At 58.1% G+C, this 57671-nt stretch carries 42 protein-coding genes and 1 pseudogene (2 of these 43 cut by a window edge); 16 read left to right on the top strand and 27 right to left on the bottom strand.

Translation table 11 applies throughout. The features are described 5' to 3' along the window. A protein-coding gene (locus RBB81_RS05595) for a hypothetical protein (RefSeq protein ID WP_179580936.1) crosses the window boundary here: on the bottom strand, positions 1 to 598 show its beginning. 605 nt of this gene lie to the left of the window's left edge; 598 of the gene's 1203 nt are visible here — the first part of the coding sequence; the start codon lies at positions 596 to 598; its stop codon lies beyond the left edge, outside the window. A gap of 147 nt (positions 599 to 745) precedes the next feature. Between RBB81_RS05595 and RBB81_RS05590 the strand changes: the two genes are divergently transcribed. Continuing rightward, positions 746 to 1183 carry a DUF2251 domain-containing protein gene (locus tag RBB81_RS05590; protein ID WP_353073009.1) on the top strand — a complete coding sequence of 146 codons (438 nt, stop codon included), beginning with the start codon at positions 746 to 748 and terminating at the stop codon, positions 1181 to 1183. A gap of 15 nt (positions 1184 to 1198) precedes the next feature. On the opposite strand, the gene RBB81_RS05585 is transcribed toward RBB81_RS05590, so the two are convergent. The 4 genes from RBB81_RS05585 to RBB81_RS05570 form a co-directional block, all read right to left on the bottom strand. Then, positions 1199 to 1705, bottom strand: coding sequence for a 5' nucleotidase, NT5C type (locus tag RBB81_RS05585; protein WP_179580932.1), 507 nt, complete (start codon positions 1703 to 1705; stop codon positions 1199 to 1201). Positions 1706 to 1765: 60 nt separating this feature from the next. Then, positions 1766 to 2545 carry a zinc ribbon domain-containing protein gene (locus RBB81_RS05580; protein WP_179580930.1) on the bottom strand — a complete coding sequence of 260 codons (780 nt, stop codon included), beginning with the start codon at positions 2543 to 2545 and terminating at the stop codon, positions 1766 to 1768. A 101-nt stretch (positions 2546 to 2646) separates the two neighbouring features. Next, positions 2647 to 4329, bottom strand: coding sequence for a M1 family metallopeptidase (locus RBB81_RS05575; RefSeq protein ID WP_353073008.1), 1683 nt, complete (start codon positions 4327 to 4329; stop codon positions 2647 to 2649). Between the two features lie 42 nt (positions 4330 to 4371). Further along, on the bottom strand, positions 4372 to 5004 hold the full coding sequence (locus RBB81_RS05570; protein ID WP_353073007.1) for an FMN-binding negative transcriptional regulator: 633 nt from the start codon (positions 5002 to 5004) through the stop codon (positions 4372 to 4374). 134 nt (positions 5005 to 5138) lie between these two features. On the opposite strand from RBB81_RS05570, the gene RBB81_RS05565 reads away from it, so the two are divergent. Together RBB81_RS05565 and RBB81_RS05560 are read left to right on the top strand one after the other, a co-directional pair. Then, entirely contained in the window at positions 5139 to 6809 is a 1671-nt protein-coding gene (locus RBB81_RS05565) for a DHA2 family efflux MFS transporter permease subunit (protein WP_179580924.1), read from the top strand. Between the two features lie 574 nt (positions 6810 to 7383). Beyond that, the gene (locus tag RBB81_RS05560) at positions 7384 to 8991 is read left to right on the top strand and encodes an outer membrane beta-barrel protein (protein ID WP_353073006.1); all 1608 of its coding nucleotides are present in this window, start codon (positions 7384 to 7386) and stop codon (positions 8989 to 8991) included. 78 nt (positions 8992 to 9069) lie between these two features. Here the strand turns inward: RBB81_RS05560 and RBB81_RS05555 are convergent, their stop codons facing one another. The 5 genes from RBB81_RS05555 to RBB81_RS05535 all read right to left on the bottom strand — a co-directional run bounded on the left by RBB81_RS05555 (position 9070) and on the right by RBB81_RS05535 (position 17860). Further along, a complete protein-coding gene (locus RBB81_RS05555; protein ID WP_353073005.1) occupies positions 9070 to 10911 on the bottom strand; it encodes a glycoside hydrolase family 35 protein in 1842 nt (613 codons plus the stop codon). A 77-nt stretch (positions 10912 to 10988) separates the two neighbouring features. Beyond that, entirely contained in the window at positions 10989 to 12023 is a 1035-nt protein-coding gene (locus RBB81_RS05550; RefSeq protein WP_183790531.1) for an aldo/keto reductase, read from the bottom strand. A gap of 93 nt (positions 12024 to 12116) precedes the next feature. After that, positions 12117 to 13991, bottom strand: coding sequence for a beta-L-arabinofuranosidase domain-containing protein (locus tag RBB81_RS05545; protein ID WP_353073004.1), 1875 nt, complete (start codon positions 13989 to 13991; stop codon positions 12117 to 12119). Positions 13992 to 14123: 132 nt separating this feature from the next. Then, positions 14124 to 15683, bottom strand: a complete 1560-nt coding sequence (locus tag RBB81_RS05540; protein WP_353073003.1) for a hypothetical protein — start codon at positions 15681 to 15683, stop codon at positions 14124 to 14126. Positions 15684 to 15784: 101 nt separating this feature from the next. Then, on the bottom strand, positions 15785 to 17860 hold the full coding sequence (locus RBB81_RS05535) for an ATP-dependent DNA ligase (RefSeq protein WP_353073002.1): 2076 nt from the start codon (positions 17858 to 17860) through the stop codon (positions 15785 to 15787). A gap of 235 nt (positions 17861 to 18095) precedes the next feature. Here RBB81_RS05535 and prfA point away from each other — a divergent pair, with 235 nt between their 5' ends. The 6 genes from prfA (at position 18096) to RBB81_RS05505 (ending at position 24149) form a co-directional block, all read left to right on the top strand. Further along, entirely contained in the window at positions 18096 to 19172 is a 1077-nt protein-coding gene (gene prfA / locus RBB81_RS05530; protein WP_353073001.1) for a peptide chain release factor 1, read from the top strand. A 104-nt stretch (positions 19173 to 19276) separates the two neighbouring features. Then, positions 19277 to 20134: a VOC family protein gene (locus RBB81_RS05525; RefSeq protein ID WP_353073000.1), complete on the top strand. Its 858-nt coding sequence runs from the start codon at positions 19277 to 19279 to the stop codon at positions 20132 to 20134. A gap of 34 nt (positions 20135 to 20168) precedes the next feature. Further along, positions 20169 to 20981, top strand: a complete 813-nt coding sequence (locus RBB81_RS05520; RefSeq protein ID WP_353072999.1) for a hypothetical protein — start codon at positions 20169 to 20171, stop codon at positions 20979 to 20981. An 8-nt stretch (positions 20982 to 20989) separates the two neighbouring features. Then, complete coding sequence (gene prmC / locus RBB81_RS05515) at positions 20990 to 21862, top strand: peptide chain release factor N(5)-glutamine methyltransferase (RefSeq protein WP_353072998.1); 873 nt, start codon at positions 20990 to 20992, stop codon at positions 21860 to 21862. Between the two features lie 60 nt (positions 21863 to 21922). Then, the gene (locus RBB81_RS05510; RefSeq protein WP_179580904.1) at positions 21923 to 22273 is read left to right on the top strand and encodes a DUF4440 domain-containing protein; all 351 of its coding nucleotides are present in this window, start codon (positions 21923 to 21925) and stop codon (positions 22271 to 22273) included. A 73-nt stretch (positions 22274 to 22346) separates the two neighbouring features. Then, positions 22347 to 24149 (top strand): DUF885 domain-containing protein, encoded by a 1803-nt coding sequence (locus RBB81_RS05505; protein ID WP_353072997.1) that lies wholly within the window; start codon positions 22347 to 22349, stop codon positions 24147 to 24149. A 253-nt stretch (positions 24150 to 24402) separates the two neighbouring features. Here RBB81_RS05505 and RBB81_RS05500 read toward each other — a convergent pair whose 3' ends face one another. From RBB81_RS05500 to RBB81_RS05485, 4 genes are all read right to left on the bottom strand, one after another. Beyond that, the gene (locus tag RBB81_RS05500; RefSeq protein ID WP_353072996.1) at positions 24403 to 25653 is read right to left on the bottom strand and encodes a molybdopterin-dependent oxidoreductase; all 1251 of its coding nucleotides are present in this window, start codon (positions 25651 to 25653) and stop codon (positions 24403 to 24405) included. Then, positions 25650 to 26606 (bottom strand): cytochrome b/b6 domain-containing protein, encoded by a 957-nt coding sequence (locus tag RBB81_RS05495; protein WP_353072995.1) that lies wholly within the window; start codon positions 26604 to 26606, stop codon positions 25650 to 25652. The genes RBB81_RS05500 and RBB81_RS05495 overlap by 4 nt, the downstream gene beginning before the upstream one ends. A 115-nt stretch (positions 26607 to 26721) precedes the next feature. Beyond that, positions 26722 to 27111, bottom strand: coding sequence for a hypothetical protein (locus tag RBB81_RS05490; RefSeq protein ID WP_179580898.1), 390 nt, complete (start codon positions 27109 to 27111; stop codon positions 26722 to 26724). Then, entirely contained in the window at positions 27112 to 28800 is a 1689-nt protein-coding gene (locus RBB81_RS05485; RefSeq protein ID WP_353072994.1) for an NAD(P)/FAD-dependent oxidoreductase, read from the bottom strand. It abuts the gene before it with no gap. Between the two features lie 159 nt (positions 28801 to 28959). Between RBB81_RS05485 and RBB81_RS05480 the strand changes: the two genes are divergently transcribed. Both RBB81_RS05480 and RBB81_RS05475 read left to right on the top strand, forming a co-directional pair. Beyond that, positions 28960 to 30012: a UbiA prenyltransferase family protein gene (locus tag RBB81_RS05480; protein ID WP_353072993.1), complete on the top strand. Its 1053-nt coding sequence runs from the start codon at positions 28960 to 28962 to the stop codon at positions 30010 to 30012. Continuing rightward, positions 30009 to 31598: a glycosyltransferase family 39 protein gene (locus RBB81_RS05475; protein WP_353072992.1), complete on the top strand. Its 1590-nt coding sequence runs from the start codon at positions 30009 to 30011 to the stop codon at positions 31596 to 31598. Before RBB81_RS05480 ends, RBB81_RS05475 begins: the two co-directional genes overlap by 4 nt. A gap of 32 nt (positions 31599 to 31630) precedes the next feature. Here the strand turns inward: RBB81_RS05475 and RBB81_RS05470 are convergent, their stop codons facing one another. Further along, positions 31631 to 32932, bottom strand: coding sequence for a glycosyltransferase family 87 protein (locus tag RBB81_RS05470; protein WP_353072991.1), 1302 nt, complete (start codon positions 32930 to 32932; stop codon positions 31631 to 31633). 118 nt (positions 32933 to 33050) lie between these two features. Between RBB81_RS05470 and RBB81_RS05465 the strand changes: the two genes are divergently transcribed. After that, positions 33051 to 34199, top strand: coding sequence for an acyltransferase family protein (locus RBB81_RS05465; RefSeq protein WP_179580892.1), 1149 nt, complete (start codon positions 33051 to 33053; stop codon positions 34197 to 34199). A 61-nt stretch (positions 34200 to 34260) separates the two neighbouring features. Here the strand turns inward: RBB81_RS05465 and clpB are convergent, their stop codons facing one another. Together clpB and RBB81_RS23465 are read right to left on the bottom strand one after the other, a co-directional pair. Next, a complete protein-coding gene (gene clpB / locus RBB81_RS05460) occupies positions 34261 to 36930 on the bottom strand; it encodes an ATP-dependent chaperone ClpB (protein ID WP_353072990.1) in 2670 nt (889 codons plus the stop codon). Between the two features lie 956 nt (positions 36931 to 37886). Further along, positions 37887 to 37937 (bottom strand): annotated as a pseudogene (locus RBB81_RS23465) (hypothetical protein); the annotation flags it as partial. Between the two features lie 308 nt (positions 37938 to 38245). Here RBB81_RS23465 and RBB81_RS05450 point away from each other — a divergent pair. After that, positions 38246 to 39217 (top strand): glycosyltransferase family 2 protein, encoded by a 972-nt coding sequence (locus RBB81_RS05450; protein WP_179580889.1) that lies wholly within the window; start codon positions 38246 to 38248, stop codon positions 39215 to 39217. 32 nt (positions 39218 to 39249) lie between these two features. Here the strand turns inward: RBB81_RS05450 and RBB81_RS05445 are convergent, their stop codons facing one another. Then, a complete protein-coding gene (locus RBB81_RS05445) occupies positions 39250 to 40929 on the bottom strand; it encodes a S10 family peptidase (protein WP_353072989.1) in 1680 nt (559 codons plus the stop codon). Positions 40930 to 41282: 353 nt separating this feature from the next. Here RBB81_RS05445 and RBB81_RS05440 point away from each other — a divergent pair, with 353 nt between their 5' ends. After that, positions 41283 to 43805, top strand: a complete 2523-nt coding sequence (locus tag RBB81_RS05440) for an ABC transporter permease (RefSeq protein WP_353072988.1) — start codon at positions 41283 to 41285, stop codon at positions 43803 to 43805. A 487-nt stretch (positions 43806 to 44292) separates the two neighbouring features. Here the strand turns inward: RBB81_RS05440 and RBB81_RS05435 are convergent, their stop codons facing one another. Together RBB81_RS05435 and RBB81_RS05430 are read right to left on the bottom strand one after the other, a co-directional pair. After that, complete coding sequence (locus tag RBB81_RS05435; protein ID WP_353072987.1) at positions 44293 to 45924, bottom strand: alpha/beta fold hydrolase; 1632 nt, start codon at positions 45922 to 45924, stop codon at positions 44293 to 44295. Further along, the gene (locus tag RBB81_RS05430) at positions 45921 to 46256 is read right to left on the bottom strand and encodes a PadR family transcriptional regulator (protein ID WP_353072986.1); all 336 of its coding nucleotides are present in this window, start codon (positions 46254 to 46256) and stop codon (positions 45921 to 45923) included. The genes RBB81_RS05435 and RBB81_RS05430 overlap by 4 nt, the downstream gene beginning before the upstream one ends. A 370-nt stretch (positions 46257 to 46626) precedes the next feature. Here RBB81_RS05430 and RBB81_RS05425 point away from each other — a divergent pair, with 370 nt between their 5' ends. Together RBB81_RS05425 and RBB81_RS05420 are read left to right on the top strand one after the other, a co-directional pair. Beyond that, positions 46627 to 47919 carry a class I SAM-dependent rRNA methyltransferase gene (locus RBB81_RS05425; RefSeq protein WP_353072985.1) on the top strand — a complete coding sequence of 431 codons (1293 nt, stop codon included), beginning with the start codon at positions 46627 to 46629 and terminating at the stop codon, positions 47917 to 47919. Positions 47920 to 48049: 130 nt separating this feature from the next. Continuing rightward, on the top strand, positions 48050 to 49225 hold the full coding sequence (locus RBB81_RS05420; protein ID WP_353072984.1) for an NAD(P)/FAD-dependent oxidoreductase: 1176 nt from the start codon (positions 48050 to 48052) through the stop codon (positions 49223 to 49225). 27 nt (positions 49226 to 49252) lie between these two features. On the opposite strand, the gene RBB81_RS05415 is transcribed toward RBB81_RS05420, so the two are convergent. The 7 genes from RBB81_RS05415 to RBB81_RS05385 form a co-directional block, all read right to left on the bottom strand. Next, positions 49253 to 51391 (bottom strand): choice-of-anchor D domain-containing protein, encoded by a 2139-nt coding sequence (locus RBB81_RS05415; RefSeq protein WP_353072983.1) that lies wholly within the window; start codon positions 51389 to 51391, stop codon positions 49253 to 49255. 685 nt (positions 51392 to 52076) lie between these two features. Beyond that, complete coding sequence (locus RBB81_RS05410; RefSeq protein WP_353072982.1) at positions 52077 to 53453, bottom strand: deoxyribodipyrimidine photo-lyase; 1377 nt, start codon at positions 53451 to 53453, stop codon at positions 52077 to 52079. Positions 53454 to 53601: 148 nt separating this feature from the next. Further along, complete coding sequence (locus tag RBB81_RS05405; RefSeq protein ID WP_179580879.1) at positions 53602 to 53937, bottom strand: cytochrome C oxidase subunit IV family protein; 336 nt, start codon at positions 53935 to 53937, stop codon at positions 53602 to 53604. Positions 53938 to 53976: 39 nt separating this feature from the next. After that, positions 53977 to 54741 carry a cytochrome c oxidase subunit 3 gene (locus tag RBB81_RS05400; RefSeq protein ID WP_353072981.1) on the bottom strand — a complete coding sequence of 255 codons (765 nt, stop codon included), beginning with the start codon at positions 54739 to 54741 and terminating at the stop codon, positions 53977 to 53979. Further along, the gene (locus RBB81_RS05395; protein ID WP_183790580.1) at positions 54734 to 56407 is read right to left on the bottom strand and encodes a cytochrome c oxidase subunit I; all 1674 of its coding nucleotides are present in this window, start codon (positions 56405 to 56407) and stop codon (positions 54734 to 54736) included. The genes RBB81_RS05400 and RBB81_RS05395 overlap by 8 nt, the downstream gene beginning before the upstream one ends. Further along, on the bottom strand, positions 56404 to 57447 hold the full coding sequence (coxB, locus tag RBB81_RS05390; protein ID WP_353072980.1) for a cytochrome c oxidase subunit II: 1044 nt from the start codon (positions 57445 to 57447) through the stop codon (positions 56404 to 56406). Before coxB ends, RBB81_RS05395 begins: the two co-directional genes overlap by 4 nt. Before the next feature lie 9 nt (positions 57448 to 57456). After that, positions 57457 to 57671, bottom strand: partial view of an SCO family protein gene (locus RBB81_RS05385; RefSeq protein WP_353072979.1) — the 3' end only. Its footprint extends 685 nt past the window's final position; 215 of the gene's 900 nt are visible here — the last part of the coding sequence; the start codon falls outside the window, past its right edge; its stop codon occupies positions 57457 to 57459.

Here is a 57671-nt window from a genome sequence, read left to right as displayed (position 1 = left end):
GCCCTTGCATCGCGTGGGCGACTCCCATGGCGGTGTAGACGAGCCCGTAGAGTCCCCACATCGCCAGCACTTCGTTATTTGGGGTTACGGCGGACCGGACGATGGCGGGACAAAAGCAGTAGAGTCCCAGCGCAAAGAATCCGCCTTCATTTCCGAAGAGCCGCCGACAGACCCACCACAGACCGCCGCCAAGCCAGATCGCGAAGAAGATGAAGGGCAGGTGGAGGAGATATTTGACGCTGAAGAGCTCGTGCCGCGCCTCCCACGTTGAGCCGTTCAGCGAGCTCTGCGCGTAGAGGCGGTTCTCCGGTTTGCGAAGCTTGTCCGCACCGAGCATGGCCAGACGCTGCACGGTAAGAGGTAGCCCAGCGACGCGATACGCAAAGGTACCGTCTCCGTTGAGATTGCCGCAGGTGGTGAAGTAACCGGCCAAAGGCGAAGGCCGCTCCCACATCTCGCGCCCGCACTCCGCGTAGCGGTAGTCCTGTTGGGAGAGCTGCTGCCGGCCCACGACCCAGAGGCACTCGGCCAGAAAGACTAGTAACAGCAGCGCAGCCCACTGCTGCGGTCGTCCGAACTTAATGCGGGGGAGCTTCATTCCCATTCTGAAGTAGGCCGGCCTTTATCTTTCCTCAAGTCTGATTTCCGATCGGGCTGTCCGGGTGCACTGGCGAGCAATTTGCTGCGCAGCTAGCACTGCCGGAGACGTTTCAGCAGCCGCCTCATCGAGTGTATCGTGAGAGATATGCAGTCGCTTTCTTTTACTCCTGGCCGTGCGTTTCTTTCTGTCAATTCGTCGATCGTCCCTTGGACCGTGGTCTTTGAGGATGAAGGCGTCGCGGGATACTTCTATGCCTGCGATCGCTCGCAGGAGGTGCATGAACACAGCATTATGGATGCAATGCTGATCTACAACGTAGCCGCGCTGGCCAAGAGCGACGTCGAGCTCCAGCGTCCTGAGCCACAGCGCATCGCCTCGGTGGAGTGGTCGCGCGATGGTCTGCAGGCGGTGCTTTATCTTGATGGGACCGCGCAGGCACTTTATGACTTTCAGGCGCGCTGCGGATACTGTCGCATGGACTTTCCAAACTTCATGTCGGAGCAGGGGGATACGTGGCGCAAGTCGAGCCATGCGTGGTCCGATGCTGCATTGCAACGTTTTGAGTCGAACCTCTACGCCTGACGAAGCGGCTCAAGGTCAGCCGAGAAACAGCTTCTCCACGTCGAGCCAGTCATTGACGCGTTTATAGCCCGTGACACCGGCGTTGTGGGGCGAGCTGTAGAGGATACCTTCGCCCATGAACCGTCGCAACTGCCGCGGGTTGTCGTCGATGAGATAGTCTGCGCGCAGAATGCTTTTGTCGCCGCAATAAACGATGTGGGATGCCGGGATAAACGGGAAGTGCTTCGCTAGCCAGCGATACTTCGCCTGGAAAGAGGTTGGAACTTCCATCGCCGCGGTCGCGATAAAGACTTCGTAGTTCATGTGCAGCCGCTGCAGCACACGCTGCGACTCCGGCATGACGGACAGCACTTCGAAGAAGTCCTCCGAACGCAGATAGGCGTCGAGCACGGCATGGCGGTCTACCGATACCACATCCCAAAGCCACTTGCCCTGCAGGTCTTTGAGCGTAACGTTTTCGCTGAAGTGCTGGTTGTAGCGGAGGAGATGCTCACCGAGCGCATCGGCCATCACCTCGTCCATGTCTATGCAAATTCTCTTCAAGATCTCACGCTGGCCCTTGCTGAATCGTGTTTGCTGATTTTAGAGGGATCGAATGATTGATGCCGCGATGCTCTCTACCGGAACCGTCTTGCGCTGCGGAGCGTCACGCGCGGGATCGTAGTAGAGCAAGCGGCCGCAACTCTCGCAGGTCATCATGGTCTCGTCATTGCCGCGGTCGCGAAGGTCGTTCCAGCGTTGTGGCCTCACCATCATCTGGCAGGCCATGCACTTCTGGTTGAGCGCCTCGGCTACCGCGGTTCCCTTCGCCTTTGCGATGCGATCATAGGTGGAGAGTGCAGCCTCGCCGACCTCTGCGCGAACCGCGGTGCGTTTCTGCTCCACCGCGGCCAGCAGCGTCTTATCAGCGGCGATGGTGTCGGTGGCTCGGATTCGCTCGCGCTCCAAAGTGGCGGACGCGTCGGTGACGGCTTCGTCGGCAAGCTTCTTCTGCGACTCGAGTCCTTCGCTGCGCTCCATGCTTTCGATCTCAGCGTCTTCGAGCTTGCTGATCTCCGCCTGAGCGAAGGCGATCTCGTGCTCGAATGCGGTTACCTGCACGGTCGTTGTGGCCAGGTCCATGTGCTTGCGCGTGCGGTCGATCTTGGCTTTCTGGTCCTTGACGTCAGACTCCTGCCGGCGTCGCAGTGCCTCTTCTTTGGCTATCAAGTCAACGATAACTGCGCGTTGCCCTTGTGTCGCCTTTGCCTTCGCGTCAAGCGCCGCCACGTGCTTCGGCAGCGCGACCATCTCATCGCGGAGGCGTTTGGCCTCTACGTCGTGTGCCTGCAATACGATTAGTTTCTCAAGGTCCGGATGCATCTGACGTCTCTCTTTCCACTCGGTTCGATCGCTGAAGAGGCTCAACTACAGCGGAAAACTCGAAGTCTAGCACTGCTCTCGTCACTTGTTAAGTATGCGCCTTACTGTTTGGCTAGCTTATCTACGGTGATGTAGTACAGATCGGTCGCCACCTCGAACTGATCTTCGGTGAGCGGCGTCTTCATGGTCTGCCACTCCGTTGTGGGATGAATCGTCTCCCAGTGCCCCTTCAAGCCTACGCGCACTGGCATGGCAAAAGCTTTTTCGTCTGCCTTCCAGCGGTATTGGACCGTGCTTGCGGCCTCGTCGAACTTCAGCTCCAGCGCGGGGATCGCGGTGTGACGCAGATACTGATCGAAGACGGGCGTCAGGTTCATCCCGGTCTGCTGGTTGAAGTACTGCTCGACGTCTTCCGTCATGATGTTCTGATATTCGAAGTGCTGATAGAAGTCGTGGATCAGCGCAAACCAGCGGGCGTCGTCGTCCACGATACTGCGCAGGGTGTTGATGAAGAGAGCGCCCTTGAAGTATTGATCCTGCGGCGGCTCGGCGTTGGTGCCGCGTGCCGTGATGATGGGACGGTCGTTCTTCACCTTCTTCTTCAGCGCGTTGACATACTTCACCTCGTCTTCGTGGCCGTAGTTGTACTCGACGTAGAGGCACTCGAGGTAGGTGGTCCAGCCTTCGTGGATCCACATATCGGACTTGTCGGCTGCGGTGATGGCGTTGCCGAACCACTCGTGGCCACTCTCGTGAATGATGATGAAGTCGAAGCGCGGACTGATACCGACGCCGGTCCAGTCGCGGTCGAGATAGCCGTTGTGAAAGTGGTTGCCGTAGGCGACGGCGCTCTGATGCTCCATACCCGCGTATGGAACTTCGATGAGTTTGTAGCCATCCTTCTTGAAGGGATACTCGCCGAAGTAGTGGTAGTAGGCCTTCATCATGCCCGGCACCTGCGCGAACTGACGCTTCGCTCCGTCGAGGTCTTCGGGCAGAACATAGTAGTCGAGAGGAAGATCGCCGAACTTGTCGTCAAAGTGAACGTAGTTGCCGATGTTCAAAGCGACGTCGTAGTTGTTGATGGAGTAGTGAACCTTCCAGTCCCAGCGTGTATAGCCGTCGCCAAGATCCTTCTTGCCGATGAACTTTCCGTTCGATACATCCATGAGGCCGTTCGGAACGGCGATGTTGATCTCCATTCCGTCCTGGGGCTCGTCGCGCCACTGGTCTTTGTTCGGCCACCAGACGCTGGCGCCGGTCTCTTCGCAGGCGGTGTTGATCCAGGGATGGCCGGAGGTGTCCTGTTTGAAGGTGAAGCATCCGAAGCGGCCAGTCTCGACGGGGCTTCCTGAATAGTGGACGTCGATGGAGTAGGTGTGGCCGGTACGCAGAGGTTTCGGGAAGTCGACGAAGAAGGTGCCACCGTCGCGCGCATACTTCAACGAAGTTTTGCCCATCTCGATCTTGTCGATCTGCAGGGTAGGGAAGAGCTCGAGCTGTATGCGTGTGCCGTCCGCGAGCATCTTGAAGCGGATCGTATTGCTGCCGCTGATGAACTTCTTCTCGGGATTGACGCGAAGGTCGAGGTGATAGAAGAGGAGATCGTTGTTGGCGCGATACGGCCCGTAGGATCCGCGCAAAAGATCGGCGTGGGTAGGCTCTTTGATCGCAGGCGGCGGGGGGGCCGGGGCAGTGGGCTGCGACGTCTGGGCAGAGATCGGGATGGCGATTCCTAACAACAAGACGCTTAGAGAAGAGTTGCGAAGGGCGACTGAGAGCATTGACTTTAGCCTATCGCGATTTGCCCCAAGTTGGATTGCGGATCAACTGCGCTTCTCGACAAGAGATTTCATCGCATGGCTGTCCGTTGTGTTCAAGTCGGCGAGGCCGTTCGCTACTCCGTTGCGATCCTGCTCGGAGCGATTCTGGCTGACCTTCCATTTGCCCTCTAGTCGATCGATGACCATCTCAAGCCCAACGATGCCCTTTATCTGCGAGGCGATATAGTCTGCGGGGGCATCTTCGATCTTCCACGGAGCTGGGGAATCGGCCTCGTGGATCGTTGTGAGGCTGTGCAGATGGGCCATCAACCATTGGCTGTCCTCGACGACACGCAGATGACCGGACGCATGAACCACGACGTAGTTCCAGGTGGGCACCACCTTCCCGCTCTCCTGTTTCTCCGGATACCAGTTGGGCGTGATGTAGTGCTGTGGACCGGAGAAGATCGCAAGCGCTTCGACCTCGGGTGAGAACTCTCGCCACTGCTGGTTCGCTCGCGAGAGGTGACCCTTCAGGCGGCCCAAGGGTGTGCCATCGCGTTCGAGAACCATTGGGATATGCGATGCGAAGAGGCCGGCCGTCCCCATGGTGATGAGAGACGCAAATGGATGTTCTTCGATCAGTTTATGGATGACCGGAGTGCGGGTTTCGCTATTTGCCCGAGGAATGTACATTTCCGCTTCTCCCAGAAGCCTTGGTTATGAAGTTATCACCGTATCGAAACGGTAGGCCGTCGTGTGGATTGGCCGGAATTTCGCTGCAACTCTCTGAATCCCGGCGTGCGCCGATACAATCGAATAAACCACACATGGCAGCTACAGTAATCGAACTCCCCGAGGCGCAGCTCTCTGAAGCGCATAGTCCCGAGCACCATCCGACTGTGGAACGGCCCTGGCGTCCGCGGATCAACCCGTGGATCGTTGCCATGACGGTAACGCTCGCGACCTTCATGGAGGTATTGGACTCCTCGATCGCCAACGTTGCGTTGCCGCACATCGCCGGCGGTCTGGGAGCGACGCAGGACGAGGCGACGTGGGTGCTCACCGCGTATCTGGTCGCGAACGCCATCATTCTGCCGGCCGGGGCTTACATGACAACCTTCATCGGGCGCAAGAAGTTTTACATGATCTGCGTTGCACTGTTCGGCATCAGCTCCGCTCTCTGCGGCTTTGCCCCTTCGCTTCCGATCCTGATCTTCTGCCGCGTTCTGCAGGGCGTTGGAGGGGGCGGTCTCGCACCTTCGGAACAAGCGATCCTCGCCGACACCTTCCCACCTGAGAAACGCGGACAGGCCTTCGCGATGTATGGCCTCGCCGTTGTCTGCGCTCCCGCAATCGGACCGACCCTGGGTGGCTATATCACGGACAACTTCGACTGGCGCTGGATCTTCTTTCTCAACGTTCCCATCTGCTTGATCTCGCTGTTCCTCACCTCGCGCATTGTCGAAGATCCTCCCTACGTAAAGAAGCAGGTTGAACTGTCGCAGAAGGGCGGCATCAAGCTCGACTTTCTCGGCTTCGGCCTGCTGGGCCTTACCTTCGGCTCGCTCGAGTTCATTCTCGACAAGGGCCAGGAGGATGACTGGTTCTCCTCGAACCTCATCACTTTCTTCGCCGTCGCCATGGTCATTGCGTTTGTCGCGATGATCTGGTGGGAGCTCAAACAACTCCGCGAAGGCCATCGCCCCATCCTCAACCTGACGCTCTTCAAGCGCCGCAACTTTTCGATCAGTTTTCTGCTGATGTTCGTGCTGGGTTTCTCCCTCTACGGCACCACCATTCTGATCCCGCAGTTTGTGCAGACGCTGCTAGGCTACACAGCGGAACTTGCCGGTCTGGTACTTTCGCCTGCGGGCCTAATGATGATGTGCATGATGCCCATTGTCGGCGTTCTGGTCGGCAAGGTCGATCCGCGCAAACTTATCGGCTACGGCTTCATCATGCTGACATTGTCGCTGATCACAATGCACACGCTGAACCTCGGCGTGAGCTACGGATACCTGGTCTTTGTGCGCTGCTTCCAGGCGTCAGGACTTGCGTTCCTGTTTATCCCGATCAATACGATCTCGTACATCGGGGTAAAGCAGTCTGAGAATAACGACGTGTCGGGCCTGACGAATCTTGCGCGAAATATCGGCGGCTCTGTGGGAACGGCGTTCGTCGCCACCATGCTCACACGCCGCACTGCAGCCCACGAGACGAACATGGTACGCAATCTTACGACTGGCAGTGCTTCCTTCATGAACCGGGTGGCAAAGCTGAAAGGCATGTTTGGCGGCCACAGCAGCGGAAACCCCATGACGGGCACCGGCTCCCACACAGCGCAGGCGTATCTCTACAACGAGCTGCACCGTCAGGCGGGCATGCTCGCCTACCTCGACATCATCCAGTACATGGCGGTCTTCTGCGCGTGTATGCTGCCTCTGCTCTTCTTCATCCCGCGGCCACCCAAACACGCGAGTCCTTCCGCCGGCCATTAGACCTTCTCCAGTTACAAATCGTCGATTGAAAAAAGACGTGCCAAATGAACGCGGGGTTACCTTCGAGAGGGGTACGGGGTGGACAATGACGCGCCGTTTACCTGGTCTTCAACCCGATGAAGTCTTTGGCTGACGATGACCACGGCCTCGGCGACGAAAAGAAGTTCACCACTTTACTGAGCGAAGGCGAGCCGAAGAAGTTGAGGAAGTGGAGAGCCCTCCTGCGTTGAGTCAAGCCCGACTAACTTGTTCGCCTTCAATCCGAAGATCTGTCATCCGGACGAACGCTGGGGAAAGAGGACGGCTTCTGGAAACCAACTTCAGCCACTGCGGCCAAACAGACCACCTCCAATCCCGATCAGTAGTAATATCTGCGCAAAGAGACTCGCAGCCGTGCTGATGCGACTCTATTTGACTGCAACGTTGTCGTAGACGCGCACAGTCCCTTTACGAATTCATTATGCCTTCTTGACGAATTCGTTATAGCCGGCTCGCTAGGCTCTGGATATCAGCGTCCGGCGGCCTGGCAGCTCCATTCATCAGCCACGGCGGCTGTATGGAATGGAGAGCGTCAGTGAAAAACAGAATAACGACATGCGGTCAGCGATTCGGTCTGGCAGCGTTCACCTTTGCAGCGGGGATGGCTCTTTGTACAAGCGATCTCCGGGCTCAGGCTACAGAGCCGAATCTGCAGACGGCCGTAGAAAATACACAAGCCACGCCGGATCATCAAACAGCCCAGGATCAGAAGATTCAAAAGCTCCAGGACCAATTGGAGCAAATTCAGAAGCAGCTGATGGAGCTCAAGCAGGCTAGCTCCTCGGCTCCGGAGACCCATCACACCACGACGGCGAAGGCATCAGCTGCCGCGCCCGATCTGAGTGAAGCGGAACCGGAGGTCACCGACCCCGCCAGCCCGCACTCAGAGCCATTCGCTTTTGCCGATTTCACCTGGCTCACCGGCAACCCACGGACCAAGGACACGCCGTATGCAACCAAGTTCTTCACACCTGAGATTCGCTCGGATGTGAGCTACACCTACGACTTCCGCCATCCGCAGGACGACACCATCGTCGGATCAAGCGAGGTCTTTCGGTCCAGCGAGGTTGCACTGACGGACCTTGGAATTGGCGGCGACTTTCACTATAACAATGTGCGCGCCCGCGTCTTGAGCCAGATCGGTCTTTACGCCACGGCAACACCGCGCAATGATGCCAGCTCTGCGCGCGGCCAGTGGGACCTTGCCGACGCCTATCGTTATGTTGGTGAAGCAAACGCCGGCTACCACTTCAATGTGCAACACGGCCTGAACGTGGATGCTGGCATCTTCCTCTCCTACATCGGACTGTTCTCGTTTTACCAGTTCGATAACTGGGCCTATCAGCCGTCCTATGTGTCGTCAAACACGCCATGGTTCTTCAATGGTGTGCGTGTGCAATGGTTTCCCACTGCCAAACTGAAGATCGAACCATGGTTCATCAACGGCTGGCAATCCTACGGCCGGTTCAACAATCGACCCGGTCTGGGCGGATCGATCCTTTATCGGCCAAACGGAAATTGGTCGATCGTCGGCAATCAGTACGGCTTTGGAGAGGATGCGCTGGGCATAGGCTCACGTACCCGCTACCACACCGACGACAGTGTTCAGTACAAGTACTACGAGCGGCCCGACTCCTTCCTTAGTAAGGCCGCCGCAACTCTGACCGGCGACGCAGGCTGCGAGAGCGGCGGCGGCGTGAGCTGCTTTGGCAACGGGAAGACTGGACCGAAGCAGAGCTTTCTCGGCTTCATGGCCTACAATCGCTTCTGGTTTGATCGTGATCGTTTTGGCCTGACACTCGGCGGTGGACGCATCAACAACCCAGGCCGTTACCTGGTCCTTCTTCCACCGATCAACGGAGCGACCGCTGCCTCCGGAACACCCTACTTCACCGAGAACCCGGGTGATCCGTTCAAAGCGTGGGATGCTTCTGTGACTGCCGACTACATGCCGAGCCAGTACTTCACCTATCGGTTGGAGTACAACCATCGCGCCGCAAACGTCCCCTACTTTGCCGGACCCGGTGGCGTTACGCCGCCAGGCGGGAACACCGGTGCACTAGGTTCTCTCGTTCCAGGCTGGAGCCCGGATCTTCGTAACAGCGAGAACCGCCTGACGCTGGCATTCCTCATGAAGTTCTAGACGCCGATACACCCGTAAATGCAGTTCAAGAGAGCCTCCGGTCATCGACCTGAGGCTCTCTCTTTTTGTCGAAACGACTCACTGCGCTACGGGTGACTCTTTGGTCGGTGATCCAAGCTCAGGCTTGTCCAAGCCTCGAACAGTCGCACCGATCTTCCCCTGTAGATCGAACACGATCACTTCGTTGCTTCCGTTCACCATCCATGGTGCCGGTGCGTAGAGCGTCTTCTGTGGACCGATATTCCAGATGCGGCCCAGCGCGTGGCCGTTGAGCCAAAGTTGCCCCTTTGTAAATTCGCTGGTGTCCAGGAAAGTATCGCCAACGGCGCTTAGTTTGAAGCTGGCGCGATAGAAACAAGCGCCTTCGCAGGGCTCTTTTGAGAACTTCAGGCTGGCAGTGTCCTTCAGAGGCAACGGATAAATCTCCCAGCCTGTTAGCTCGTTTCCACCTAACGTCACCTGCTTTGTAATGCCGGCACGTTCGCCACCGATGGCTTTGCCGAAGTTGATCCGGCCCGTATTCTCCACCAGAATATCCAGACGTGCATTGCTCACTACCGCGGGAACCGTAAGACGATCCTGTTTCAATCGTCGATCCAGCGTTCCGATCAGTCTGCCGTCCAGATAGATCTGGGCATAGCTGTGAAGTTCATCAAGAATAAGCTCGCTCTGCGCCGCTGCCTTCAGAGCGGTGCGGTACAGAATGTAGCCATAGGCCTGGTCGACATCTTCCATGCTCAACGGATGCTCCGATCGGATCGGCGCGGGCAGGCTCTTCCACAACGACACTGATTCAACAAATTTCATCTCAGGAGTTTGGATCGCCGGTGCAACCGCAGGCACTGTAGGCGGTGTGACTCCAGTGGACTTTGCGATGATGTCGCGAAACACGAAGTACTTCGGTATGGGCCGTCCGCTTTCATCCAACGCGGCGTCGTAGTCGTAGCTGGTGACGTCCGGCTCATAAGTTCCCGGTACATCTCCGTTGGCTCCATTCATGCCTCCGAAGCTTGTGCCGCCGTGAAACATGTAGAAGCTCACGGAATAACCATGCGCCAGCATCCACTGCAGATTGTCTGACTGCTTATCCGCGTGTGTGTTCGCGTGGTCTGCGCCCCAGTGATCAAACCACCCGGCCCAGTACTCGCTGTTGATAAACGGACCGTTGGGACGAACCTTTTTCAGCGTCGCAAACGCCCGCTCTGCTGCACCATCTTCTTCGCCGCCAAAGTTGATCCCAACCGGAAGCTCGGGCAGCGAGCCATCCTGCACTTTCTCCGGGCCGTCGGCGGTGTACAGCTGCGACTGCGTGAATCCTGCATCGATTAGAAGCTTGTGAATCTGCTCCATGTAAGCGTGGTCATTGCCGAACGATCCGTATTCGTTCTCCACCTGAGTCAGGATGATCGGACCGCCGTTACCCACTTGCAACGGAGCCAGTTCCTTGCCCAGCCGCGCAATCCATCGTGCCACTGGCGCCATGAACTTCGGGTCGCTGGTGCGCACCTTTGTGGTGTGATCCTTCAGCAGCCACGACGGATAGCCGCCGAACTCCCACTCCGCGCACACATACGGACCTGGGCGCAGGATCACATAGAGACCCTCCTGCTGAGCCTCACGCACAAACTCTGCGATATCGTTGTTTCCGGAGAAGTCGAACACACCCGGCTTCGGCTCATGTACATTCCAGAAGACGTACGTTGTGATTGTGTTCAATCCCATCGCTCTCGCCATTCGGAATCGCTGACGCCAGTAGGCTCGCGGAATTCTTGGATAGTGCATCTCCCCCGAGATCACCTGAAACGGCTTGCCATCCAGCGCGAAGTAATCGCCTTCCACGGTGAATCGATGCGCCTTTGGAGCCTGCGCGAATCCGTTGACACTAAGAAGGCCGGCAAGCAACAAGACGAGTAGTCGCATTCAATCCTCACACACGCAACATTGATCGAAGCCCGCGGTAGTCTGCGAGCCTCGAAATCATCGCCAATTCTACGCGGTTACACCGGGAACGGATTGCGCTCTTTGAACTGAACCTGGTGCCAGTACGGATAGGCCTTCGGCAACTCGCTCGCTTTGTCGAGTTTAGCCACCTGTTCTTTGGTCAGTTCCCAACCGATGGCTCCGAGGTTCTGCTTCAACTGCTCCTCGTTTCTTGCGCCGACAACTAGAGTTGAAACCGTAGGCCTCCGCAGCAGCCAGTTCAACGCGATCTGCGGTACCGTCTTGCCGGTCTCCTTCGCGATCTCGTCGATGGCGTCGACCACGGTGTAGAGATACTCTTCGGGGACCTGCGGACCTGCATCATTCACGATGTTTGAATTCAGACGGCTGTCCTTCGGTATGCCAGTCTCGCGGCGGATCCTGCCAGTCAAACGTCCCCAACCAAGCGGCGACCATACCAGGGCACCCACACCCTGGTCGGCAGCCAGCGGCATCAACTCCCACTCGTAGTCGCGGCCAACGAGAGAGTAGTACACCTGATGACCAACATAACGCGACCAACCATAGCGCTCGCTTACACTCAACGACTTCATCAGATGCCATCCCGAAAAATTGGAGCACGCGATGTAGCGGATCTTGCCTTCGCGAACGAGGTCATCGAGCGCACGCAGTGTCTCCTCCACAGGCGACGTCGCATCGAAGGCGTGAAGGTGATAGATGTCGATATAGTCGGTGCCGAGCCGCTTCAGCGAGCGCTCCGCTGACTGGATCAGATGGTAGCGGGATGACCCCACATCGTTCGGTCCCTTGCCGAGCCGAAAGGTCGCCTTGGTCGAGATCATCACATCGTCACGATTGTGCTTCGCCAGAGCCTTGCCCAGCGCCTTTTCGCTCTCACCGTCCGAATAGACATCTGCCGTATCGAACAGGTTCATCCCCGCATCCATGCAGATATCGACGATCCGGTTCGCTTCCTCCTGCGTCGTCTCCGACCAGGCCTTGAAAAACTCGTTGGCAGTGCCAAACGTCCCCGCACCGAAGCATAGCTCCGGCACCTTCAAACCCGATTTACCAAGTTGTCTGTATTCCATTCAGATTGAGATGCAGCCAGCACCCATTTCGCTCTAAATTTTGAGCCTTCACATTCGGCCTTCGTGATCGAGGCCGCTCACGGGTCGCTGGAGCTAAATCACCCGAATGTAAGTCAAGTAAGTCTGACTCTGTACTGAGGTAAAAGGCACCATCTTCACCGGGCCATTCAAACTCTGCAGCATCCATTCCTCGCCCCCGGTCTGCTGTATGGCAAGCGCGTGCGCACTGCTCGCCGCCACCGGCTCCGAAGCTAGTGCAAACAACACCCTCGGTCCGAACATCACCGCGACCGTCTCAGGATGTGCCTCGTCCAGCATCTCGAGCCGCGGCTTCATTGGCAGTTCCAGCTTCACCGTATCGCCGGTCCGCCATTTGCGTTGAACCGTGGCAAACCCCGACGCTACCGCCATCTGGACGGAACGACCATTCACCTGCAGCGTGGCTCCATCCGCCCACGCCGGAATCCGCAGCTTGAGTGCAAACGAAACCACGTGCGAGGTCTTCATGCGAAGGCGCACCTCCGGCGTCTCCGGATACGTTCCTTCCAGCTCCATCTCGATCTTTGCGTTACCTTCGTTCCACCGCAAAACAGAAGGCAGATAGAGATTCACCCACACCGCTCCGGGTTCGTGAAAGTATCCGTTGATCCAATAGTCAGCGGCGGCCTGCGGCAGCGTCCCCGAGCAGCAGGGCCACCGATGATCCGAATATACCCGCTTGCCTCCAGAGCCCAACGCGTCGTTCGGCGTGTCCGCCGTGTCCGCCGCATTATCTATCGAAGATTGCGAATGATAGTCCGCGTAATAAAAAGCGTGTCCATCGGGCTGCAGCGGCATGGCTCCAAGAACGGTGTTGTACATCACGCGTTCCATGCTGTCTCCATAGCGCCCCTCGCGAGTGCAACGCAGCAGATAACGCGTCAGCTTCATGTGCGCATAGGCTCCGCACGGCGTCTCGAAGCTATTGTGGCTTTTTGCGAGGCTTGCGAAGACCTTCCCCGATCCGGGTGCTTGCAGCATCTCGTCCGGTCCCCATCCACCGGTCGCAAAGCTCTGGGCGAGAAGCATGTCGAAGCCGTTCTTCGCTGCGCGCAGGTGCTTTTCGCTTCCGCCGACCATGTGCGCCTGCATCGCCGAGCACAACGCATTCACGTAGCTGTACGCATGCTTGCCCCCCAGCACGTTCTCTCCCCGTGCAAGCGGGTCGAAGTAGCTCGCGTCGTCCAGGTAACGCTCCGCCATCTCGCGATACGCGGTCCCTTGCACTCCCATTTGTGCCGACACAAGATACAAATTCTCCGGCAGTGTGTAACTCTCATCCCAGACCCAGGAGACATCCTTACCCTCCCGCCAGACCACCTCCCGGTCTACTGCGTGCCCTGGCAACTCCGGCAACGCGGCCTTTCGGGTGCGCTCGAGAATCTCCAACGCATCGCCGTCCCCAGCAAGCCGGTGCGCATCCATCAACCCACACACAAGCTTGTCGAAGCAGTAGGCTGGAAAGCGGTTCTTTGCGTAGTATTCGGTTGCAATCGTCTGGGCGTAGAGGCGGTTCAAACGCACAGCTCGTTCACGCAGCGCCGGATCGCCAGTGATCGCATGCATTCGCGACAGGGCCGATACCCATTGGCCAAACGTTGCACTCGGAGCCAACCCTGCGTCTTCTTTTCTGTAGTCGTAGTCCGCCCGGTACTGATACCACCCGCCGATATCTTCGCCCGGCGCATCCTGTCCCACCATCTTTCGGAAGGGCATTAATAGACTGTCATCGCTGAGTCCCATCAGAACGGAGCGGGCGTTCTCCATCTGAGCCAGGTGTGGCGCACTCTTGAGCGTTACCTGTCCGTAGCCCACCTCTTCCAGCGGCCGCGCGGCAAACGCAGCGAACCCAACCTGTTGCAACGCTCCGCCTGCCACCACAGCGGCCCCGCCTCGCAATAGCTCCCGTCTGGATATCTTGAAGCTCACTCCAGCATTCTCCGCCCGGGTGGATAGATCTGTCACGTGCTGGGATGAACGAGGCCGATCGCGACTCTGAAGATTAGCTCGCGTAGTGCATGACTCCGCTTTAAAAAGCATGTCATCGTTCGGCGACGCAGGTTACTGAGGGCCACTTCGCGTATTGCGCATGTTGACCTTGCAGGCGGCGGACTCCAGCGGGTGCCGCCACCATATCTGGAAGTCGCGTGTCACATCTGTCAGACACATCGAGCGAAGTTCAGCCTGAACGTCCGGATCGCGGTCGGTGAAGTACGGAACATGTGTCGTGTCCTCGACCACCACCTCGGCAGCTCGGACGTCAGCAAGGATCCGTTCGCGGTCTGTTGGAAGCTGCTGATTGGGCATCAGAAACCATGTGTCGGGAGAGCCGACGGTGGGGTAGTAGTTGTGAACTCCGGTCGCATTCGACATCATCAGCACCTTGTGGTTCGAGGCGATCTCGAGAATCTTCGCCATCTGCGGACCGTACTCAGGTTCTGCGTAGAGGTTCTTCGTGATCGGAGAGCGGTGAGTTTCCTTCCACGCCGTCAGTGTGGCCCTGGCCTGCGCTGCCTGCGCACACAATCCGACGCAGATGAAGAGAATCAGAAGACGATTTTGCCAAGGAGGAGTCGCGAGGATTGAGATACCGAGCAGGACACCTGCTGCGACGATAGGATCGTAGATAATATGCTGCCCGTCACCCTTGTAAGCGACAACGGCAAAGAAGACCTGCAAGGCCGCGCAAAATGCAACGACCGCATACTTGGGATCGGGTCTACGGGTGCGCACCATGGTCACGAAGGACTGCACTCCCATGACAATCAACGCCAGCGTGCTGAGGATCCACCATGTGACTGGTGTAACGATGTAATACGCGATGTAGTACTTGAGACTGTGTCCGGCAGGGTGCAGGAACGTTTTGAGGTCGCTGTAATCCATCTTGCCCAACCCGTAGTAGAACTTGACGCCCAGCATGGGGAACGCCGTCGCCACGGCTGATCTGAAGCCAAAGAACGCACTCAGGCCAGCAAACAATAAAACGTAGGTTAGTACACCGGGAGCGAACCGCCGGACTAAAAGTGAGATTGAGCGGTCGCTGTTAAGCCACCAATCCGCCGCGATATATAGAGCGAGAAGACCGGTCAGAAGCAGAGGTAGCGACGGAACGCTGAAGCAACCAATCACGGAGACTGCAAGGGCAGCGTCTGCTCGCCCCTCCAAAAGAAAGAGCAGGGCAAACAGCATCGACAACTGCACCAGCGAGTAAGGAAAATTGGGATTCACCCACAAAAGAAATGGAGTGACCGTGATAACAGCCAGGAGGTAAAGCCATCGCCTGGAAACGTAGCGCAGGAAGAGAGACCAAAACGCGGCCATCAGGATGAGGACCACGATGGTGCAACCGATCATCGGCCAGTAGCCTCGTCCGAACATCGCAAACAAGACGTGCTGGATAAAAACCGGGAGAAGCCCGTACTGATAAAAGGCATCGACTCCCAGATGAAGATGTTCAGCCAGCATGTAATCGAGGTTGAGGAAATTACTCCTGTCCGCGAAGACCCAGAGATAGTACGAAAAGAAGATCGGCCACGACAAAAGGTCGAGCGCTAAGAAGCTGATCAATATGACAAGAAATCCCGTTACCTTGCCTGGCGCACGGCTGTCTTCGAGCATCATCCCCCCAACGAGCTAGGTGGTTATCGAACGGACTGTAGCAGGCTGACCGTGCCAGATCAATCAGTAAATGCAGAAGACCCCGGTCAATGACGATGGAGTGGTTACTCCACCGGCTTATCCACCTGCGACTGATAGACCTCTTCGACCCGTGCGACCGTGTCAATCTCGCTCACCGGCTTGTCTGTCCTGATCTTCAGTATGCGTGGAAACCGCAGCGCAAAGCCGCTCGCATGACGTCCGCTGCGCATAATGTTGTTGAACGCTACCTCCAGCACCATCAACGGTTCGACCGTGCGGAAGAATCCCTGATCTTCGAGAGTGTGTTCCATCATCCATGCGCTCATCTCGGCAATCTCGACATCGGTGAGACCCGAATAAGCCTTGCCCACATTGAGTAACTCGCCATCAGCTCCTCGCACCGCAAACGTGTAATCACTCAAGATCCCTGCACGCTTCCCATGCCCAAACTCCGCCCCTGTCACCACAACATCCAGCGTCGCCAGTTCACGCTTTAGCTTCACCCACGCGAGGCCACGCCGCCCCGGCTGATACACAGACCCCGCCGCCTTCAGCATTACGCCCTCGTTTGCCCGCGCCCTCGCGTCTGAGTACGCCCGGTCAATATCCTCGGCCGACTCCACCAGGCGCGACGGCGAGATCATCAGTCTCTCCATACCTGCGCTCTCCTCACCTGCAAACAACACCGCCTGCGAATCGCGAGCGCGTTTATCAACTATCAGCGGCGACACCACCCGCTCAACAAGCCGCTCCACCGCCGCCTCCAACCGATTGCGCCGCTCACGCAACGGGAACTCCAGCAGCAGTTCGCCATCCTCGCACATCAGGTCGAAGGCCATAAACACTACCGGCACCTGCTGACGCCATTCGTTTGAAACCCGCTTGCGTCCGATCCTTTGCCCCAACACCGCGAACGGCAGCGCACGTCCCTGTTCGAAGTCCCACCCCAGAATCTCACCGTCCAAAATCAGCGAGCCCGTCGCTCCGCTTACCTCCGAGCAGACCTGCGCAAACGCCTCCTCTAACTCCGGAAAGCTCTCTGTCACATCTTCCTTGTTGCGAGAGTAGATCGCCACCCGCCCTGGCTGACTGGCATCTCCGCAGTGCACCTGCGCCCGCATGCCGTCGTACTTATCCTCGAGAAACGCTTCGATACCCTGCGTCTGCTGAGCGTTCGCCGCCGTCTCATCTCCCTCCTCCGGTATGCTTTTTGCAATCACATCTTCCGGGGGAGCATCCTCAAACTCCTCGGCATCGACATCGAGCTTTTGCGGGGAAACAACCTCACCAGGCGTGTCGCCTTCAGCCTCCACGGCGAGCGCACCGGCATCGCGGTCAGGATCGAGCTCCATCGCCCGCCTCAGACTGTCCTCCGCCTTTTTGCTCTTTCGCGGCTTCTTAGTTTTTACGACCGGCACCTTTGCAGGCTTCTCGGTGAATCGCTCCACCGCCTCCTCCGGCGTCTCGACCGGCGAGGCCAGCATGAATCCCAGCGGATGAAACAGCCGCATTCTCGCCTCATTCAACGTCCCGGAAAACGCTCGGCGCACCGCGCTGCCGAGATCCGCCTCCAGCATCACCGCTCGCCGCACCGCCTCCACCGAAGCTCCAGCCGCGACGGCGATCGCCTCCTCCACCAGGCTCTGCTTCACTCCAATCCGCATGTCGCCGAGCATCAGTTTCAGCAGATACTTCGCCTCGAGCGGAGTCGCCCGCCGCAGCAAACCTTCGACCAGAGCCGCCCGAATCGCCGTCGTCTTCGCCACCGCCATCGCCGCAAAAGCCTCGGCTACCTCGGCAAGCGATAGCTCAGCCGTCTTGGCCGCACCGGCAGCTCCGGCAGCGACCAGCAGATCGTATGCCGCGGCACCCATATCCCCATGCCGCCGATAAGCTAAAGTCAAAGCCTGATCGCTGGCCCCGCTCACAGCCAGCAGCGTCTTCGACAACAACGCCCCGCCAGCGTTCAGCTTGCGCGAATCCGCCTCCGCAAACGGCGTTCCGGCAACATACAGTGCAAACCACCCCGCATCTTCACCTTCGGGCGCAGCTTTATGCGCGGCCGCAATCGCCGCTGAGATCGCTGCCCGCTTCTTCAGGCGCCCAGGCTCACCAGCCAACTGCTCCGCCAAGTCCGCCACTGCATAAAATAAAGCCATTTAGAAGCAGACCCCTTGCCGAAATTGAGTTCAAAAATGGAACTTCCCTGTAAAAGATGCATTCCGCATCATCCAGGTCAGGAGTAACATCTAAATAGACATGAACGCACTTGCAAATCCGGTGTACACCCCCAACGTGACCGAGTCCCCCGACCGTCACGACTTTGCCTAGCTGCGCCTATCCTTTTCACCCGATTCTCCTGATCCCTTATCACTTTCAATCAATGGAGTAGCTATGTTCGACCGCCTCGACCAACTCGAAGCCCGTTACGAAGACCTAGGCAGGCAGATGTCCGACCCGACCCTGGTCAACGACCAGAAGAAGTTTCAGGCCATCGCCAAGCAGCACCGCGACATGGAACCCACCGTCGAGAAGTTTCGCGAGTACCGCAAGATCAGGGACGGCATCGCCGAAGCCAAAGCCATGCTCGCCGACCCCGACCCCGAAGTAAAGGAGATGGCACAGGCCGAGCTCGACACGCTGGAGCCGCGCCTCGAGCCCGTGGAAGAGCAGCTAAAGGTTCTGCTCCTCCCGAAGGATCCCAACGACGAGAAGAACGTCATCCTCGAGCTGCGCGCCGGAACCGGAGGCGACGAAGCCGCACTCTTTGTCGCAGAGGTCTTCCGCATGTACATGCGCTTCGCCGAGCAACACAAATGGAAGGTCGAGATCCTCTCCCAGACCGAATCCGGCATCGGCCACGGCCTCAAGGACATCACCGCTATCATCGAAGGTGAAAACGTCTACTCGCAGTTGAAGTACGAATCCGGCGTACATCGCGTGCAGCGCGTTCCGGCGACCGAGACGCAGGGCCGTGTCCATACCTCAGCGATCACCGTTGCCGTGCTGCCCGAGGCCGAAGAGGTCGACATCAAGATCGAAGCCAAGGACCTGCGCATCGACACCTTCTGCTCCTCCGGACCCGGCGGCCAGTCGGTGAACACGACCTACTCGGCCGTTCGCATCACGCATCTGCCAACCAACACCGTCGTCAGCTGCCAGGACGAAAAATCACAGATCAAGAATCGCGAGAAGGGTATGCGCGTCCTCCGCGCCCGTCTCTACGAGGTGGAGGCCGAACGCATTCACCAGCTCCAGGCGAAGGATCGCAAGCAGCAGATTGGCTCCGGCGACCGCAGCGAGAAGATCCGCACCTACAACTTCCCGCAGAACCGCCTCACCGATCACCGCATCGGCCTCACCAACCACCAGCTCGCTATGGTCATGGAGGGTCAGATTCAACCCACCATCGACGCCCTCATCGCGCACTACACCGCCGAAAAACTTAAGGCCGAAGCAGAAGCTGCCTGACCTGCTTCACGCCTGCCCCAGCAACAGACGACGAGGCGGCTGACCTGGTATTACCCGCACTCCACGGCGAGAATCCATGTCAGCCCCTCCAAGAGGACCGACCTATGATCAGGCAGCACCGGAGCGGCCACAGCTCTGCCCGTCCCGCGATGCACCTCGTCCTCTTCGCACTTGTCTTATTCCTTTTCGTACCCCTCCTTCACGCGCAGCCCGATACCAAAACACCACCCTTCAACGGCATCGCCCACGTCGCGCTTCGTGTCCACGATCTCGCCAACTCCGTCGCCTTCTACGAAAAACTCGGCTTCGAACAGGCCTTTGACCTTCGCAAAGACAATGTCCCCTATGAGTCCTTCATCAAGATCAACGACACGCAGTTCATCGAACTCCACGCGTCCACCCCAACGGATACCGACACCGGCTTCCTGAGCCTCTGCTTCGAAGGCGCAGACGTCCAGGCAATCAACGACAACTACCTCAGCCACGGCCTCACCCCCACACCCGTTCGCAAAACAGATACCGGGAACCTGCGCTTCATCATGGGAGGCCCCACCCAGCTCTCCGGGCCGCAGACCATCGAGTACACCCAGTACATGCCGGGCTCACTCCACAGCGAAGACCAGGGCAAGCACCTCGGCCCGGACCGCGTCGCCGAAAAGCTGATCGCCATCTCGCTCCCCATGGCCGACCCCTCCTCCGCACGCGACTTTTACATTAACCAGCTCAACTTCAAGCCCATCGCCAACGATCCGATGAGTCTTCACATGCCCGGCGAGAGCGGTCAGGAGGTTGAAATCATGCCTGCGACCCCTGGGAGTCACGCACGCATCACCATGGAATCGACCAATCTCGGCAAGGCAGCACGCCACCTCCACAAAGAAGGCGTCTTCACCGTGAAAAACGGAACCACCCTCACTGTGATCGACCCCGACGGCAACGTCCTGATCCTCGAAACCCGCTAGCAACCATCTCCCCTCTGCTACCGTAAAGTCACGCATGCGCCTCTCTTCACTCTTCGCACGCACACCTCTCGCCTGCCTACTCGGATGCTTCGCCACTGCCCTGGGCCAGCAGCCCGCCCCCGCGCTCGACCAGATCCTCTCCCGCGTCGAAGCCAACACCGAGCAGTACAAGGCCACCGTCCCCAGCTTCCTCTGCGACGAGCGCATCAGCTCACAGGAGATCCGTGACGGCAAGCTCAAGCACGAAACGACTGTCGAAGCACTGTTCCGAGTAACTCGATCCGCCTCACCGGCTGGCTCCCTCGAAGAATCCCGCGAAGTGAGGTCGGTCAACGGCAAACTATCGAGCGGCAAAAAACTCGACATGCCCATCTCGTTCAACGGCGGCTTCAGTGGCGCACTCGCGAAGTTCCTCTCTGCTGATCGGCGCGAGTGTTTCGACTACGGGGCGGATCCCGCTTCCCCTGCACCTCCCGGCACCGAAGCCTTCACCTTCACCGCTCGCGAGGCCGCCGCGAAACAACCTGCCTGTGTCTCGATTCAACCAGGCACCACCGGCAAATTTGTCGTCGACGCCTCCATGCAAGTCACGCACATCGAACGCACAGTCCCTCATCCCATCGGCAAAGATCAAACCGTTCTAGGCACAGCCTCCGTCGACTACGCCCCCGTTACCCTCAACGGAAGATCCTTCTGGCTCCCCTCCACCATCATCGCCTTCACGACAGAGACCACAAAGACGAACGCCTTCCGATTCACCGCGAAGTACACCAACTACCATCGCTTCGCCGCCAGCTCAACCATCCTCCCCACAACCTCAGACTCCACCCAGCCGCAGTCAAGGTAGCCGTCAGTATGACCCTTCGCCAGGCCATTACGAACGCCGCTGCAGAGCTGGCCGCCAATCCACACCTCAGCGAACACGCCCACCGCGACGCCGAGCTCCTCCTCCTCCACACGCTGCAGATCTCCCGAGTGACCCTCATCGCCCATCCCGACCGCGATCTCTCTCCCGACCAACACTCCCTCTATCAAATCGCCATCAACCGCCGCCTCCAGCTCGAGCCCATCCAGTACATCACCGGCGAGCAGGAGTTCTACGGCCTGCGTCTTCACGTCACCCCCGCCGTCCTCATCCCTCGGCCCGAGACCGAGCATCTCGTTGAAGCCGTCCTCAAGCTGCTCCCCGCGAACCGGCCTGTGAAGCTCGTCGATATCGGCACCGGATCGGGAGCCATCGCCATCGCACTCGCCGTCCATCTTCCGCTCGCCGAGATCACAGCCCTCGACCTATCCTCCGAGGCTCTCGCCATCGCAGAGCTCAATGCGCGAGAACACAACGTAGCCAATCGCATCCACTTCCTTCAATCCGATCTACTCGCCGCCGTCCAATCTCCTGGCGAAACCTTCGATGCCATCGTCAGCAACCCGCCCTACATCCCAGAATCCGATCGCACCACCCTGCACCCTCAGGTTCGCGAACACGAGCCCGCCACCGCACTCTTCGCAGGCGAAACCGGCCTAGACATCTACCGCCGACTCATTCCGGAAGCCCTAAGCGCACTCAAACCAAACGGCATACTCGCCTTGGAGATCGGCCACGGACAGCAGAAACCGCTCACCCACCTGCTCGCCGGATGGAACGACGTCAGCTTCGTCAACGATCTCCAGCAGATCCCACGCGTCGCCCTCGCGCGCAGGCCGAACTCCTTCCACCCGGAACACTAAAATCTGTCACAATGAAACCCTCTACTCTGTTGTTCGTATAACAGTTGGAGCCTGTGTTCCATGAAAAAGACCGAACTTCAAGACCATCTCTACGCGCTCGAAGAGCGTCTCCTCCACCCTGACCGCGAGGCTGACCGCACCGCGCTCATCCCGTTCTTCGCCGAAGAGTACAGAGAGTTCTGCACCTCCGGCCGCGTCTTCAACCGCCAGCAAGTAATTGACGTCCTGCTCACCAGCGCCGCCCGCCACGCGACTATCCACCACTTCTACATCGCCCAGCTCGCAGAGAACATCGTTCTCGCCACCTACCGCGCCACTACCTCAGTCGCCGTCTCCCACCGCTCCTCCCTGTGGATCTTTCGCGACAACCGCTGGCAGCTCGTCTTTCATCAGGGCACCATCGCCAGCTGACCGCTCTAACATCCGACACCAGAAATTGTGCGGCTCCCACAAATCAGATATCAGATTCTGCTACCCTCCCATCATGCGCCCCCAAGTCCTGAATCTCCTTCTGGCGACCTGTCTCTACGCCGTCGCGCCCTTCTCCCTGATCGCCCAGACGCCCTCGGTCGAAACGCGTATCACCGCCCAGAATGCTCTCTTCGAAGAGATCTACCAGGCCGACCTGAAAAACAATCCCGAGCGCGCCACCGCCGTGGGCGACTATCGCTACAACGACAAGCTCGCCGACTACTCCCTCGAAGCCATCATCCAGCAGAACGCCGCCAATCAGGCGAACCTGCGCAGCCTGTTAGCCATCAACGCCGCCGGCTTCCCCGAACAGGACCTTCTCTCCCACCAGCTCATGGAGCGCAGGCTCAAGCAGAGCATCGAAAACTTCGATCTCAAGAACTACGAGATGTCCGTCAATCAGCAGAACGGCATCCACACCTCTCTCTCCGACTTGCCGTTGGCCGTTCCGCTGGACACCGTCCAGCACTACGACGACTACATCGCGCGCCTCCACCAGATTCCTCGCGCCCTCGCCCAATCCGAAGACATCCTGCGCCTCGGCGTCAAAGATCACCTGATGCCGCCACGATTCCTGCTCGAAAAAGTCGCCCAGCAGGCCTCCGACATCGCCGCCAAAAGCCCCTTCCTGCTCGCTATCAACAAAATTCCCGCGACCTTCTCCGACGCCGACCGTCAACGCCTTACCACGGCCATCCAGCAGACCGTCGACACTGAAGTTTCGCCAGCCTACCGCACCTTCGCTACATTTATCGCAAAGGACTACGCACCCCACGGCCGCACCTCTATCAGCGTCTCGACACTACCCGACGGCAAGCACCGCTACGAGGTCGCAGTACGCGAACAGACAACCACCGACATGACCCCGGCGCAGATCCACCAACTCGGACTCGACGAGATCACCCGCATCACCGCCGAGATGACCACCCTCGCCCACAAGGCCGGTTTCAAAGATCTCGAAAGCTTCCGCGCCTCCATCAAGCCCAACCCGAAATACACCCCCACCTCATCCGAGCAGATCCTCGACACCTTCCGCCACTACATCGCCCAGATGCAGCCGAAGCTCCCCGAACTTTTCACGGTACTTCCCGATTGCCCCGTACCGGTCGAAGCCATTCCCGCCTACCAGGCCGCTGCCGCCACTCACTACCAGGCCGGCACGCCCGACTGCAAACACCCCGGTCGCGTCTCCGTCGGCACCAGCGACTTCGCCCACCGCTCGCTCATCAACGACGAGGCCATCGCGTACCACGAAGGCGTTCCCGGCCACCACATGCAGCGCTCTGTTCAGCAGCAACTCAAAGGCCTCCCGCAGTTCCGCATTCACGGCGGAGGCTTCACCGCATACACCGAAGGCTGGGCTCTCTACGCCGAACAACTCGGCAAGGATGTCGGCTTTTATCAAGACCCGGTCAGCGACTACGGCCGCCTCTCCTCCGAACTCTTCCGCGCCGTCCGCCTCGTCGTCGACACCGGCATCCACTCACAGGGCTGGACTCGCGAGCAGGTCGTCGCCCTCTTCGAACAAACTGACAGCCTTCAAGGTCCCGAGATCCAGTCCGAGACCGACCGCTACATCGCATGGCCCGGACAGGCCCTTGCCTACAAGATTGGCCAGCTAAAGTTCATCGAGCTGCGAGAGCGTGCGAAAAGGGAGCTCGGCCCGAAGTTCGACCTCCGTGCCTTCCACGATGAGATGCTCAGCGCCGGAGTGCTTCCCCTCGACCTTCTCGACCAGCGTACGGATCGCTGGATAGCCGCTCAAAAAGCCGAGTCTACCCAGCAAGCTACATCCGGAGCAGCACACACACCCTAAAAACTCTAGTGTCTTGCCGGACGGGCCTCCTGCGCGGAGGGCGGTCACTTCGTGACTTGTATACCTTGTTACGTTTGACCGAACACCATCGGTCCTCCCGTTGGTCGGAACGAGAGATTTTAATGCCGACCGGAGGGAGGCCCCATGCAGACCCTCCCGCCCAAGACCGGTACACGCGTCACGAAGTGACCGCCCTCCGCGCAGGAGGCCCGTCCGGCAGGACATAAGTCATTAAACGTATTCTTAGATTTCCCTAAAGCCCCGCGCACCAGTCATATCCCAGCTTCGTCCAGTAATCGTCAGGCCGCATATCGGTGTAGGCGATCAATCCAATCCGTTTGATCTGTTTGTAACCGTACTTGATCGGCATATGTAACCGTATCGGTGCGCCATGCCACTGGGCCAGCGGCTGTCCTGCCATCTCGGTCACCAGAAGGCTCTGCGGATGCATACAGGCCTGCAGGCTGAACCCGCAGTAGTAGTCCCCATCCGGCGTCTCCATGTAGACATACTTCGGCAGCGATCCATCCGGCTTCTTCTCCGGCGGATACTTCGCGATCAAATCAACAAGCCGGTACCCACCCCAATGCACCACTTGGCTCCAACCCTCAATGCATTTGAACTCCGTCACCAACTCATGGTGCGGCAGACTCGTGACGTCGTCCATCTTGAGCAGCAGCCCCGGCGTCCCCGGATCGAGCGTGTTATCCGACATGCCTGCCTCTTCCTGCCCACGCGGCCGCTTATTCCCCTGCGCCTTCTTCAACGCAGCAAACGCAGCCTCAAATGCGGGCGGCATCTTCACATCACTCTTCTCGCCGTTCCCGGCGACCATCGTGCTCGCCGCGCCACCCTGCATCATCGGCCCTTCCCCCATGCCAGCATCGCCATTCGGATCGACCTTGGCCTGTGGCCCATCTCCTACTACCGCCGCGGCCTTCGGCGCTACCTTCGAATCGTGCTCGACGGGCCCAGCTTCTTTCTTCGCAACGTATCGGTACTCCCACGCCGTCACATCCTCGACATACTGAGGAAGACCCTTCGCATTCGCCACCCCCACCATCTGCAGCCGATAGCTCTCCGGCAGCAGGTCCATCTTCAATCCGTAGTTGCCGTTCGTCCGCAGTTCCATCGATCGATCGACCGGATACGTCGGCGCAAGCCCGCGCTCATCAAACACCCCGCGCGACACCTTCGCATTGAACTCCAGCATCTTACGCAGCGGCTTCGGGATCAGCTGGTCGCCTGGACTGCGATCGATCCACCGATAAAATCCGTATCCACCCGCCGTCGCCGCCGCTGCAACCAGAAAGCTGCGACGCGTCCTCTGCCCCGACTGCGCCCTGAGCTCCGCGTTCAGAGCCTCTACCGCGCGCGAATCTCTTCGCTCCCGCTCCCCGTCGCGTTCCCAGTCGCGGTCAAGATCATCCTCGCGTTCCTTCTTCTCCTTCTCCCACTTGCGGCGCTGCTCCTGCTCCTCTCGCTCCTCCCGTCCGTCGCTCATCCCGTCCTCCTTTCCTCGTCTAGCGAAGCCTTGACCGCCGGCACAATCTCATACCCGCTCACCATCGACCGGAAGTTATTCCACCCCGCGAGAATCACCTGCCCCACGTGCACCACAAAGAACGCGCAAAAGCCCATCGTCAGCCAGAAGTGTTCCCATCGCGCCATCTCGTATCCGCCCAGCAGCGATGTGATCCAGTGCACCTGCGTCGGCTTGTAGATCGAGAGACCCGTGACCAGCGATCCCAGACCCATCAAAACTACCGAGGAGTAAGCGATCTTCTGCGCCCCGTTGTACTTCTTCTGCGGCGGCAATCCCTTGCGAAGATGCAAATCCACCAACGTCACCTGAATCGCATCCAGAAAGGATCTTCGCTCCGGTACCAGCACCCGCCACTCCCCTGAGATCAACAGATAAGCCACATAGAGAATCCCGTTGATTGCAAAGATCCACATAAAGAAGAAGTGATATCCCAGCCCCTCGGTCACACGATAGGGCGCATTGATCAGCTTCCAGAACCACGGAGGAAACAACCGCACCAACGTCAGCGAACCCACCCCCACTCGATACACCGCATGGGGATGCTGATAGGCATTATCCGAGTCATTCCAATAGATCAGCAACCCGCTCCAGATCATCGTGAACAGAACCGGGAAGTTCACCCAATGCATCCACCGAATCGCCAAGGGATGCTTCTTCTCCAACCTGATCGTTGCCACGGCAGGCTCTCTTGCCTCGACAGGCGCCGCAACAACTCCAACAGGCGAAGCCAGTGGCTCCGGAACTACGGAAGCAGCTGCCGCAACGGGCTCATCCACCGCTTTACCGCCGGCCGTCGTCGCTATTGGAACCCGCAATCCCTCCGGAGCTGCATCGACCGTCTCTGCTGGGATCTCAGCGGCAGGCTGCAAGGTCTCGCCTGGCTCACTTCTGTCTCTAGGTTTCTCAGGCATTTGAGCTCCCATCGTGCACTCTCGCGCACACAGCATTTACAACTCAGCACTCTCCGAATCGTTAGAGTTCTTCCCGCGGCAAAGGTTACGCCATTTCTCTACGTGCCGATGAGCCCTACCTTAGCTGCACCCGCACCTGTGCTCCCGTCTCATCCGCAAACGTAACCTCCTTTGCGCTCATCACCGCCTTCGCTCCAGCCCCTCGGCCATCCAACGGATAGACCGCCGCATGGTCCGCATCAGTCCAGCACACCAACCCCTGGACGCAACCCAGAATCTGCGGCACCCCAGGCACGCCGCTCCATCCCTGCACCAGATACCGCCGCTCCGTCCCCGGCTCTTCCACCAGCACGTCGTTCGAAAAGTTAATAAACAGCCGCGCCCCATCCACCGCAACACCGTTACGCTCTACCTTACCCAGCGGATCTCGCAGAAAGATCCTCTGCCGGAAGACCGCCACGAAGATCACCAGCAGCAACGTCCCCACAACCAGAATCTTTCTCAATTATTTCTCCTCGTGGTACTCCTGCTCCGTGTTGATGCCCCAGAGCGCAGCCTTATCTACATGCCCAGCCACGATACCATCCACCGCCGTCATCGCCGTCAACATACTGTGATCCTGGTTGTTGTACTTATGCATTCCATTCCTCCCCACCAGAAACAGATTCTCGAACCCGTCGGTAAACTCCCGCAGCTCATCGAAGCGGTCATATGTTCCAAAGTACGCCGGATACGTCTTTGGGACCCGCACCACATGCCCGTCCGAAACATCCTCCGCGTTCAGGATCCCGATCTTCGCCACCTCTGCAATCGCAAACTTCTTGAGTTCTTCATCCGGCATCTTCCAAAGATCGTCGGTGTCGTAGCAGAAGTACTCCAGCCCAATCCAGACCTTCGTCGGGTCCGCCACCAGGTACGGACTCCAGTTGTTGAATATCTGTAACCGTCCCAGTACCACATCGGGCTCCTGCACGTAGATCCATGTATCTTTCAGCAGCCCACCATCCGGCTCCTTCACCTTCAGCCTGTCCACCAGCAGACCCACGGTGATAAAGTCGCGATACTGCAGCCCAGCGCTCACCTCGCGCACGTTCTCCGGAACGGGAGCATCCAGCGCCTCCACCAGCTCGCGCATAGGCATCGTCGAAAAGAAATAATCTCCTGCAAACGTCTGTCGCTCGCCGCTCGCATTCACCGCATCGATCGACATCACCCGTTTCACGTCGCCTTCCGTTGAGCAGTGAATCCGATCCACCTTCCAACCCATGTGAATCTCACCGCCACCCTCACGAATCAAGTCCGCAACGTGCTCCCAAAGCTGCCCCGGTCCAAACTTCGGATACATAAACCGTTCAATCAGGCTCGTATCCGTGCCCTTCTGCGCCAGATCACCGGTCTTCGATTTACCTCCAAACGCCTTCTTCAAAAAGTGCTTCACCGCCGTCGTCAGGCTCAACCCCTTGATCCGCTGCGCCCCCCACTCCGCCGAGATCTCATTGCAAGGTGTTCCCCAAACCTTCTCCGTGTAGCTCTTGAAGAACGTCAGATAAAGCTGCCTCCCAAATCGATTGATCAAAAAGTCCTCGAGGCTCTTCTCCGGCGCAATCTGGCTCACCTGCGACTTCATATAGCTCGTACCAACGCGAAACGTTCTCGCCAGCCCGAGATTCTTCAACGTCGTCGCAGTCAGCGTAATCGGATAATCAAAGAACTTCCGCAGATAGTAGATCCTGCTCTTCCGCGGACGAATCAGCATCACCAGGTCCGGATCGGCCGTCGTCGCCGTGACCATCATCTCCACCGGTCCTTCGCTCTCCGCCTTGTCCTCGACCTCTTCCGCCGCACGCGGATCAATCGGCCCCGCTCCACGCAGCACTGGCTCCTCCGGCAGGCGCGCAGGTACAGCGACCATTCGCTTCTTTCCCTGATAAGAGATCTCCGGCTCCGACCCCGCATCGCCGACATCAGGCGGCATCAGGTCCACCCACCACTGCATCACGCGGTCGCTCTTAGAAAAGAACCGGTGGCCACCAATATCCATCCGGTTGCCCTTGTACTTGATCGTGCGCGAGATTCCACCAATCTCCTCGCTCGCCTCCAGGATGATCGGTTTCACATCCGACCGTCTCAGCAACTCCAACCCGGCCGTCAGCCCGGCAGGCCCCGCTCCGATAATCACTGCTCTCCGCGACATGCGCCCGCCTGCTCCAGACGCGCACACCGCGCCAAACCCAAGCTTATCGTAAACAAATCGCTCGCTGCCAGAGCGCACCTAGTCCGCTGGCTTCATCTCCATTTGCTACACTGTGCCCATAGCCCCAAGGCAGCTTGCGAAGGAGCCCCTACAACAAACATGACCGAGCCTCCCCTGCGCAACGTCTCCTTGTCCGAGCGCCTCCGCGCCCATCTCGCCATCGCCAGACTCGATCATTCCATCAAGAATCTCTTCGTTCTGCCCGGCGTCATCGTACCGCTCAGCGTCTATCCGGCGCTCTTCACTCCCCATCTCTTCGTAACTCTGCTCCTCGCATTTGTCGCGGTCACACTGGTCGCCTGCAGCAACTACGTCATCAACGAAGTCCTCGACGCGCCCTTCGACCGTCTTCATCCCACCAAGCGCAACCGCCCCGCCGCACTCGGTCTGGTCAACATTCCCGCCGCTTACGTCCAATGGCTCCTGATGATGATCGCAGGAATCGCAGTCGGCCTCCTCATCTCGCGCATGTTCGCCCTCGTCGCGCTCATCCTCTGGATCATGGGTTGCCTCTATAACTTTCCTCCCATCCGCACCAAAGACGTCCCTTACCTCGACGTCCTCACCGAGTCCATCAATAATCCACTGCGCATGCTGCTCGGCTGGTACGCCGTCACCAGTGTCCTCGTGCCGCCCGTCTCGCTGCTTATCGCCTACTGGATGCTCGGCTGCTACTTCATGGGCCTCAAGCGCTTCAGCGAGCTCTCCGAGATAGGCGATCGCGCCGTCGCAGGCGCCTATCGCGCATCCTTCAAGCGCTACACGCCCGAGTCGCTGCTCGTATCCATTGTCTTCTATGCCTCCACCGCGATGCTCTTCCTCGGAGCCTTCATCATCCGCTATCGCATCGAACTCATCCTCGGCTTTCCTCTCGTAGCCTTCACCATGGCCGTTTATCTCAAGCTCGCCTTCAAGCATGACAGCGCGGTACAGAACCCCGAAAAGCTCTATCGCGAACCTCTGCTGATGACCTCGTTCGCCTCAACCGCCATCGTGATGGGGCTTCTACTCTTCATTCGCATCCCGCGTCTGGAGTTGTTCTTCACTCCAACCATGCCCTCCACCACTCCTGCCGTAGCTCAACCCGCGCCCATCAGCTACACTCCACCCGGCTTCGAGCACCAGCGGCTTAGAATCCACGCCAAGATATGATCTCGTCGCAAAATTCCAGTGTTGAAAGCAGCCGCGAGAGTCTTGCCCTCCCTTGGACGGCCATCGCATCTCTGATCCTCACCGCCGTCATCTCCCTCCTCTGGTCGCACCACAAGCTCATGTCGCAGGACGAGTTCTTCGTCCTACAGACCGACAGCGTGCCTAGCTACGCCCAACTCATCCACATCCAACGCAGCTATCCCATCTCGCTGGACCCCCTCGTCTACCACACCCTCGCGCACATCGCGATCAGCGTCTTCGGCGCAGGAGCCTTCGCCCTCAGGCTGCCCTCGCTGCTCGGCTATCTCCTGATGCAGATCTGCCTTTTCTACTTTGTGCGGCGCATCGCCAACGAGAACGCCGCGATCTTCGCAATGGCTTTTCCCGCGATGACGGCGACTCTCTTCTACTCCGCAGAAGGCCGTCCCTACGGTCTGTTGCTCGGCTTCTACGGCCTCGCCCTGGTGACCTGGCAGGCCGCAACGCGACGCCAGTCGCAACGCACTGCCTCTCTCATCCTCCTCGCACTCGCGGTCGCACTCACGCTGAACACGCACTACTTCGGCGTCTTATCGCTCCTACCCCTCTGCGCCGCAGAACTCTTTCGCACCGTTCAACGTCGACGAATGGACCTTCCCGTCGCAGCCGCCATCATCCTCGGCATGGCCTGCATCGCCTTCGCGTTACCCTTTGAAAAGTCCGCCGCCGAGTTTCGCAAGAACTACTACAACGCCGGAGACGTCGGCTACCACGCCATCACCCAGGCCTACCGCTCACTCTTCCTGGACTACACCCACGCGAGCCTCCGCATCCAGCACCTCGCCGCCATCGGCCTCATTGTCTTCGCGGCTCTCCTGGTCTTCGGCAGTGTGCGCCAGCTACGCAACAAAGATGTCCAACTCCCAACCGCCGAGCTCGTCTTTCTTATCGTCCTCGCCGCACTGCCCTTCTTCGGCTTCCTGCTGGCCTTCTTCGTGACGCACTCCATCGAGGTCCGTTACGTACTCGGAGCAATCCTCGCGCTCAGCATTCTCCTGACGATTGCCCTCTTTCCAATACTTCGCCGCACAAACACCGCCATCCTTACGTTGTCCACGCTCGCAATCGCCATCGTCTTCACGGGAGCGATTCGCATCCACGCGGAGCAGGCAAAGACCAGAGACTTCATGGCCTCGCTCACACTCAGCCCGCAGATCAAAGCGGCGATTCTCTCCAGCCCCAGCGGCCTGCTCTACCTGCAGGAGATGGGCACCTTCGAAGTAGCCAGCTACTACGAACCCGACCCTGATATCCGCTCCCACATGGCCCTGATCTACTCCAGCAACCAAGAGCTTCTCTGGAGCCGACGCGACACCGAGTCGCTCACCGCACAGCACATGCGCCACTTCACCGGATTCCCCATCATCTCCTGGGAGCAACTCACCAATGAACCCGGCGAGCACGTCTTCGTGCTCCTGCACAGCGGCTGGAACTGGACCGACCAGGCCCTCGCAGCCGCACACGCCGACATCACGCCGCTAGGACCCGCCATGGGAGGCGACGCAGCCTCCCTGCGATTCTCATCTAACTCTCAGACCTCAAAATAATCTTGTGATTCCTCGAGTTAATATGACCGCCATTACGCCGCGACGGTCTCGACACCTTCAGCTCGACGAGCTAGCCGCATCAGCAGCACCAGTAAAAGAAGCGCTCCGAAGTACATATAAGACTGCAGCACATTCCATCCGCGCCTGTCGGCCAGCAGATTAGTCGCCGCCAAAAAGTTGTCGCAAAGAAAAAACGATAATCCCCACAACCACGGCCTCTTGGCCTCCCAGCACCCATACGCAAACCAGAACCACGCAAAGATTCCGAACACAATGCCGTAGTGATGCTCCCACGCCATCGGCGACGCCGCCACTGATGCCAGACCCATCGCAGCGATATCCGCCGTCGAACCGCGCAGCTTTCTCCAGGGATACAGCAGCACTCCGCAAACCAGCACCAATGACGTCAAGACAGTCGTACGGTATACCCACGAGACGTAAGGCGTATACACATGCGGCGTGTATCCCAGGTTCTCGCCGTTGAAGATCATCCGGTTCAAAGTCCCGAACATCGACTGATTAGCATAGTGCGACTGCGCCTTATGGCTCAGACTCGCCAGCACACCGACATAGTCAAGATTGTTGTGCCAACCGAAGACCGCAACCGACATCGTCAACAAAACGACGGAGCAGATCAGGAACGCCCACATCGCACCCCACCGCTTGCGCACCACCATCCACACCAGCAGAAGCACATATTGTGGCTTCACAAACGCAAGCAGCGCCGCCACAACTCCTGCCTCACGCTCGCGCCCCGACGTCCATAGATAGAGCATCAACGCGAATCCAAAGGAAAGCATCGTCTGGGCGTTCCCCAACGCGTATCCCTTCAACAGCGGATAACATCCCAGACAAGCGAGGATCACCGCAAGAACATCCGCCCCGCTCAAATCCGCACCGCGCCTTCGCAACAACCCGCGCCCCATCGCCAGCGACACCCCCGCAACACCAACCACCGAAAGCCACGAAAACACAGCCAGCAGACGAAGCATCGCAGCATCGCCGACTCCAAGCCTGCGCAAAGCAACCAGCGGCAATTCGCTAGCCAGCGAATAGATCAGCGTGTCATACAACGGAGCCGCGTAAATCGGCTTAGTAGAATTCGCATCGAAGTAATCCAGCGACTTCATCATCGGCAGCCACGAGTCGGTCCATTGCCGCATGTGCATGAAGGCTGCGACGTCGCCCTTGATGCTGCCAGGATTGCCCAGATGCAACGCCCGGCAAAGACCCCACTGAACAACGTTCGCAAGCAGCAGACTGCACACAACAAAGAGGAGAAGCCGCCTGCCGTGCGTAGCGGCGCCTGAAGTATCTACTGTCCTGGACGTCACGCTCTCACTCTATCAAACAGCCTTATTGAGAGGAGAGGTCGACTTCATTCTGATCTTCTTTCGACCTGCGAGCCGCACCTCTCCGTCTCGGCGCCCCATGTATCATGAAGGCGTCCCTATGCCCATCCCGGTCCCCACCCTCATCGGCGAACCCGCCCCCTCGACTCCCGTCGCGAAGGCCGCCTCAACGATGAAGAAAAACGACTCCATCCAGATCCTTCGCGCCGTCGCCGCACTTCTCGTCGTCCATGTTCATGCCATCTTCAGCGTCTCACATCACGCCATCCCCGCAGAGACCCGTTTCTTCAATCTCTCTGGTGTGGGAGCCTGCGGGGTCGACATCTTCTTCGCCATCAGCGGATTCATTCTTTCTACCGTCGCCATGAACATCCGTCCCAAATCCAGCTCTGCTCACAGCGCGCTCGACTTTCTGTTTCGGAGATTCATCCGCATCTTTCCTATCTACTGGACTCTCTCCCTCTTCTTTGTTCTGGTTGACCTCAAACAGCATCATCTCGTCCTGTCGTCTTTGGTCAACTCCTATCTTCTAGTACCCTCCCTGCACTTCCCCATCCCTCCTCCGCTCATCTTCGTCGGCTGGACCCTGATCTTCGAGATGTTCTTCTACTACATCATCACGCTCAACCTTTTCTTCGGCGCCGGTCGGGTCGTAGAAAGAACCATCCTCACCATCTTCGTCCTGATCGCGCTTGGGAGCATCATCGGCCTTCAGAGGCCAGTCGTCATCCTGCTCGCCAATCCCATCAATCTGGAGTTCGTCTTAGGATGCCTGATTGGCCTCCTCTTCGCCCGTTACGGCAAGCGCCACGCCCTGGGTACAGTCCTGCTCTTCGCTGGAACAATCCCTCTCGTCTTATCCACCTTCTTTAACAAATACGACATCGAGGCGAACAATGTCCTCAATGGATCGCTCAGCTGGCATCGCCTCCTGATCTGGGGCATCCCCGCCGCCATGGTCACCGCCGGCCTCGTCTTCCGCTCCTCCCAGATACGATCACCTCTCGGACGCTTCGGCGTTCAACTCGGCGACGCTTCCTATTCCATCTATCTGGTCTCGCTGCCCGTCTTCTACGTCTACGAACGTTTCTACCCTCATCTGGCGAGCCTTGGCGCTGACCCGAACGTACTCCTTTCAACTCTCTTGGTCGCTGTCGCAGGCCTGCTCTGCTACCGCCTGATAGAAAAGCCGATGCTGCACTTCATCACCGCGAAGTACCACCACCCCGCAGTGCAGTCCGCCCCCTAAGCAAAGAAAAGGCCCACCAATAAACGTGGGCCTCTCGTCTTTTTACGAAACCGCAACCTTCTTACGAAACTAGAGCCTCGCGTCCCTGCACATTGAACTCGAGACCGTTCTTTCCAGCCTTCACCACCACATGGTCACCATGCAGCACGCTGCCGTCCAGAATCTTTACCGCCAGCTTATCCTGCACCAGCCGCTGAATCGCTCTCTTCAAAGGACGCGCCCCATAAGCCCGGTCGTACCCAGCTTTGAAGATCGCCTTCCTCGCACCATCGGTCAGCTCCAGCGTAATCTTTCGATCCGCCAGCAACTTCTGCAGATCCTTCAGCCGCAGGTCGACGATATGAGTCAGCTGCTCATCAGCCAGCGGATGGAAGATCACAATGTCGTCCACACGATTCAGAAACTCCGGCTTGAAGTGCTTGCGCAGTTCATCCATCACGCGACCCTTCGCCTCTTCGAACCCGTCCTCTCCCTGCGCCCAGGCCGTCGACAACTGCCCCGCGCCAACATTCGAAGTCATGATCAGCACAGTATTTTTGAAATCAACCGTCCTGCCCTTCGAGTCCGTCAGCCGCCCATCATCGAGCACCTGCAGCAGCACGTTGAACACATCCGGATGCGCCTTCTCAATCTCATCAAACAGAATCACCGAGTACGGCCGTCGTCGCACAGCCTCCGTCAACTGTCCGCCCTCGTCATACCCGACATACCCGGGAGGCGCTCCAATCAACCGCGCCACGGCATGCCTCTCCATATATTCGCTCATGTCGATCCGCACCATCGCGGCCTCATCATCGAACAGGAACTCCGCCAGCGCCTTCGCCGTCTCCGTCTTCCCAACGCCCGTCGGCCCAAGAAAGATGAACGAACCAATCGGCCGCTTCGGATCGCTCAACCCCGCGCGCGAACGACGAATCGCATTCGCCACCGCACTCAGCGCCTCATCCTGCCCAACCACGCGCTCGCGCAGACGCTCCTCCATCTGCACCAGCTTCTGCGTCTCGCCCTCCAGCATCTTCGAGACCGGAATCCCAGTCCACTTAGACACCACCGCGGCGATATCCTCCTCGTCGACCTCCTCCTTCAACATCCGCGAAGGCCGCTTCGCAACTCCAGCAGCAACGCCAGACTTCGCCTCAGCCTCATCTTCCCGGACCGCCGCATCCTGCTCCGCCGTCAACTCGCGCAACTCTGCCTCTCGCTTCGGAATCTCGCCATACTGCAACTCCGCCGCCCTCTGCAGATTGCCCTTGCGAGTCTCTTCGCCCATCTGGAACCGCAGCGACTCCAACTGCTCCTTCAGCTCCGCGATCTTCCCAATCGCGCCGCGCTCCTTCTGCCATCGCGCACGCAGACCAGCCGATGCCTCCTTCACTTCGGCCAACTCGCGCTCCACAATCTCGAGCCGCTCCTGCGAGCCCGCATCCTTCTCCCGCTTCAACGCCGCGCGTTCAATCTCAAGCGAAGTTGCCCGCCGTTCCAGATCATCAATCTCCACAGGCACCGAGCCGATCTGAATCGCCAGCGCCGCAGCAGCCTCATCCACAAGATCAATCGCCTTATCCGGCAGAAACCGATCCGAGATATACCGATGACTCAGCACCGCCGCAGCCACAATCGCCGAATCCTTAATTCGCACCTTATGGTGAGCCTCATACTTCTCCTTCAGCCCACGCAGAATCGCGACCGTATCCTCGACGTTCGGCTCGCCGACGTACACAATCTGGAACCGTCGCTCCAGCGCCGCATCTTTTTCGATGTACTTCTTGTACTCACTTAGCGTCGTCGCGCCAATCGCCCGCAGACCACCGCGAGCCAGCGCAGGCTTCAGCATATTGCTCGCATCCAGCGACCCTTCGCTCGCACCCGCGCCCACGAGAGTATGTAACTCATCGATGAACAAAATCACTTCGCCGTTCGACTCTTCAATCTCCTTCAACACCGCCTTCAGCCGATCCTCGAACTCCCCGCGAAACTTCGCCCCTGCGATCATCGCGCCAAGATCCAGCGAGCACACACGCTTGTTCTTCAAAATCTCCGGCACATCCCCCAGAAAGATCCTTCGCGCCAATCCCTCGACGATCGCAGTCTTGCCCACGCCCGGCTCCCCGATCAGCACCGGATTGTTCTTGGTCCTGCGACTCAGCACCTGCACCACCCGGCGAATCTCCTCATCCCGCCCAATCACCGGGTCGAGCTTCCCGCGCCGCGCCAGATCCGTCAGGTCCTTCGCATACTTCTCCAGCGCCTGAAACTTCCCTTCAGGATTCTGATCCGTCACCCGCTGACTCCCCCGCACTGCACTCAAAGCCTTCAGAATCGCCTCATGCGTGCCCCCCAGCGCCGCCAGTGCCAGCTGCACAGGGTCATTCTTCGCCTTCGACAAGGCCAGCAGCAGATGCTCCGTCGACACATACTCGTCCTTGAAGTTCTCCGCCTCCTTAAATCCCTGCTCCAGCACCTTCTGCAGCGCGTTCGACATCCCCGGCTGCCCCCCACCCTGCACCTTCGGCAGCTTCGCAATCGCCGAGTTCACCCCGGACAACAGTTGCTCCACCGGCACCCCAATCTTCTCCAGCACCGGGATCACCACTCCCTCGCGGTCCTCCAGCAACGCCGCCATCAGATGCAGCGGCATCACCTCGGGATTGCCATTCTCCGCGGCGTGTCCACCGGCCGACTGCACCGCCTCCTGCGACTTCACCGTCAACCGATCCCACTTGATCGCCATAAATCTTTATCTCCCCATCCAAATCCACAGATTTGAGCTTTTCGCTTAGATTAGACGTCCGAGATGCTTAAGAAGATGCGGAAATCTGACAACAACTCACTCACATTCGGAAATGTGGGCAAAGCCCTGTTGCGACAGGGACATACGTTAGCCCAATGCCTTCCCGGTTATGCGAAAAGGCACCGAAAGCCCAACCACGCCATCGGGCTAAATCTTTCCCGCACCCGGCACCACTCAGCCAAGAACCGCGAGGCTATGCATTCACTTCCCCGGCCGCAACTCCACCCATGGATATCGTCGGTCGACGCAACTCTGCCTCGACATAGTCAATCTTCCCGTCGGGATACTCTATTTTGAGCACTGGCCTTCCCTGGCCCGAGTCAGGTCTGGAGCTACCATCACCCTCACGAGTCAGCGCGGCGCGACCGCAGGTTATCTTGCACCGCGGCATCATTCGGCATATCTGTTTCAGGCCCTCCGAAGAGCCGTCCCAGCCGACAGGGTTGCCGACATAATTGCCATACTCGTCTTCGGTCGGTAAATCTGGCCTGGGAGCGAGAACCTGCAGCAAAAGGCGGATAGACACAACAGACCAATCAATACTGAAAGTTTTGAACACATTCGCACCACGGGCGTAGAACGCACCGCGCTTTATAACATGCCGCCGAAACAGTTGTATATGTCGTTGATAACTCTTGGCTCCCGTCTCGCCAACCAGGCGCGCCCTGCCCCTGTTAGGCGGTTGGTGGCCCGTTGCGAACAGCGATGTGGACAGACCCTGGCTATGCTGTGACGCCTCCGCCCCAAAAGAAAAAGGGGAAAGCCTCCCCCCGCAATACCGCATCAAAGCGTTACTGAGCCGTCTGCGCCTCAACCCGCTTGGTGTCGTTGCCCACCTGCGCCTTGATCTGCTTTGGCTGAGCCTCCGCCTTCTTGGGCAGTGTGATTGTCAACACGCCGGCGTCCGCAGAAGCCGTGACGTCCTCCGTATTTACAGTCTGAGGCAGGTGAAGCTTCGGACAAAGCTTGGGGCTCTCAAGAATATAATCCGTCGTAAAATCAACAACTTATATAAAGCGGCGCACCAGCCGTCCTCCCCTTAACTTCGGACCGGCGAACGGATCACAACGAGCACATACGCTTTACTCTGCTATCGTGCTGCCAGGCGGCTCCGCGAACCTGAACGTAAACCCCGTGATCTACAATCGTCCCTTACAGGCCAGCTTTTCCTCCAGGAGGATTGTCCTCTGATCTCATCTTCGCGCTTCACGGCTCACACGACTCCCGCCCACAGCGAGGAGATGCCTCCGGCTGAATGACCGTCTCCGTCGTAATGCCCACCTACAACGCGGAGGCCTTTCTCCACGAAGCAATCACCAGCGTCCTCCGTCAAACCGTTACCGACTTCGAGCTCATCGTGGTTGACGACGGATCAACCGACGGATCGCTGGCCATCGTTCAATCTCACGCGCAGAACGATCCCCGCATTAAAGTCTTCAGCCAGCCCAATGTCGGCACTGCAGTCACACTCAATCGAGCCATAGACCTCGCCTCTTCGGACAGGGTCTTCATCATGCACGCGGATGACGTCATGCACGCGAACCGTCTCGAACGACAATTGGCCTTCCTCGAAGTGCACCCTGAGCTGGCCGTCGCCAGCAGCCTCGTTAATCACATCGACGAGAAGGGAAGAGTCATCGGACAGGACAACTCCTTTCTGTTCACCCACGAGGAGATTGAAGAAAAAATTCAACTCAACAAGCTGATCGGTTTCAATCATCCGGCCGTCGTACTTCGCAAGAGCGTAGTACAAGCTGCAGGTGGATACCGTCAGGAGTTTTGGCCCGCCGAGGACATTGATCTCTGGAACCGTCTCGCAGAACAAGGACATAAGATCCTCGTCCAGCCCGAAATCCTTCTCGATTACCGCATCCATGGCGGCTCGGCTTCTATCTCTCGTGCGCACCTTACTCGAAAAAAAGTCCGCTGGCTGAGAGAATGCATGTTGCGCCGCAGAAGAAACGAGCCCGAACTTACATGGGACCAGTTCCTCGCGTTCCGGCGACAGACTCCCCTTCGCCGGCGAATCAACGAGGAGAGAGTCGACTTCTCACAGATCTTCTACAAAGCAGCGGTTGGCCACTTCGCTGGTCGAAGGTACATCCGCACCGTCGGCAATGCAACTCTAGCCGTCCTCCTTCGACCCAGATACATTCTGTCAGAGATGATCACCAAGTCGAAGTGGCGCATGAAGAGCCTCAAGAACAAACGCAAGTCGCCCCTCTAACCCTCGTGCCCGCAGGGAAGCATCACGCGAGTCTACTTCCCGTCCTCCGTCCCCCGGATAAACGCCGCCACATCCGCGTGAAACTGCTTCAGCACATCTTCGTTCACATAGACCATGTGCCCGCTCTGGTAGTAGTGATAGCTGATATTCGCCTGTAGCTTCTGCGGAATCTGCAGATGATGCATCTCGAACTTGCCCTCGAAATAAGGCGTCGCCAGGTCGAAGTACCCGCCTGCCAGCATCACCTTCATCTTCGGGTTTGACTTCATCGTGTACGCCAGGTCCGGCATCACATTCGTCCCGCCCTCCTGAAAGTTTGCCGGCGGACCACCCGGAGCCTGGTGCCGCAGATCCCACGTAAAGTCCGGATCTCCATAAGCTCCCGGCTTGTACGTCTGGTTCTCGCCATACTTCAGTTCCGTCCGCATGTACTGGTTCAGCGCCGCCGTATACGCCGACGAGATCGCATTGCTCTGCGGGTCATACTCTGCGTCCGCGCTCAGCGGATCAATATCCGGCCCCTTATAGCGCGTATCCAGCCGCCCCGTCGTCGTCTCGTCATCCAACTGCAGCTGCTTGCTGAACGCCGCACCCGTCACCCGCAGATTCGCCCGCATCAGATACGTCACCGGGAGCCCGGTATATTGATGCAGCTTCTCCGCCACCGCCTGCTTCCTCGTCTCCGGCAACTCCGCCCCCTGCAGCAGCGCGCTCATATAGTCGCCGATCGCATACTGCTCCACCTCGGCGAGAAACGGCTCGAGCGCCGCAGGCTGCGTCGGCAGTTTGTGATGATAGAACGCGCTCGCCGCAAACGTAGGCAGCCCCAGCGCATACGCCTGATCCACACCGGGATTCCACTTCGGCCCATCGATGCTGTTATCGAAGCTCAAAATCTGCGACAGCAAAACAATCCCGTTCAGATCCACATTCTGCAAAGCAGCTGACAGCACCGCGCTGCGCGGCGTCCCATAGCTTTCGCCAAACAAATACTTCGGCGAGTTCCACCGGTTGTACTTCGTCAAAAATCTCCGAATGAACCGGTCGAACGCATGCGCGTCCTGATCCACACCCCAGAACGCCTTCTCTTTGTCCTTGCCCATAATCCTGCTGAACCCGGTCCCCGGCGCATCGATAAACACCACATCGCTCACGTCCAGCAGGCTGTAGTCGTTGTTGACGATCTTGTAAGGCGCTCCCTCATCATGCTGCGCATCGGTGGTCACCACACGCCTCGGCCCAAACGATCCCATATGCAGCCACATCGTCGCCGACCCCGGCCCGCCGTTGTACAAAAACGTCACCGGCCGCCCTACCGGCGCATCCTTCTTGAAGTACGCCACATAAAACATCCGCGCCGTCGCCGGAGCCTCCTCCGGCTTCTCGGGATCAGGCGCCTTCTCTCCCGTGTCCGGCAGCAGCTTCCCATCCAGCCCCATCATCGCGTCCTGCGAGTCGCTCGACCCCACCGTCAGCGTCCCCGCCACCGCACGGTACGCGACCGCCTGTCCACCCACCGTCACCGAGCCATCCGTAGTCGAGTCCGATGGTGGCTCCGCAGGCTCTACCACTGAGGTCCCCGTTACCACCAGCTTCTGTTCTTTCTTCTTATCGCTCTCTTTCTTCTCCTGCGGCCCGGCCCCCATCGCGACAGCAGCGGACGCAAACAACACTCCACAAGACACACCGATCCGAACCAGCTTCCTCGACATCCTCACACTCTCCAAGGGACAAATTTCCAGTTGCGAGAAGTATATCCGCAAAAGTTTGGCAAACACTAATGCAATATCATTTGCGTTATGCGTCCGGCCCACCCGCCAGAGTGCTAATCACTCCGCCCACACCTTCACCCTCCTCCCAGCCTGGCATAGTCGTTCCTCACGAAACGCTAACCACACGCAGTGGTGTTCACCAGCGAACGGAGATTTCCGTTTCCGGACAACTTCGGCTCAGAAAACGGCCAACTGCTCCCCGCGTCGCACAAAACACAGTGTTTGCATCACAAACTCTTTGGCTCAAAACGTGCATTGTTCCATGCGCCCCACTGCGCCCGGAGGATCTCTTTATGCAGACGTTGCTTCAGAATCTGCGCTTTGCCTTACGCCAACTGCGCAAATCGCCCGGATTCGCCCTGACCGTAGTGCTGACACTGGCCTTGGGCATCGGCGCCAACGCAGCCGTCTTCACCCTCTTCGACCAGGTACTCCTCCGCATGCTGCCCGTCCAGCAGCCCAAAGAGCTGGTGCGCTTCCAGTGGACAGGAGGATTCTCCGGCACAGCCAGCAGCTTCGGCGGCGATCTCGAAAACTACTTCTCCTATCCCATGTACAAAGACCTGCGCGATCAAAACCAGGTCTTCGCCGGAATGCTCGCTGCCGATCGAACCAACCTCGCCATCTCCTGGCAAAATCAGGCCGAGGACAGAGACGCCGAGCTCGTCAGCGGAAACTACTTCGACCTCCTCGGCCTCAAGCCCGCGCTCGGACGCCTGCTCACCGCGCAGGACGATACCGCAAAAAACGCAAACCCAGTCCTGGTACTCAGCTACGACTACTGGAAGACACGCTTTGCCTCATCCCGCGACGTCGTCGGACAGACCGTCCTGATCGGCGGCCAGCCCTTCACCATCCTCGGCGTAGCCCCCGCGAACTTTCAATCCGCCATCGGAGGCTACAAACCAGCCGCCTTCCTCCCCATCAGCATGGTCGAAGAAGCCATGCCGGCGACCATCCCCCGCGACAACCTCAACAACCATCAGTCGCTCTGGCTCACGCTGGTCGGCCGCCTCAAGCCCGGCGTCACCGCCCCTCAAGCCGCAGCTGCACTCGGACCCCTCTGGCACTCCCTCCGCGCATACGAGCTAACGCTCTACAAGAACCGCACCGAACGCTTCAGCAAGCACTTCCTCGACGACTCGCAGCTGAAGGTCCTCGACGACTCCACAGGATTCTCCCCCGGCCGCATGGATCTGCAAACGCCCCTCATCATCCTCATGAGCATGGCCACTCTGCTCGTCGCCATGTGCGCCATCAACGTGGCGACCCTGCTTCTGCTCCGAGCCGCCGGCCGCGCCCGCGAGATGTCCATGCGCTATGCCCTCGGCGCCAAGCAAACCCAGGTCGTCTCACAGCTCCTCCTCGAGGGCTTACTCCTCGGCATCCTCGGTGCAGCGGCGGGCCTGTTGATGGCACCGCTGGTCACCAACACCCTCGTGCGTCTGCTCACCAGCGCCAACCCAGGCAAAGAGCCATACTCGGCAGCCATCGATGGCCGCGTCCTTCTCTTCACGCTCAGCATCGCCGTCATCTCGAGCCTTCTCTTCAGCATGGCGCCAGTCTTCCACTTCCTGCGTCCCGATCTCGCAGGCACGCTGCGCCAAAGCGCAGGGACCGCATCCCGCAACTCTCAACTCTTCCGCAAGATTGCCGTAGGCGTTCAGATAGCTCTCAGCGTCCTCTTACTCGGCGGTGCTGGTCTGTTCGTGCGCACCCTCGACAATCTCCGCCATCAGGAGGTCGGCTTCAACACCAGCCATCTCGCCACCTTCAGCCTCGACCCCACCGACTCCGGCTACAAAGAAGCCCGCATCGTGCCCATCGTCACCAACGCGATCGAAGCAGTCCAGAGAATCCCTGGCATAACCTCCGCCGCAGCCACCACCGATCCCGAGCTCACCGGAGACAAAGAGTTCGAATCCTTCCAAGTCGAAGGCTACAAACCTGCCGAAGACGAGAAGATGCAGTTCGAAGCCCCAGCCGTCACTCCCGCCTACTTCGCAACCCTCAAGCAGCCTCTTCTGGTCGGCCGGGAGTTCACCGCTGCGGATACCAGCAGTGCACCCGAAGTCGTCGTCATCAATCTGGCCTTCACAAAGAAGTACTTCGGCTCCGCACAAAACGCGCTGGGTCATCACCTCACCCAAAGCTCCGACTTCCGGGCAAAACTCGACGCAACCATCGTCGGCGTGGTCGGCGACATCAAGCACGAGAATCTGCGTCAGGACATAGGGCCTGCCGTCTATCAGCCCATCGCCCAGATCACTCATCCCACCGGCGTCAAGATGTACGCTCGCACCAATCAGGCGCCCGAGACAGTCGAAACCGCAATCCGCCAGAGCATTCATGGCCTCGATCCCACGCTGGTCGTCGTCGGCATGCGAACGATGGACGACCAGGTCGACCGCAGCGCCTCCGACGAGCGCGCACTCGCGCTTCTTGCCGTCGGCTTCTCTGCGCTGGCGATCGTCCTCGCAGCCGTCGGACTCTACGGCGTCCTCGCCTACTCCACCGAACAGCGCACCCGCGAGATCGGCGTACGGCTGGCCCTCGGCGCACAACGCACCAGCGTCGTCCTACTCATCGTGCGCGAGATGTCGATCATCGCCGCCATCGCCATCGTGCTCGCGGTCCCCTCCATCGTCCTACTCGCAAGACTCTTCCGCAGCCAACTCTACGGCGTCACCACATCCGACCCCCTGACCCTGGCCGGAGCAGTGCTTCTCGCCGCGGTCATGGTCACACTAGCCGCAGTCCTCCCCGCACGAAGAGCCGCCTCCATCGAACCCATGCAAGCCCTCCGCACAGAGTAATCCCGAGAGCGAGAGCACTAGCAGTTAGCGAAGAGAGCGAGAGCAAAGTAGCAGTTAGCGAAGAGTCTGCCGCGCCTTCTTGTTTGTCATTCCCGAAGGGAATCTGGGGTTGCGTCCGAGATATCAGCAACAAATCCGCTGGATATCAGCAGCAAATCCGGTCTGATAAAGTCACCCAACCAACAAAATCGTCATTTCGACCGAAGCGGACCACAGCCTCACCGTGGTCCGCGCAGCGGAGAAACCCCCGCATTTGTCGTTGTGGTTGCCTGTCCTAGGCCGTCATTCTGAGCGAAGCGAAGAATCCCCGTATTTCGCCTTTGCAGTTGGTTTTGCCGTTGCCTGTCTCTTTGTTGTCATTCCGCAGCGCAGCGGAGGAATCTGCTGTATCAACTACGGTGACGCAGCAAAGAGACCCAATACTCACCCACGCAACCGGTGCCCATATGTAGGCTTTAAAACTACCCCTAAGGATGTCCTCCAGCCCTCAATGCGATCCTGTGAGGAAGGCATTCATCTCCCGAATCACGTCTGACTCGTTCGATTTAAAAACATAGTGGTCAGCATTTCGCAGACGAACAACGTGGGCCGTCGGAACCCCAGCTTCGAATGCATCAGCTTGCGCCGTGCAGCGAGCCGAATCCTCTGCAACGATCGCAGCTTCAATCTTCGGTTTGTCTTTCAAATCATCGAAGTTGTGAGGGCACACAACCACAGCAAGAATTGGAACCGGAATCTGCGTGTATTTTTGCTCTCCGAACTTGATTGCCAAACCAATTGGAGGGGGCGGCGGCGGGTAGGGTGGGGGAAACATCGCCAACTCCTTCTTCATATCCCGCAGATCTTTTTCGAGCAGCTCGACGCTGCCCGACATCTCCTCCACAATTCGAGGCTCCAACATCGCGCCTGCCTGGAACGCCTCAATCTGCTTCCTGACATCCACCATATCCAGCGTCCACTCGCTGTTAGCATGGTTGTAATAGGCAAAGGGAAATGCCGCATCGAGATAGACCAACCCGGCAACTTTTTCCGGATGGCGGCTCCCAATGGAGCTCAACTCTTCACCCGCGATAGAGTGACCGACCACGATGGGGCGATCGAGTTTAAGTGCGTCCATCACGGCAAGCACATCATCCCCCAGACGGTCGGCGCCATAGTTCACAATCTCTGGAGCCGGCTTGCTGGAAGCTCCAAAGCCACGCCGCGTGATTCCGTAGACGTGATAGTTCGCAGTGAACTTCTTGGCGAAATCTTCGAAGTCATGCGCAGTGTCTCCCAAGCCGCTTAGAAAGATCATCGGTCGCCCAGTCCCGCCCCAATCAAGAACCTCCAGCCGGACGTCTTGAGCGACCGAAACAAACTGAACGGATGGAGAAGAGATGGTCTGCGCAGAGGCGACCAGCGACAAAGACAGGATGAGACAGAACGCCTGCACCATACGCCTCATCCCGCTCAACACTGGATCATTCGGGCGACGTCTTCGCCGATGACTTCGCGATGCCCGTGGAACCAAGGCCAGAACCGCCGCCAGAACACTGAGAGCAATCGGAACACTGATATTGCAAAGATGAAAGACGGTATAGAAATCGCCTCGGGTGACACAGGCCAGATCCACCTGTGGATGCCGCAAATAAAAGAGAAGCAGGATCGTCGATAGAAAGAACACGGTGAGGCTTTGCGACAGACCGCGAAGCAAACCACCTTCTCGCAACTCAATGCCCGCCGCCGCGCGGAACAGAAGAAAAATCAAAAACCCAACCCAAACAAATAAAACTCCCGGAACCACCCCGTAGCCAATCTGCATCAGGGCCGAGGAGGGCCATGCGAACCATGTTCCTTGATCGGGCCCCACGTAGACACCTGAGACCCTGGTAACAAATCTCCACGCCGGATAGAGCGTGGTCCACCCAGCCGAAAACGCGACAGGGACCGCGAGCTTGCGAGCCGCGCCGCCGGCTCGGATCGCGATTGCGGCTAACACCTGACGCCAATACCACGCCACCGAACGACCAAGCTGGAACTCTTCCAACAGGTCGCCGCAGAGAGCCTCGTTATCCGACCCGAAGGCCAGATGCTCCAACATCCACGTTGCCAGTGCTACTGAGTTGATCGACTTCATATCAGATCACCTTCCCCAGAGGGGAGTGCCTTCCAAAGCCCTGTCAGTACCCGCCGTGTCTCTTCCATGGAGCGAATCCCCTCCGCGGTCACGCGGAAGTATCGCTTCGCTCTACCTCCTCGCTCCGGACTTGATTCACCCAGGCTGGACGCGATCAGTCCCTTCAACTCGAGCCGGTCCAACGCCGCATAAACGCTTCCGACTGCCACATCCCTGCCGCGCACCACAGAGAGTTCTCTGGACAGAGGAACACCATACGCATCGTCTCCTAGACGAAGAATTGTCAGCAGGAGGATGAGTTCAAACTCACCGAGATAGCTATGCTCTCTCATTTATTCAAATATAGCGAATAAATAAAATTAAGCAACCGTAAATGACAAATCTTGATCAACCGCCAAACTCTTTCAAGCCCCAAAACCGCGAATCACCGCGTCAATCCAGCACATTCGCGTGGCGTATGAGTTATCCTCCAGCCGCTATACTGGAACCAGAGAGATAAAAGGCTCCAAAACGAGCCGGGACCTTTCCTCACCATCCCGTAACCCGTTTATTTGTAATATTTTGCAGGCAAACCATTTAGAATCAATATTCTACAGACACCGTACCCCTCCAAACGACTGAAACAAAACAACTTCCGTACAAAATACCTCCAGGGGGAGGGGGAGGGTCGTGCCGGCCTAAACGCTATGCGACCATTGAAAGATGCTTAGAAAAGTGGAAGATCGGGCCCCGCGAGTCGTCGCGGCCCAGCCGCACGGACCCGCCGCAGCGATCACCCGCCGCGCCGCAGACCGCCTCCGAGCCGGACACCTCTGGGTTTACCGGTCAGACGTAGAGTCCCTCGTCCCGCCAACCGGGGCCACCGACCTCCAGCCCGGGGCCCTTATCACGGTAATGGATAGCCGAGGCATCCCCCTGGGCACCGGCCTCTACAGCGCAGCCTCGCAGATCGCAGTAAGAATCGTCTCGAACGAAGCCGCCTTCACCCGAGTCGCCTACCTTGACCAGGTACGCGAGCTAGTCCTCGCCGCCCTGGCGCTCCGAGACGAAGTAGCGCCCGAGTCCATGGAAGACGACGCCTGCCGACTCATCTTCTCCGAGGCCGACAACCTCCCCGGCATCGTCGCCGACCGCTACAACGACCTCGTCATCCTCCAACTCCTCACCCAGGGCACCGCCCAGGACGACGTCCGCCACCTCCTCACCGAAGTCCTTCGCGACCGATTCCGCCTCGACACCGGCGGCATCACCCTCTGGGAGCGCCCCGACCCCAAGATCCGCGAACTCGAGCAACTGGCCCACCCCAACCCCGGTCCACTCCACCACCCAAACACCACCGAAACACCACAACTCACCACCATCTTCACCATCAACGGCCTTCGTTTTCACTTCGACGCCGGCTCTGGTCAGAAGACGGGAGCCTTCCTCGATCAGCGCCTCAACTACGCCGCCGCAGCCCGATACGCAACCGGCTCCGCGCTCGACATCTGCACCTATCAGGGCGGATTCGCCCTCCATCTCGCGCAACACTGCCGCAGTGTAACCGGAGTAGACGCCAGCCGCAGCGCCCTCGAAGTCGCCGACCGCAACCGCGAGCTCAACCCCGATCTTCCCGCCCAGGTCGAGTGGATCGAAGCCGACGCCTTCGAGCTCCTCCGCGAGTACGAATCCACCGGCCATCAGTACGACACCATCGTCCTCGACCCACCCGCCTTCGCCAAGTCCAAACGCGCCGCCGAAGGCGCCATGCGCGGCTACAAGGAGCTGAACCTCCGCGCCATGAAGATGCTCCGCCCCGGCGGAACCCTCATCACCTGCTCCTGCTCCCACCACGTTCCCCTGCAGGAGTTCACCGAGGTCGTCTCCTCCGCCGCCTCCGACGCAGCCCGCCGAGTCCAGCTCCTCGAGACCCGGGGGGCCGCCCCCGACCACCCCGCCGTCCTCACCCTCCCCGAGACCAGCTACCTCAAGTGCCTCATCTGCCGGGTGGGGTAAGAAAAAAATATCCGCAAAATCTTCTCACCCAAATTCAATCCGAACGAGCGCCAGCTTCGGCTCAGACGGAGAAGAACTCTAAGACAATGCAAGCGGAAACCTCCAACAAAGAATGACAACGCGAGCGCACGTGGAAAAGGTTGATGTCATAGTACTGGGCGCGGGCGCAGCGGGAATGATGTGTGCTATCGAAGCCGGCAAGCGCGGGCGCCGGGTAGTTCTGCTCGATCACGCCGAACGCGTCGGAAAAAAGATTCTGATCTCAGGAGGCGGCCGCTGCAACTTCACCAACATCCACTGCCGCCCAGAAAACTTCCTCTCAGAGAATCCCCACTTCGCGAAATCCGCCCTAGCTCGCTTCACGCCTTCAGACATGATCGCCATGGTCGAAAGACACGGCATCCGCTACCACGAGAAGACGCTTGGACAACTCTTCTGCGACCGCTCTGCCCACGACATCATCACCATGCTGGAGCGCGAATGCGCAGAGGCGAGTGTTCGCATAATTCTCGGCGCTATAGCGATCTCCGTTCATCGCAATGACCACCTCGAAGTTCACACCTCGGATACGGTGTTTCAATCCGAATCCGTAGTCATCGCCACCGGTGGCCTTTCAATCCCCAAGATGGGCGCTACCGCATTCGGCTACACCTTGGCCGAACAGTTTGGCCTGCGTGTCGTAGAGTGCCGGCCCGGCCTGGTTCCCCTCGTCTTCAGTGCAGAAGATCGCGAACAATGGTGCGACCTGGCAGGTGTCTCAGCTGAGGTCGTGGCGCAGTCGAGCACCCGCCCCCGACGAGGAAACTTCCGCGAAAAGATGTTGATCACCCATCGCGGACTGAGCGGCCCCGCGATTCTGCAAGCATCGTCCTACTGGAGTCCGGGCGAGACCGTGACACTAGACCTCGCACCCGATTTGAAAGTACTCGCTCCCTTGCTGGCAAAAAATTCGCGAAGAGATGCGGCCGCAGCGATGAACGCCGTACGAGCTGTGTTGCCGGCCCGCATGGCAGAACGATGGGTTGCGCTCCATAATCCAGACGACTGGACGAACGCATCTTTAGCGGCGCTAGAACAGCGTTTACACCAGTGGCGTCTGGTGCCGGCAGGAACCGAAGGCTATGCCAAAGCCGAGGTCACAGTGGGGGGCGTTGACACCGCAGAACTGGATGCCAAGACGATGCAGAGCCGCAAGGTACCAGGTCTCTATTTTGTTGGTGAGGTCGTCGATGTAACAGGATGGCTGGGTGGATACAACTTCCAATGGGCGTGGGCCTCGGGAGTGAGCGCAGGCGAGTCTGCCTGAACATCGCAGGATCGAAACTCCTAGGATTTACTGAACGATCAGTGTGAGATTGACACTTCGCGTCAAGCCAGCGCTTGTCGCCGCCGCAACGACAGTGTAGGTCCCCGCCGTCGTCACCGGGCCTGATGGTGCACCAGGATTCGATCCACTTGATAAAGGAATCTCCCGTCCCGCACCACAGCCACTCGCAGCGATCAGTAAACACAGCAGAGCAAAACCGGCCACGCTTGTGCGGCGCGCTGGTCGCAGCACCAGCAACCCGAACGGGAACAACGTCGCAAATAAAAGTATGCCTGGGCGGTTGATCCAAGAGCGAATGGACGGCGAGGCTGGGGCAACGCCCGTCAATACAGTCACGGATACGGTAGTCGTACTGCCGAGCGGAATGCTGGAGGGCGTGACGTTACAGGTTGAGTTAGCGGGCATTCCCGTGCAGGTGAAAGTTACCGTGCCAGAAACATTCGACGCCGAACTGAGTAGTAACGGAAAAACAGCGTTCTGACCACTCGTGATACTAACGCTGGTAATCCCATTCGTGGTGAGTGTGAAATCAACACCTGGTCCAGTAAGTGAAAGTTTCTGAGGTGAATTGCCCGCACTATCCGTCACGGTAAGCGATCCAGAACGCGGCCCACCGACAGTCGGCGCGAAAGCAACCTGTAACACGCACGCAGTATTAGCCGCAACGCTAGCACCGCAAGTGCTGCTATTCGGCAAAATCACAAAGTCTCCTGTAAGCGAAATCCCTTGTATCGAGAGCGGAACACCGACGTTGTTGGTCAGCGTAACAGTCTGCGGTGGAGACTGAAGACCAACACCGGTGGGGGGGAACACAACCGTCGAAAAGGGAGCCAGGGATACACCAGGCGGCGCAACGCCGATACCGTTTAGCGCAACTGTCTGAGTTCTATATTGATCCGATACCGAAAGCACACCGCTGAGCGGTCCAACGTTCTTCGGCGCAAAAATTACATTCATCGAACAGGCAGAATGCGGATTCAGCGAATTGCCGCAGGCATTGACTACGGTAAAATCTCCACTCGTAATCTGTGCAGCAATCAGTGTCAGCGGCAGATCGCCCGTATTGGACAGGGTAATCTGCTGTGCAGGACTCGCAGTATCGATCTGCTGTACGCCAAAAGTCAGTGACAGTGGCGAGAGTGCATCAGTCGCAGGAGATGTCCCAACTCCAATCAGCGAAGCCGTCTGGGTTCCCACATCATCGGTCACGGTTAAGGTTCCGCTTCGCGCTCCGGACTCAGTAGGCGTGAATGCAATACCGACTGTACATCCGACCCCTGGCCCGAGGCTCGGACCGCAGGTGTTGACCGTGATTCTGAAGTCTCCGCCTGTTATGGTCGCTCCCTGCAAGCCCACTGCGGCACTACTCGTATTTGAGATTGTGATGTTCTGAACCGGACTGGTTGCGTTGAGAAGTGTCGAAGGAAACGTGAGCACAACGGGATCGAGGACAATAGCTGCCGCGGCCAATCCGGTACCCAATAGTGTCGCGGTCGCCTGGCCGCCGGCAACATTGCCGTATACAGTGAAGATACCGGTACGACTCCCCGTTGCAGTCGGCAGAAAGCTTACCTGAATCGTGCAGGTCAGGTCGATAGCGATAGGCGCTGCCGTACAGTTATCAGTCTCGTTGAAATCGCCCGTGACCGCCACCAGGCTGACTGTAAGCGGTGCCACTCCTGTATTTGTAACTGTAATAGTTTGCGCCGCAGTCGCCGTACCGATCGACTGCGCGTTGTAAGTGAGCGAAGAGGGATTGAGGCTGATCGTCGGTTGCGCTGCGGTAGATGCCGTAACCAGGGGAATCTGCCATAAACCGCGACCATAAGTTGCAGCGCGCAACTCACCGGTGCGGCCGTCGCCGGTAGCCATCGCTGGCGCAGCCGCGAGTTCGACCACAGGAGCATTCGGCAAATTAGTGCCGTAGACGCTCCAACAATTAGCAGTGGCGCAAGTGGTAACCCCCGTCGTGACATATACACCCGTGTCCATCGCAACATAAAGCGTATTGGCATCGTTGGGATCGACGACGACGCTATTGGCCGGGGCGTCAGGAAGGTTGCTGCTGATGTTGCTCCAATGAGAACCGGCATCGGTGGAGCGATAGAGATGCGCGGCGTTGATCCCATTTCCTGCAAACCCCATAACCGTCGCATAAATGGTGTTCCCAGTCGCATCATGAGGCGAGCCGCATCCATGGCTTGCGCAGCCGGCTCATCTCCCGCAAGAGTACGGCCGCCGAGAAATCGACGCGATCGAACCGTATGCGGAGAGATGGAATTCGCCGAGGGCACAGTGCCTTCGTGCGTCGCAGTTGCAGGTGTAGGGTACCACTGGCCAAGGACGAGAATAGGCGCAGTAAACGTGAGAAAAAGAACAATCGTATAAAAGAAGCGACTCACACCGTGGCGGAGACGATCCGCAAGACGCTCGTGTTGTGAGGATACGACCAGGCCCATAGCGTTTGATCCGCAACTTAAAGACAGCTAACAATGATGCTGCAAGCTGACATAGGATGAGTCAACGCTAGAGCAGGAGAAGTACGACAGACGGTGCCAGAACGGGATGAGGAATCTCTCATAAACATTCTGGCTTTTGGACATCACGGGGCTCTGTGGCCACCTCTTCAAAGTCTTCCACGGCGACGGTGTAACAGGCATCGAACAACGTCCGCTATTTCTCGAATCTACCATCAGCTACAACATCGCCACAATCTCATCATAGTTGTAGGCTTATTAGTCGAAGAGAGGCAGCAGACTTCGACCTGGACGGGCCCCTGAATGGGGTGATGACAAAGGCGTCTGCCGAGAAGACAGCCGCTTCCGAACGCCTAAAACGCTAGCGAACCTTGCTGAGGCAGGACTTCCATCTGTCGAATGTACTCTTTGGAATTGAACTTCTTGCCCGTCGAAGCACCGGACATGTATCGGATTTTGCCGAAGATGGGCCGAGTTCCCCAGGCACGATCGAACTTCCCCAGGATCGCCCACGCAATACCCGCGTATCCGTTAGGATCGCGTCCGTCCAGAAAATACTTATCGTTGAGATAGATCGAGTACTTCATCGCGGTAGCGACGTCCGGCGTCCACTCCAGAATCTTCTTCGCCCAGTACATCCGCAGGTAGTTATGCATCCAGCCATATCGAACCATTTGAATCTGGGCTGCATTCCAGAGATCGTCAAAAGTGTGCGCGTTCTCCAGCTGATGAAGCGTGTACAAATGTTCGCGTTCATCGCGAGCATGTTCGGCGATAGTCGTCTTGGCCCAGCTCTCAGCGCAATCGGGCGAGTCATAGTTTGCCGTGTAGCGCACAAAGTTGACCGCGAGTTCCCGCCAGGCGATCAGTTCGTTGAAGAAGCTGTCGCGTGCAGTCTGTAGCTTCGGATTTGCCTTCGCAGCCGCATCCACGGCGAGAGCAATCGTGATTGGACCAATATGCCCATAATGTAGATACGGCGACATGCAAGAAGTGCCATCGGTCTCCGGATGATTACGCTGCGTGTCGTAATCTTTCAGAAGCTCTCCTGTAAAAAACTTGAGACGCCGAAGCGCAGCATGAGTTCCCCCTTTCCACGCTTCCACCGGCAGAACGGTACGGTCAAGTTCCTTCCAGTCGCGCGTCATGTCCTCATGGACGGAATCGACATAGAATCCTCTAGGCCGCTTCCATGCATGGTCGGCGTGCACATTTTCGTAGCGGTGCAGATACGCGGGCAGCAGACGATAGAGGCGCGGACGAATCGTATAGGCGCCATACTGAGCCTTTTCTATGAGCTTTGAAGGGACCACCACATCCGTATCGACCGTCCAGAACGGGATCTTGATCTTCGATGCCAGATCCTTGCGCCACTGTTCCGGCACGCGCATCGGATTTTCATCCCCAATCAGAAACGCTGCATGCACGTCAGCCAACATCTGCTGGTGCGACTCGCGTGGAGCGCGACGCATCACAAACGTGATATTGCGAGCCGCAAGGTCTGCCTCGATATCCGGCAGCCCTTGATTGAGAAATACGTAGTGGCGCAGATTTGCATGGGGAAAGTTAGAGATCCCGGCAAAATAAACTACAAGGGGAAGGCCGAGCAGGTTCGCCACCTTAGCGGCCAGGTCGACTGCATGATTGTCGATACCGCGCTGCGCCCTTTGCATCCAGTAGACAACGCACCTGCCCTCTGGATCCGGCCCTCCGTCCCGCCGCACTGTCACACGGGAATCTTTTGACCAGCTAATCAATTCTTCCGACAGGGCAGATCGCGCAAAGGGCATAACTCGAGTGTATGGGGTGCTCTAGCCGAAGTTCGACCGCAACAAAAAATGCGACCCGAAGGCCGCATCCTAGTGAAAACCATCTGTACTACCAAAGACCCCACGCGCGGCTGATGTAGTCGCTCATCGTCATCGTGATCAGGACCAGAAAGGTAAAAAATCCTGAAGCAACCGTCAGCTTAATCAGCTTGGACTGATATTTGACGTGCATAAAAAACAGGATCACCACAACAGCCTTGAAGCTCGCGATAGCCAGCGCAACGACCGGATTGAAGATACCCAGATCCACATAGGCCGCGCCCACCGTGATCCCGGTAAAGACCAATAACGTTGCAAAGACGATTCCATAGGTCACCGGCGTAATGATGTGATGGTCAGCGTGCTCCGGATTGATGACATTCGACGGATCATGATATTCGGACATACTCTTCTCCTTCCAGCCAAAACGGAACTACAGTCGCGGCTAGGAGCCGGGGTGTCGGTTGATGAGATAAAGCAAGGGGAACAGAAAGAGCCAGACAATATCCACGAAGTGCCAATACAGTCCGAAGTTCTCGATAGGTGCGACATACCCGGAGGAGAACTCCCCCCGATTGGCGCGCCACGTCAGCCAGAACAAGAGCCCAACTCCCAAAATCATGTGGAAGGCATGCATTCCGGTCATCGCAAAATAAAGGAAGAAGAACACCTGCGTCTTCTGCGCCATATCAGGTGCGAGCGGCTTCTCCTTCAACCCATACGCCTGCGGATTGATGAACTCGGAGACATCGAAGTGCGCTCCTGGGATGTGATGCTTCTCCCATTTCTCATGATATTCAACGGCTTTGATCCCAAGAAAAGCGACCCCGAAAAATGTGGTGAGGACCAGAAAGAGGACAAGAAGACCCTTCTTCTGTACCTCCGCAGCCCACACCCCAAGTGCCATAAAGAATCCCGAGGTGATCAGGATAGCGGTGTTAGCAGCGCCCAAAGGAATACTGAGCTGATTGGAAGACACGACGAACGCATCGTGATACCAGTTGCGGTACAGCAGGTAGGCGAAGAAGAGTCCACCGAAGAACATGATTTCAGTCAGGAGGAACAACCACATCCCGAACGTGGCAGCCTCGCGCTGCTGCTCTTTCGTTTCAAAGTGATGGCGATGCTGCGGGAGAACGATGTGTTCGTGCTCCGCCGCAACCGCGGTCTCGTGAGTGTGGGGATGCGTAGCTACGATCGCGTTATCCAACGGTCGTCACCTCTTGTGCAGTCTTGTGGGCGAGCCACTCGTAGTCATAAGCTTCATGATCAACGACCGGCGTCTCAATAAAGTTTTCGGTCAACGGCGGCGATTGAATCTGCCATTCGAGCCCGGTGGCCTGCCACGGGTTATTGCCTGCTATAGCGCCATACTTCAGCGACCACCCCAGATAAAGCAGGGGCAGCATGTAGCCGACGCCAAGTACCGTGGCACCCGCGGTCGACAGTACATTCAGTACCTGAAACTCCGGCGGATAAGCATGGTACCGTCGCGGCATTCCCAGGTAGCCAAGAATGAACTGCGGCAGGAAGGTCAGGTTGAATCCGATGAAGGTCGTGACCGCAGCAAGCTTGGAGAGCGACTCAGGATACATACGCCCAGTCATCTTCGGCCACCAGAAGTGGATACCCGCAAGAAACGCCATCAACATTCCGCCCACCATCACAAAGTGAAAATGAGCAACGATGAAGTACGTCTCCGTCAGGTGAATATCCATGCCCAACGCACCGAGAAACACTCCCGTCATGCCACCGATCGTGAAGAGTCCCAAGAACCCAAAGGCGTAAAGCATCGGGGTTTCGAAGGTGATGGAACCCTTCTGCAAGGTGAATGCCCAGTTGAAGATCTTGATCGCCGAAGGTACAGCCACAAGCATCGTCAGCAGCGAGAATACCAGCGCCGAGTAGTTGGAGACGCCCATGATGAACATGTGGTGAGCCCAGACAAAGAACCCAAACAGAGCAATCGCTACGGACGAGAATGCAACCGCTGTATAACCGAACACCCGTTTGCGGCTGAAGGTGCTGATGACCTCAGAGATCACACCCATACCGGGAAGGATCATGATGTAAACCGCCGGGTGCGAGTAGAACCAGAAAAGATGCTGAAACAGCAGCGGGTCGCCGCCCTTGGTAGGATCGAAGACTCCGATACCGACAAGTCTCTCGAGCGCAACCAGAACCAACGTAATCGCCAAAACCGGGGTTCCAAGCACCATCAGAATGGACGCCGCATAATTCGACCAGCAGAACAGCGGCATACGGAACCAGGTCATGCCAGGCGCCCGCATCCGGTGGATCGTAACGATGAAGTTCAGACCAGTAAAGATAGACGAGAATCCGATAATGAAGACTCCCGTCGCGGCCGTCACCACATGAGTGTTCAGATAATGCGTCGACAGCGGAGTCGTAAATGTCCAGCCCGTATCCACACCACCCAGAACGAGAGCAGCCAGTGTGAACAAACCGCCAATCCAGTAGAGGTACCAGCTCAGCAGATTCACCTTGGGAAATGCCAGGTCTTTCGCGCCGAGCATGATCGGTATCAGAAAGTTCCCCAGCGTCGCCGGCACCGATGGCACCAGAAAGAGGAAGATCATCACGATACCGTGCATCGAGAAGAACTTGTTATACGTATCCGAAGCCACAAGATCAGGTTGAGGCGTCAGGAGTTCAAGTCGGATGAGACCTGCAAACGCACCGCCGATGAAAAAGAAGAACGTGATCGAGATCAGATACAGAATCGCAATGCGCTTGTGGTCGCCGGTAAACAGCCAGCTGAGCAGTCCGTCCTCGTTGTTCAGATAATTGCGCTTTGGAATCGTAGCCGTTCTCTGATCCGGCAAATTGACGATTGTGTAGCTCGTTGCACTCATGGCTTCACCACCCCTGGCGTTGTCGGCGCCGTTTCGTTCGACTGTGACGTGGTCAGCGTCTGCTGGACACGGTAGTTGCTCTGCATAGCTTTGATGTACTCGACCAGGTCGATCAAGCCGTCTTCGCTGATCTGCCCCTGGTAAGTCGGCATGATCGGCGCATATCCGGCCGTGATGTGCTGCGAAGGATTAAGGATCGAATCACGCAGATAGGCGTCGTTGACCAGCACCTGCGATCCGCTGGCAAGCTGCAACTTCGACCCGTAAACACCCGCGAGGTTCGGTCCACGAGCAGCCGCACTCCCCGAATGGCATGCGTTGCAGCCCATACTCGCAAAGAGTCTCTCACCATTCTGAGCCAACGACATGCCGCTGGTGGACTCCTGTGTCCACTTATCATAATCATCCGGGCTCAGCACGGTGACTTCGCCAATCATTGCCGAGTGATTCGTCCCACAATATTGCGTACAAAAGATATGGTAAGTCCCTGGAGTCGTCGCCTGAAACCAAACCGTTGAGTAGCGTCCCGGAATCACCTCACGTTTTACGCGAAAGTCAGGAATCGAAAAGCTATGAAACACGTCCTGCGAGATCATCGTCAACTGCACAGGGCGGCCAGTCGGCACGTGCAGCGCGTTGATCTCGTGCTGCCCGCCCGGATGCTCTGCCTTCCACATCCATTGCTTGCCGACCACATAGATGTTCATCGCGTTAGTCGGAGGATTGTAGATCCGGAAATACAGCAACGCGCCCCACACGAACACGATCAGAAAGAGAGCGAGGGGAATGATCGTCCAGGTCGCCTCGAGCAAGGTCGACCCTTCCACCTGAATCGCCTCTGGGTGCTTCTCCTTGCGGTAGCGGATCGAGAAACCGAAGACAAGTAAACCCACCAGCGTCAGACCAATCACTGTGATCAACAGCAGGAAGAAGTAGAGCGCGTCAGCGTAGGGCGCAATGGTCGACGCCTCGCGCGGAAAGAGCGCCGAAGCGTTGAGCCACTTCACCAAAAATTGCCACAGGACTGGACTGATATGCATCGTTACCCTTTATCCGTTCTCTTTCTTAGTCAGGTCGTGTTCGCGCGCGGAGTTGACATCTCGTCGAAACATCAAAAACATGAAGCCGCCTAATCCTGCGACCGTCACCATGCCGCCAAATTGCACCACTCGCGCGATGATCAGCGAATGCTTATTCGTCTGCGGATCGTAGTGATAGCAATAGGTCAAAATGTTCGCCACCGGAGAACCAATCTTGTTGCCCG

Source organism: Tunturibacter gelidoferens (genome assembly GCF_040358255.1).
GTDB lineage: Bacteria > Acidobacteriota > Terriglobia > Terriglobales > Acidobacteriaceae > Edaphobacter > Edaphobacter gelidiferens.
The sequence above is the reverse complement of the archived record's forward strand: the minus strand, read 5'-3'. Positions and strand labels throughout refer to the sequence as shown.

Excerpts from the sequence above, each read along its gene's own strand:
- RBB81_RS05590 (WP_353073009.1), top strand. The coding sequence starts at position 746 with ATGCAGTCGCTTTCTTTTACTCCTGGCCGTGCGTTTCTTTCTGTCAAT.
- RBB81_RS05585 (WP_179580932.1), bottom strand. The coding sequence starts at position 1,705 with ATGGACGAGGTGATGGCCGATGCGCTCGGTGAGCATCTCCTCCGCTAC.
- RBB81_RS05580 (WP_179580930.1), bottom strand. The coding sequence starts at position 2,545 with ATGCATCCGGACCTTGAGAAACTAATCGTATTGCAGGCACACGACGTA.
- RBB81_RS05575 (WP_353073008.1), bottom strand. The coding sequence starts at position 4,329 with ATGCTCTCAGTCGCCCTTCGCAACTCTTCTCTAAGCGTCTTGTTGTTA.
- RBB81_RS05570 (WP_353073007.1), bottom strand. The coding sequence starts at position 5,004 with ATGTACATTCCTCGGGCAAATAGCGAAACCCGCACTCCGGTCATCCAT.
- RBB81_RS05565 (WP_179580924.1), top strand. The coding sequence starts at position 5,139 with ATGGCAGCTACAGTAATCGAACTCCCCGAGGCGCAGCTCTCTGAAGCG.
- RBB81_RS05555 (WP_353073005.1), bottom strand. The coding sequence starts at position 10,911 with ATGCGACTACTCGTCTTGTTGCTTGCCGGCCTTCTTAGTGTCAACGGA.
- RBB81_RS05550 (WP_183790531.1), bottom strand. The coding sequence starts at position 12,023 with ATGGAATACAGACAACTTGGTAAATCGGGTTTGAAGGTGCCGGAGCTA.
- RBB81_RS05540 (WP_353073003.1), bottom strand. The coding sequence starts at position 15,683 with ATGATGCTCGAAGACAGCCGTGCGCCAGGCAAGGTAACGGGATTTCTT.
- RBB81_RS05535 (WP_353073002.1), bottom strand. The coding sequence starts at position 17,860 with ATGGCTTTATTTTATGCAGTGGCGGACTTGGCGGAGCAGTTGGCTGGT.
- prfA (WP_353073001.1), top strand. The coding sequence starts at position 18,096 with ATGTTCGACCGCCTCGACCAACTCGAAGCCCGTTACGAAGACCTAGGC.
- RBB81_RS05525 (WP_353073000.1), top strand. The coding sequence starts at position 19,277 with ATGATCAGGCAGCACCGGAGCGGCCACAGCTCTGCCCGTCCCGCGATG.
- RBB81_RS05520 (WP_353072999.1), top strand. The coding sequence starts at position 20,169 with ATGCGCCTCTCTTCACTCTTCGCACGCACACCTCTCGCCTGCCTACTC.
- prmC (WP_353072998.1), top strand. The coding sequence starts at position 20,990 with ATGACCCTTCGCCAGGCCATTACGAACGCCGCTGCAGAGCTGGCCGCC.
- RBB81_RS05510 (WP_179580904.1), top strand. The coding sequence starts at position 21,923 with ATGAAAAAGACCGAACTTCAAGACCATCTCTACGCGCTCGAAGAGCGT.
- RBB81_RS05505 (WP_353072997.1), top strand. The coding sequence starts at position 22,347 with ATGCGCCCCCAAGTCCTGAATCTCCTTCTGGCGACCTGTCTCTACGCC.
- RBB81_RS05500 (WP_353072996.1), bottom strand. The coding sequence starts at position 25,653 with ATGAGCGACGGACGGGAGGAGCGAGAGGAGCAGGAGCAGCGCCGCAAG.
- RBB81_RS05495 (WP_353072995.1), bottom strand. The coding sequence starts at position 26,606 with ATGCCTGAGAAACCTAGAGACAGAAGTGAGCCAGGCGAGACCTTGCAG.
- RBB81_RS05485 (WP_353072994.1), bottom strand. The coding sequence starts at position 28,800 with ATGTCGCGGAGAGCAGTGATTATCGGAGCGGGGCCTGCCGGGCTGACG.
- RBB81_RS05480 (WP_353072993.1), top strand. The coding sequence starts at position 28,960 with ATGACCGAGCCTCCCCTGCGCAACGTCTCCTTGTCCGAGCGCCTCCGC.
- RBB81_RS05475 (WP_353072992.1), top strand. The coding sequence starts at position 30,009 with ATGATCTCGTCGCAAAATTCCAGTGTTGAAAGCAGCCGCGAGAGTCTT.
- RBB81_RS05465 (WP_179580892.1), top strand. The coding sequence starts at position 33,051 with ATGCCCATCCCGGTCCCCACCCTCATCGGCGAACCCGCCCCCTCGACT.
- clpB (WP_353072990.1), bottom strand. The coding sequence starts at position 36,930 with ATGGCGATCAAGTGGGATCGGTTGACGGTGAAGTCGCAGGAGGCGGTG.
- RBB81_RS05450 (WP_179580889.1), top strand. The coding sequence starts at position 38,246 with ATGACCGTCTCCGTCGTAATGCCCACCTACAACGCGGAGGCCTTTCTC.
- RBB81_RS05445 (WP_353072989.1), bottom strand. The coding sequence starts at position 40,929 with ATGTCGAGGAAGCTGGTTCGGATCGGTGTGTCTTGTGGAGTGTTGTTT.
- RBB81_RS05440 (WP_353072988.1), top strand. The coding sequence starts at position 41,283 with ATGCAGACGTTGCTTCAGAATCTGCGCTTTGCCTTACGCCAACTGCGC.
- RBB81_RS05435 (WP_353072987.1), bottom strand. The coding sequence starts at position 45,924 with ATGAAGTCGATCAACTCAGTAGCACTGGCAACGTGGATGTTGGAGCAT.
- RBB81_RS05430 (WP_353072986.1), bottom strand. The coding sequence starts at position 46,256 with ATGAGAGAGCATAGCTATCTCGGTGAGTTTGAACTCATCCTCCTGCTG.
- RBB81_RS05425 (WP_353072985.1), top strand. The coding sequence starts at position 46,627 with ATGCTTAGAAAAGTGGAAGATCGGGCCCCGCGAGTCGTCGCGGCCCAG.
- RBB81_RS05415 (WP_353072983.1), bottom strand. The coding sequence starts at position 51,391 with ATGGGGTTTGCAGGAAATGGGATCAACGCCGCGCATCTCTATCGCTCC.
- RBB81_RS05405 (WP_179580879.1), bottom strand. The coding sequence starts at position 53,937 with ATGTCCGAATATCATGATCCGTCGAATGTCATCAATCCGGAGCACGCT.
- RBB81_RS05395 (WP_183790580.1), bottom strand. The coding sequence starts at position 56,407 with ATGAGTGCAACGAGCTACACAATCGTCAATTTGCCGGATCAGAGAACG.
- coxB (WP_353072980.1), bottom strand. The coding sequence starts at position 57,447 with ATGCATATCAGTCCAGTCCTGTGGCAATTTTTGGTGAAGTGGCTCAAC.